The following is a 57,671-nucleotide window of genomic DNA, read 5'->3' as shown; positions in this document are numbered from 1 at the left end:
AACTGGATACCGGTATTGTCGGTGCAGTCTGGATGACGCTGGATGAACTGGTTGAAACCGCACGTGCTCGCAGCCCATTGGTGATTAAAGCCGTGCAGGATGCCCAAGCTGGCAAACGCTATCCTTTATCGCTCATTTACGAGCACCAAAATTCTCCCTTAATTTCAAATTTGGATGCCTAATCCTATGCAACAACGTGTCATCGTCGGTATGTCTGGTGGTGTAGATTCATCTGTGTCTGCAGCTCTCCTCCTTCAACAGGGTTATCAGGTTGAAGGTCTTTTCATGAAAAACTGGGAAGAAGATGACGGCACAGAATACTGTACGGCAATGGAAGATCTTGCCGATGCACAAGCCGTTTGCGACAAGATCGGGATTAAACTGCATACTGCCAACTTCGCGATGGAATACTGGGATCGCGTGTTCGAGCATTTCCTGGCTGAATATGCTGCTGGCCGTACGCCAAACCCGGATATTTTGTGTAATAAAGAAATTAAATTCCGTGCCTTCCTGGATCATGCGATCAATCTCGGCGCCGACTTTATTGCCACCGGTCACTACTGTCGTCGCGGCGAGACCATGACCAATTCACGTGGTGAGCAATATGCTCAATTACTGCGTGGTTATGACAATAATAAAGACCAGACTTACTTCCTGCATGCGGTTCATGGTCGTGAAATTAATAAGACCCTGTTCCCTGTCGGTGAAATTGAAAAACCACAAGTACGTAAAATTGCAGAAGAATTAGGTCTGGCAACAGCCAAGAAAAAAGATTCTACGGGTATCTGTTTTATTGGGGAACGTCGCTTCAATGACTTCTTGAAGCAATATTTACCGGCTCAACCTGGAAAAATCGTGCTGGAAGATGGCAAAGAGGTTGGTGATCATCACGGCTTAATGTACTATACGCTCGGTCAACGCGGCGGGATCGGTATTGGCGGTATGAAAGGCGCGGAAGAAGGTGCCTGGTTTGTGCTGCATAAAGATATCGAAGGTAACCGTCTGGTGGTCGGTCAAGGTCATGAACATCCACTGATGCAAAGTACCATATTGTGGTCTGAAGCGATTGACTGGGTAGCCGGTGAACAGGATATTCCTGAATCAGGTTTCCGCTGTACGGCAAAAACCCGCTACCGTCAGCCTGACCAGGCGTGTACTATTTTCAAGGATCCAGAAACACCAAATGGTGTTCGTGTTGAATTTGATGAGTCGCAACGTGCTGTGACCCCGGGTCAAAGCGTTGTATTCTACTCAGGTGAAGTTTGTTTAGGTGGTGGCGTGATTCATCATACCAATGCGCCTAAACCTGATTTTATTAAAGGATGATTTCGGCATGACGGAGTTACCGTTTCAACAAGCCACAACGTTGAATGTTCGTCAAAATCGTGCATTGGCGCTGGCAGGGGTTTTTCAGGCCACCCAGCTGACGCATATGACTGCATTGACGGGACAGCAAAGCATTGGTGAAAGCGGTAATTTCTATTTTGAGCAGTTGATTAAAGCCAGTTTAAATATCCGTCCAAGTGGCAAGTTAAATGCCCAGACCTTAGACTTCTTTAATCAGCTGGCCGATATTTCCCTCGGTTTAAAAACCCTGGAAAGCAGCATTACCCAACCTTTTAATACGTCCCCAAAATCCAGACTTCCAAAACTTTCATCGACCAAACTTCCAATGTCCTATGCCATGGCACTTCTTCAGTTAGAAAAGAAGGTCTATAGTAATCCCAAGTTTGTTGAAATCATCGAACAATCCCAGCAAAAAATCCTCAGACAGCTCTCCTTCTTCGATAACAATTACATGCACCCCAGCATCATTGCCAATCTCGCTCAAACCTATGTCGATACCGCCGGACAGATCAATCCGCGGATCATGGTGCGTGGCAATGCTGAAGCCTTTAAAGATTCCGGTCATACCAACCGCATCCGTGCTTCACTATTTACTGGACTGCAGATGGCGCACTTATGGCGTCAGCTTGGTGGCAGTTCATGGGGCATGATTTTTGGCAAGCGCAAGCTGCTACAGGATATCCAAAATCTCGCGCGCTTACAGTTTCAGGTGATCTAAACCATGTTGTTGTACGCGCACCGTTTTTCGTTTAATTCCAAAATTTAGGGAATCGATATGAACGCTTTAACTGCACTTTCTCCATTAGATGGACGCTACGCTAGCAAATGTGATGCGCTGCGCCCTTTTCTTTCTGAGTTTGGTCTGATCCATGCTCGTGTGACTGTTGAAGTGCGTTGGTTACAAGCGCTTGCCAACCGTCCTGAAATCACTGAAGTGCCAGCTTTCTCATCTGAAACCAATGCTGCACTTGATGCGATTGTTGCCAACTTCTCTGAAGAAGATGCCAACCGCATTAAAGAGATCGAACGTACTACAAACCATGACGTGAAAGCGGTTGAGTATTTCCTGAAAGAAAAAATTGCAGGGATTGAAGAGCTGAAAAATGCGGGTGAATTCATTCACTTTGCATGTACCTCTGAAGACATCAATAACCTGTCTCATGCTTTAATGCTGAAAAATGGCCGTGATGTTTTAATCGCGTCTATGCAACAAATTATCGATTCAATCGTGGCTTTGGCTGAGACTCACGCTGAACAGCCAATGCTGTCTCGTACTCACGGTCAAACTGCCAGCCCAACCACTTTGGGTAAAGAAATGGCGAACGTGGCTTACCGTCTGGCTCGTCAAATCAAACAGTTCAAAAATGTTGAATTGCTGGGCAAAATCAACGGTGCTGTAGGTAACTACAATGCACACTACTCTGCTTACCCAGAAATCAACTGGCCTGCTCATTCACAAGCTTTCGTGGAATCTTTAGGTCTGACTTTCAACCCGTACACCACTCAGATCGAACCGCACGACTATATGGCGGAACTGTTTGATGCACTGCGTCGTTTCAATACCATCCTGATCGACTTTAACCGTGACGTTTGGGGTTATATCTCTCTTGGCTTCTTCAAACAAAAACTGAAAGAAGGCGAAGTGGGTTCTTCAACCATGCCGCATAAAGTGAATCCAATCGACTTCGAAAACTCTGAAGGTAACCTGGGTATTGCAAATGCCGTATTGGCTCACCTGGGCGAAAAACTGCCTGTATCTCGCTGGCAGCGTGACTTAACTGACTCTACTGTGCTTCGTAACATGGGTGTTGGTTTTGCACAAAGCTTGATCGCGTTTGAGGCATGCTTAAAAGGTATCGGTAAACTTGAACTGAATGCTGCTCGTATTCTTGAAGATCTTGACCACGCACAAGAAGTTCTGGCTGAACCAATCCAAACAGTAATGCGTCGTTATAACGTTGAAAAACCATACGAAAAACTGAAAGCACTGACTCGTGGTCAAGCGATGACTCGTGACATGATGGTGAGCTTCGTGAATGGTAATGAGCTTGAAGCAGTTCCTGCTGCAGACCGTGCACGTCTGGCTGAAATGACCCCTGCAACTTATACAGGTAATGCTGCTGACCAGGCAAAACAAATTAAAGACTTAATTTCTAAAATCTAATTTAGATAATTAAGACCAAAAGCGAGGCTCCGGCTTCGCTTTTTTTATTTATAATTATTTTCAACTTTAAAACAAAACGACAGATAACAAGATGATAGATCATCGATTGAGCGGCAAACATTTGATCAGCCTGGGGGTTTTGGTGGCTGCGATCATTGTTGCCAGCATTCAGCCTCTGGAAATGCAATCCTATTTACTGCATCAGACCGGTACCCTATTTATGATCGGTATGCTGATTTTCTGCCTGTATAAAATCGGACTCAGTTTTCTTAGTTTTAATCTGTATATTCTGTTTTTATTCATCCATATCGTTGCAGCACATTATCTATATTCTTATGTGCCTTATAATGACTGGATTCAGACACTGTTTGGCTTTGACCTAAATGCTCTCATAGGCTGGTCTCGCAACATGTTTGACCGTTTTGTGCATCTGGTTTTTGGCCTGTTGCTCTATCCTGTTTTTTATCGACTATTTCAGGTCTGGTTACCCCAGCAAAAACCATTCACCATTTTTCTTTTAGTCATTCAATTTGTGATGGCAACCAGTCTGATTTATGAATGGATTGAATGGCTGATCGCCATTGGCTTATCACCTGAACAGGCGGAAAGTTATAACGGCCAGCAAGGTGATATGTGGGATGCCCATAAAGATATATTATTAGCGACAGTTGGGGCGATGTTTACTGGTGGATTGATGTTAATTCCAGCAAATAAAAAAGCCCACTAAAGTGAGCTTTTTTATTTGCTGGAATTAAAGACTTAGATTTTATATTTTCTTATTTTAAATTATGGAAGTGGGCAATATCGCTGCCAATCATCTTTCATTTTTTGCAATTCATTACCCGTCAATATCTCGCTGTAATAAATATAATAGGTGGCATCGGGATATTGAATCTCATGTCTGTACATAATTCCACGTAGAGAAACAGGCAACTCTTCTGGGAAGTCATCCGCTAAATTCAGTTCCTCAAATTCATAGTTAAAATAACAATTTTGGATTGCTAAAAATGCTTCAGCCACGGTCATCTTTCTGCTCTTAATGGAAATATGCTTCATTTTAGCTGATGAGCAGTAACCATGGCTGATATTTATGAAGGTTCAATCCATTTAACCAGCTTAGATTCTGCCAAATGCGGATATTTGAACTTATCTAAATATTCAAAGCAGGCTTTTTGACCTTGAGGAATTTTCTTTAGATGCTTATCAAAAAATAGATGACGATTATGTTGAGTATCATCAAAGCGGATGCTGACACGCTCAAAGTAACCACTCCGACGAGCATTGAATTGGTAAAATTGAATCACGCCACAGTCCTGCGAAGGAATAACAGGTGGAGCATCTGGCTTTAAAAATGCGTAAAGTAAAAAGATTGAAGTGCCCGGAAGAAAGCTGAGCCAAAATAAAATTTTCTTCGATTCGTCAGTGGTTAATTTCGCTTCAGAATAGAACATACATAGCATCGGAATAAAAATGATACTGAAGAAGCCGAATAGTAAAAGAAACGTGAGCATATAAATGAGAAACCACTATAAGTCAGTTATTTATAGCACAATTGTTTGATTTTAGATCATAAAAAAGCCCACCGAAGTGAGCTCTTAGATTCATAACTGAATAATGAATTAAAGTTTAGGATCGCGCATCTGAACCAGATTTGAATTGGCTTTGGTTAGCGTATCTACCACTTTATTCATCACCGCTGGGATAAAAGAATCTGCAATTTGTGCTGCTTGCAAACCTAGTTTTTCGCCCAGCGTTGGTTTTTTACGGGTCTGGATTAAATACACATCATGTTGTGGTAATAGGCCTAGCAGATATTCATCGGAAGTTTGCAGTTTATCCACCAGATTCAGGTCTAGGGCATCCTGACCATACCAGTGTTCACCCGTTGCCACTTTTTCAACATTTAACTGTGGACGATATTTTTCCACGAAGTGTTTAAACAAGGCATGTGTCTGTTGCAATTCTTCTTCAAACTTGGCTTTGCCTTCTTCGGTATTTTCACCAAACATGGTCACCGTACGTTTATATTGACCCGCAGTATAAAGTTCAAAATCGATCTTGTTTTCTTTCAGCAGACGGTTAAAGTTCGGCACCTGTGCCACTACCCCAATTGAACCCACAATCGCAAACGGCGCAGAAATCACTTCATTTGCAATACACGCCATCATATAACCGCCACTGGCTGCCACTTTATCGACACAGATGGTCACATGGAAACCCGCTTCACGTAAGCGCACCAGTTGCGCAGCTGCAAGACCATAACCATGCACCATACCACCCGGACTTTCTAAACGTACAATGATACGGTCACGACCAGCTTTCGCTGTAGATAGAATCAGGGTAATTTCTTCACGCAGGCTTTCTACCGCAGACGCAGCCATATCGCCTTTAAAATCGAGTACATAGATTTTCTGGTTAGTTTTCTTACGCGCACGCGCTTCTTTTGACAATTGCTGGCTCAATTGCAAAAGTTCCAGTTTAGATGAAGTTGTTTGCGCTATTTTTTTTCGTTGCTCGTTAATGCGCGCATTCAAGTGACTAATACGGATTTCAGCGGGTAATTTGGGGGTATGAAATAACATAAAAATCGGGTCTCAATTATTTATATAGGTTTCAATTTAAGATAAGGTCAAATGATTTTTTTTCAATAGAATATTGTTGTTTAATTGCTGAAACAGAGCAGTATCCATGGGGCTCTAGTAGAGCAAAAATAATTTGTACTATAAAAGATTAATGCCATGTTGATAACCTGCCCAGAGAATAACACCCAGCAATACAGCAGAATTCGCATATAAGGTTTTTTCCTGCTTTTTAAAATAGAAATTCAAACTGAGTCCATACAGCAATCCAATCAGTGTATAAAACATGCTGCCGCCTTGTAATTGATGCCACAAACCACCAATGCCTAAACTTAATGCGATCAGCAGCATCAGAAAAACTGACATCTTTTTTGAGTATTTCCATAGCGGGTGCAACCTTTTCTTAGCATCTATCTTTTGACAGCTCTGCCATGTCAAAGACGGCATATTCTATAAGAATTTCGGGCACAATAGGATTCGGTTTATTTTTACACATTTCACTGATTCAATTGATATATCTCCTATTCTTTGATTATTTTTAGATATAAAAAAAGAGCTTTTAGCCCTTTTTTCATTAGATCAAACTTCTTAACCAAAACGCCCGGTAATATAGGCCTCAGTGAGCTGATGATCTGGCTGGGTAAAGACTTTCTCGGTCGAGTTGACTTCAATCAGATCACCTAAATGGAAATAAGCGGTACGATCAGAGACTCGTGCCGCCTGCTGCATAGAGTGAGTCACAATGGCAATGGTGTATTGGGTTGAAAGCTCGGAGATCAGTTCTTCAACTTTGGCTGTTGCAATCGGATCAAGTGCTGAACAAGGTTCATCCATCAGAATCACTTCAGGAGAAACGGCAATCGTCCGTGCTATACATAAACGCTGCTGCTGACCACCTGACAACCCTGTACCCGGCTGATTTAAACGGTCTTTGACTTCATCCCACAGCCCTGCCTTACGCAAACTATTTTCTACGATTTCTTCCAGATCATATTTATCCCGTGCCAGACCATGCAATTTTGGCCCATAAGCGACATTATCAAAAATCGATTTTGGAAAAGGGTTTGGCTTTTGGAACACCATCCCCACCTGCGCACGCAGCAATACCACATCCAGATTCGGATCATAAATATCCTGATGATCCAGCAACACCTTACCGGTTACACGACAGCGATCAATCGTGTCATTCATCCGGTTTAAAGTACGCAGGAATGTTGACTTACCACAACCTGAAGGACCGATAAAAGCAATCACTTCATTTTCATAGATGTTCAGATCAATGCCTTTAATTGCTTCTGTTTCACCATAGTAAACATGTACATCTGAGGTACTGATTTTGACCTGATCTGACTTTTTCGGTGCTTTGTTTTCAGCCTGAGTATCAAACTGGGAAACAAAAGCAGTCGCCGGCTTTTGGGTCACAGAATCTTGGGTAAATTGTGTATGTTGTGGATTCACAGACGGATCCTTTTCTAAGGCATTTATAGTTGGATTTGCTGTATTCATATTCTGCTCTTCCTTACCAACGGACTTCAAATTTCTTACGTAACCAGATGGCCAGACTATTTAAGCTGATCATTAAGGCCAGAAGTACAATAATGGCTGCTGCAGTACGCCCTTCAAAGAAGTTACGCAGCTCATTGCCTTGCCACAGGAAAATTTGCACCGGCAATGCCGTGGATTGATCAAATGGTGATGCCGGCACACTCGCCACAAAAGCACTCATCCCGATCAATAATAGTGGGGCCGTTTCACCCAGTGCTTGTGCCACACCAATAATCGCCCCAGTCAAAATACCCGGTAATGCGAGCGGTAAAACATGGTGAAATACGGTTTGTAAGCGTGATGCACCTAAGCCTAATGCTGCCTGACGGATGGATGGCGGTACGGCTTTAAGTGATGCACGCGTAGTAATAATCACAGTCGGTAGTGTCATTAAACTCAGTACTAGACCACCGACTAATGGCGCTGAAAGTGGTAAATGCATCCAGCCAATAAAAATCGCTGCACCGAGTAAACCAAAGACAATGGAAGGAACTGCCGCAAGGTTATTAATATTCACTTCTACGACATCGGTAATCCAGTTCTTCGGTGCAAATTCTTCCAGATAGATGGCCGAGGCTACCCCGATCGGAATCGAGATAAAGATCACGATCAGCATCATGAACAATGAGCCCATAAATGCGCCTGCGAGACCTGAGGTAGCAGGTGAACTGCGCGAGTCCGGACTGGTAAAGATATTGGTATTAAAGCTACTTTCTATGATGCCGGAAGCTTTCATATCATCCGCAAGCTGACGGACTTCAAGACTGAGCTGTTGCTGTTCATCGGGCAGATCACGGTCTATATTGCCAGCCAGCCAGACATCAACATTGGCATCTGCCAGAATTTTCACGTCTTGGGTTTGACCGACCAGAGCTGGATTCTTCAGTACCATATCCCGCAGACGATACGCTTCTGAACTGGTATATAAATAGCTCAGTTCATCACGCTGGCTTTCCAGCTTACTGTCTTTGGCAATCATGCCATTTACAATCAATGCCTCCCAGTCGACCAGACCGACCTGCATTTGCCAATCCACCATACGCTGTTCAAATTGTGCCTGGGACTCTCCCGCAGCCTGTTTAGGTTTAGGATCAATATTGACAATGGCTGGATCAAAATGAATCGGCAAGCTCATACTGCTTTGCCAGAATGCCGGCAAACCTTTGCCCAAAATACTGCCGAAAAGCACTATTACAAAAAATAAACCGGCTAATACAGCAGAAAGCCCCATGACACGAAACGTCTTTTCTTTACGGTGACGCTTTGCCAATGAGCTTTCGATGATTTTTTTACGCTTTTCACGCTGCTCAGCAGCAGCTTGCGGATCGAATGTTTGATCCATATTTGATGTATTAGTCGTACTCATTCGTATTGCTCACGGTATTTACGCACGATGTACAGCGCAACAATATTCAGACCTAAAGTAATTACAAACAGCGTTAAGCCCAATGCAAAGGCAACCAAGGCCTGAGGACTCGCAAAATCTGTATCACCTGTTAATTGATTCACAATGGTAATTGTGACTGTCGAAACCGCTTCCAGTGGATTGGCATGCAGTTGCGGACTATTACCAGCGGCTAGTACCACAATCATGGTTTCACCAATGGCACGTGATGCTGCAAGCAAGAACGCACCGATAATACCTGGTAATGCTGCTGGAATAACCACTTGGCGAATCGTTTCAGATTTTGTCGCACCTAATCCGAGTGAACCATCACGTAGTGCTCGTGGCACTTGAGTAATGATGTCATCTGATAATGAAGAGACAAATGGAATAATCATAATGCCCATGACAAAACCAGCGGTTAAGGCACTTGTTGCATTAATGTCGAGCCCAATCATTGCGCCTAAATCTTTAGCAAATGGACCAATGACCATTAAAGCAAAGACACCATAAACAATGGTTGGAATACCTGCCAATACTTCAATCGCAGGTTTTGCCCATGAACGAAAACTTGGTTTTGCATATTCAGCAAGATAGATCGCAATCATTAAACCAACAGGAACAGCTACCGATAATGCGATACCACTCACCATGAGCGTACCCCACAATAAAGGTAATAAGCCGTAACTGCCTTCTGCACTTCCCGAAGTACTAAAACCTGGGTTCCATTCAGTACCAAAGAAGAAGTCGAGAGGATTAACAAAACTAAAGAAGCGCATTGCTTCACTAAACATCGACATGACAATACCGACAGTGGTCAAAATCGCCACGCCTGAACATAGTGCCAATGCTACATTTAAGACTTTTTCAACTTGATTTCGTGCACGATATTTTTCTGCAATGCGACGTTTAGCCATCACTAAACCAATCAATGCCGCACTTACAACAACTGCTAATTTCGCGAATGAACCAATGTTCTCAATTTTCTTTAACTGTTCTGCTGCTGCAAGTTCATAAGCAGCCGGCTGATCACTGACACCGAAACCGGAAGCCAATGCCTGTACACGATCTATGACCACACTCAGACTGGCTTGATCCAGATGAGTCAAAACATCATGAGGCAGGTGTTTAATTACGACCTGTTCCAGCAGGCTAGGTTCAACAATGTTCCATGCCATCAGAATCAAAAATGCAGGAAGTCCACACCACAAAGCTACGAGCGCGCCATAATATCCAGGACGTGAATGTAGCATCGCAGAATTATTGCCCTGACCTGCTAGTTTCCGGCTTTTACTTAATCCGATTTGATAGGCGATGGCAATTAAAGCCAGTAACACACCTATAAGTAGCAGATTCATGTATTCTCCATGGTTCTTTTCAGGATTTTAGTCTGTGAAAAAACTTGCTTGCCATGAAAAGCCGATGACAGGTCGACTGTCACCAGCATTTCCCTAAATCCTGTTTTATTTCACTACTACGGCTTTTGCAGCCTTAAAATTTGCCAGCACTGCTGCACGTTCTTTGTCTGACATTGAAATCAAGCCGGCTTTTTCCAGCTTGGAACCCTTACCCGATACCTTTTTATTCAGGAAATACTCTGTGAACTGTTGCAAACCTTTGATTGATTTCAGGTGTTCGCCTTTGACATAGAAGAACAATGGACGAGATACCGGATAAGCACCGTTTAAAATGGTCTTTTCAGAAGGTGCCACGTTATTGACTGTAGCTACACGCAGACGATCACGGTTCTGGTCATAGAAGCCCAGACCAAAGACACCGACTGCACTTGGTGAGGTCTTTAAACGTGCCAAGGTTTCAGTATAGTCACCTGATATTTCAATGACGCGTCCATCCTTACGGAAGGTGCTACACGCCTTTTTCTTGGCATCTTTATCTAGAGACTTAATTGCAGCATACGTTTCACAGCCTGCATCCACCATCTTCTCCTGGAAGACTTCACGTGTGCCATGATTTGAAGCCGGAATCACTAAAGTGATGGGTTCATTCGGCAAAGCTGGATCAATCTGGTTCCAGCGGGTATATGGATTAGCCACCATTTTCCCTTTAGAAGGTAACTGCGCAGCTAAAGCAGCATAAACATGCTGAGGTCGTAATTTATAAGCGGCTTTATTCGAATTAGATGCAAAGACAATCCCGTCATACCCGATCTTGATTTCTAGTACCTTGTTGACACCATTCTTTTTACATTCTGCCAGTTCGGCACTTTTGATTTGACGCGAGGCATTGGCAATATCAATGGTATTGTCCCCTACACCATTACAGAACTGTTTTAGGCCGCCAGATGAACCACCTGAACCAACGACTGGTGTTTTAAACTGAGGGAAAGTATTGCCAAATTCTTCAGCGACAATACTGGCATAAGGTAAAACAGTAGAAGAACCTGCGATTTGAATAGTGTCACGTGCTGCATTCGCTGTCGTGGATGCCGCTACCCCCGCTGCAATTAAGATTGCTATATTTGTTAAGCGCATTCTGGATCTCTCTCATTTATTAAAATTTCGAGTACACCACTTTTGATTCAGTTGAGTACCTGTTTTCGATACTCACATTTTGATTTTGGAATATGACAGCCGGGTTACAGCTTTATGACGGTTTTATGATAATTAATCCGTCACCTGATCAAGACAATATAATAGAAAAAAGACCCTGTTCAGGGCCTTTTTATTTAAGTGGTGGGTTCAGTAGATTCAGGCAAGAGCACAGGTTTCCTGCGATATTTCATCACATACATCACCGTCAAAAACAGCAACCAGACCGGCACCAATGCAACAGCAATCTGCATTTCTTTGGTAAAGCTCATGATCATTAAAATCATGATGATAAATGAAATCGTCAGGTAATTACTCCAGCGGCCAAACAGACTTGGGAATGCGGTCGTCTGCTGCTGTTCCTGCATGGCTTTTCTGAATTTCAGATGGGTCAGTGAAATCATCAGCCAGTTAATCACCAGAGCAGACACCACCAGTAGCATCAGAATACCAAAAGCTTCACCCGGCATGAGGTAATTCATTAATACACAGATACCGGAGACTGCTGCCGAGAATAGAACAGCATTCACCGGGATACCGCGGCGGTTAATTTTCTTCAAAAATGCCGGTGCATTACCCTGCTGAGCCAGACCCAATAACATACGGGTATTACAATAAATACAGCTGTTATAGACCGAAAGTGCAGCAACTAGAACTACAAAATTAAGGACATTGGCCACGCCGTGACTATTCAATGACTGGAAAATCATTACGAACGGACTACCGCCTTGCGCCACCAGATTCCATGGATAGAGACATAGCAACACACCTATGGCGCCAATATAAAAAATGAGTACACGGTAGACAATTTGATTGACTGCTTTTGGAATGGTCTTTTCTGGATTTTTGGTTTCACTAGCAGCAATACCAATCAGCTCCAGCCCACCAAATGCAAACATAATCACGGCAAGTGCCATCATAAAACCCGACCAGCCCTCAGGGAAAAATCCGCCATGCTGCCACAAGTTGGTCACACTGGCCTGACTTCCTGCAGAACCGCTAAACAGCAGATAGATCCCGAATCCGATCATGCTTAAAATGGCAATGATCTTGACCATGGAAAATATAAATTCGCTCTCACCGAAGAATTTGACATTGACCAGATTGATCCCATTCATAAGCAGGAAGAATGCCAGTGCCGTGAGCCAGGTCGGAATCTCCGGCCACCAGAACTGAATAAAAGTACCAATTGCACTCAACTCAGCCATACTCACTAAGACATAGAGCACCCAATAGTTCCAGCCTGAAATAAAGCCTGCTTTTTTGCCCCAGTATTTATTGGCAAAATAACTGAATGAACCACTGACCGGTTCATGCACCACCATTTCACCCAATTGGCGCATGATCAGAAATGCAATGATGCCAGCGATGGCATAGCCCAAAAGCACTGATGGGCCTGCCAGCTGAATTGTATGTGATAAACCTAAAAATAATCCTGTACCGATCGCTCCACCTAAGGCGATTAGCTGGATATGCCTGTTGGAAAGCTGTTTTTTTAATTGATGATCTTCAACATCCATATTGTCACTCCTTGTGAACAATTTTTTTTAATTTCTACATTTTGCTAGATTGCCTTTTTGTAGGGAGGTGTATTCTGCTCAACCAGCTGCTTATAACCATATTCACCATAGTCATAGCGTGCCACGACTTCAGCAAACTGTTTTAAGCGTTGTGGCGCATCCATACGTGGGAGTTGCAGCTCAATCAGACATAATTCCTCAGCCTGATGAACCTGTGCGAGTGTACGCTTTAATTCTGCCGGGGTTTTGACTATATGAGCCTGATGCGGGGTATCTGCAGAAAAGACTTGGGCAAACTGACTGTATTGCCAGTTCTGAACATCGTTGTACTTGGCATTTTCACCCATGATCAAACGTTCAATGGTATAGCCGCCATTATTTAAAATAAAAATTACAGGTTTTAAGCCTTCTCTTAATAAGGTTGAAAGCTCCTGAATGGTCAGCTGAATCGAACCATCCCCAATAAATAACAGATGACGGCGCTGTGGTGCAGCAAGCATACTGCCAAGCAAGGCAGGCAAGGTATAACCAATCGAACCCCAGATCGGTTGAACCAGATACTTAGCAGTCACAGGTAAGGTCAATCCTGATAAACCTGCATTGGCAGTGCCCACTTCTGCCACAATCACATCATCTTCCTGTAAGAATTCAGAAATCTGCTGCCAGAGTGCAGTTTGGCTCAGCGCAGTATTTTCTTCGATCTGTTGAGTTTGTAACGATGGTTTCGGTGCAGGATTAAAAGTACGTGGTTGATCATCTAAAGTCTGTTTTGAGATAGCTTGGATCAACTGAGCTAAATCCAGTCCACTGATCATCTGCCCATCCAGACAAAGACAGGAATCCGCCAGATACAACATATTTTGTACGGATACACGATGTGAGAAAAATGCGGTGGCAACATCGGTAAAACGTGGCCCAATAGCGATCAGGCAATCCGACTGTTCCACCAGCTGACAAGTCGATGCTGCGCTTGCTGCACCTGCATAAACGCCCGCATATAAGGGGTGACTTTCATTCATGATATTTTTGGCAGTAGACAGACAGGTATAGGGAATCTGCATGCGCTCAGCCCAATTTTGCAGCATATCGGTAAGCTGGAAAATTTCTGCTTCATTGTCAATGAGCAGGACTGGCTGACGTGCCTGTTTGATGCGTTTGGCTATCCGTGCCGCAGTTTCTTGCAGAAGTTTTGGATCACTCTGTGGACGGCTCAGATCCAGAGGCTGCTTAGGTACTTTAATCTGAAGATGGGTAATATCCGATGGAAGCTGAATATGAACCGGTCGACGCATCAATATACATTGCTTTAATACCCGGTCAATTTCACTCACTGCATTGGCTGGAGTCAAACGCGTTTGTGCCACAGTAAATTCGCGCATACAATTCATGATATTGTCATAATCGCCATCAATCAGGGTATGGTGTAACAAAGCGCCCTGCTCTACGGCATGCAAAGGCGGAATACCGGAAATATGCACCATGGCAACCTGCTCGGCATATGCACCTGCAATGCCGTTAATCGCGCTTAGATCGCCCACACCATAAGTGGTCAGTAAAGCGCCGACACCATGTAGACGGGCATAACCATCTGCTGCATAAGCTGCATTTAGCTCATTACAGTTACCGATAAATTCCAGTTTTGGATCAATTTCAATCTGTTCTAAATAGGAGAGATTAAAGTCACCTGGCACACCAAAAATATACTGAATTCCTAGCTCTTGCAGGCGCTGATTAAGGTACTGACCAATTTCCATAAACATTATTATTTTCCCTATCACTTATTATGCTTCAATTACAGAATATTGCATTTCATTTTCTGATTTCGTGCATAATGCAAGTCACAATGATTTAAAAATACATAGAACGTGTATCGAATAAGGATTCAATGCAATGGATGCAATGGATAAATTTGACTGGAAAATCATCCAGGCTTTGCAAAAAAATGGGCGCCTGACGAATCAGGAAATCGGAGATTTAATCGGTTTGTCAGCCTCTCAATGTTCTAGACGGCGTCAGCTGCTAGAGCAAAAAGGAATTATTTTGGGTTATAGCGCCTGCATTCATCCTGAAGCTTTGGGAATTGCAGTTTTGGCTATGGTTCAGGTCAATCTCAAAACACATGACGCAGCAGCGAAGATCGCTTTTCAACAATTGATTGAAGAAGAAGAAGCTATTCAGGAAGCTTTTTCTTTAAGTGGTGATGCAGATTTCATGTTAAAAGTAGGCGCTAAAAATCTGGAAATGCTGGCAAATTTTGTGACTGAAAAATTACTAAGCTGTAATTTTATTGGTCATATCAAATCTTATATTGTCTTAAATAAATTCAAGCAATTACATTTTGATTTTCAGGCTGCCCGCCCTTTATTACGTTGATATATCTTAAAGTAAAAGAAAAAAGCTCAAGTTTAACTTGAGCTTTTTTTTGATTTAAGTTTTATTAATATGAACAACCTGCTGAATCGTATTTTCGAGCAGCCCACTCAGTCCGAACTGGGCACCGATGCCCGAATGCTTCCATCCACCAAAAGGTACATGCGGGAAAATCTCACCATGCGTATTGATCCATGCCGTACCACAACTCAGTCGTTGAGCAAACTGTTGTGCCTGCTCTAGATTGGATGACCAGATCGAACCACCTAAGCCAAAATCCGTATTGTTGGCTTCAGTCAGTACTTCTTCAATATCGTGATAACGAATCAAAGGTAACACCGGACCAAACTGCTCTTCCTGCACCAGACGGCTATCTGGGCTTACATTGGTCACAATTGTTGGTGCAATAAAATAGCCTGTATCCGGTAGATTCTGACCAGATGTCATGACTATTGCACCTTCATCCTGAGCTTCCTGAATCATGGTCTGAACTTTTTGGTATTGCTTGATGTTTTGCACTGGGCCAAAAGTAGTCGTCTCGGCTAAACCATCTCCCAGAGATTGTTGCTGTGCGACTTTTACTAATTCCTGTGCCAGTGAATCATATTGGCTGTCATGCACATACAGCCGTTTCAACGCTGCACAGGTCTGGCCCATGTTGATAAAGGCTCCATGAAAGATGCGAGCTGCCATTGCCTGAATGTCGGTATCTGGCAAAACAATGCCTGCATCATTGCCACCAAGTTCCAGTGTCAGATGCTTGAATGTCGCAGCTGCATTCTGCATGATTCTTTGCCCAGTTACGGTCGAACCGGTAAATACTACTTTGGCAATTGCAGGGTGACTGGTCAGCTTAGCCCCAACTTCTCCGCCTCCTGTAAGTATAGAGACCACTCCAGGTGCAACTTCTTGCTGAATCAACTCACCGAGTCGAAGTGTCGACAATGGGGTAAATTCTGAAGGTTTATTGATCACCACGTTGCCAGCGCGAATTGCCGGCATGATATGCCAGACAGCAATCATTAAAGGCCAGTTCCATGGGGTAATCGATGCCACGACCCCTAAAGGCCGATGATGAAGTTCGATCCGCTTGTTGGCATCATCCTGTAAGATTTCAGTTTCAATCTTGAGTTCTGCCTGATAGCGGGTCCAGGCAATGGCCCCACCGACTTCAAATTCAGCCAGTGCATAGGGTTTGCCCTGCTCCTGCACCACTAAACGCGCTAATTCTTCTCGGTGTTCTTCAATACGATCTGCAATACGATGCAGGATTGCCTGTCGCGCAGCATCATCCATATTTTTCCATTGGTGAAAAGCCTGCTCGGCACTACGGATGGTGTCTTCAATTTGTGCTTCCGAGGGAGAGGAACACAGTGCCAATACCTGCTCATCAGCAGGATTGATCACTACAAAACTTTCGGCAGCGCCTTGTACCATTTTTCCTTGAATAATACAGCCAACGGGTTGGGATACATGCAAATTAGTCATCTCTTCATCCTGAATCAGATATTTTTGTTGTTCCCTGACATTAGCTGATTTTGTCTGAATGGAGCTTGCATATCACATTAGGCATAAAGTCCTGAATGCACATTTTGTGCATGGAAAATAGAAGAATCATCTTTCGGGATGCTTTTTTGGAACTTTAAATATTGCTTCCTTTAATTTTTTGCCTATAGCTCATTCTTCCTTACATCCTGTTCGAATTTATGCAACAGGATGTCCTGATCTTTGAAATTTCGTAGAACATCACATTGGCCTATATTGGAAATAAAGAATCACAGTGATAGCGTCATGAATAGCACAACCATTCCAGTTTTCAATCCCGATTTACCGATTCACATGACATTTGAAGAACATGACTGGCATCTCCTGGCTCAATATTGGTATCCAGTGGCCTTAGCCCGTGATGTCTCTGAACAGCCGCTAGGGACAATGTTGTTAGATATGCCACTGGTCATTTACAAGATGCAGGATGAACTAGTTGTGGCCAAAGATGCCTGTCCGCATCGTGGTGTGCCTTTAAGTTTGGGAAAAAATGATGGTCAAGGCATCGTCTGTCCTTATCATGGCTTGCGTTTTGGTACACAAGGTAAATGCAACCGTATCCCTGCCCATCCACAGCATAAAATTTCAGATCGTTTTCATTTACGGACCTATGCCGCGGTTGAACGTTATGGTCTGATCTGGTGTTCACTGACAGCTGACAAAGATGCTGAACCGAATATTCCAGTGATGCCTTATTGGAATGATGCAGATTATCAGCAACTGGTTTGCCCACAAGTCGACATCAAATGTTTTGCTGGCAGACAGCTAGAAGGCTTTATTGATGTCGCCCATTTTGCCTGGGTACATCCGGATACCTTCGGTGATCCGAATGATGTTGAAGTCCCGAATTACACCACAACAGAAACTGAATATGGTTTCAGTGCCGACTATATCAGCAGTGTCGGCCGTTATCCGATTGGGTTAGATCAGTGCGGTCAGGAAGATTTTAAATGGCTACGGCATTTTGAAATTAGTCTGCCCTTTACCGCGACCCTGACCATCCATTTCCCTAATGATGCCAAACAGGTGATTATGAATGCTGCTTCACCGATGACCGCCCGTCAGACCCGACTGTTTGCTCCCATCTGTCGTAATTATGATAAAGACTTACCTGTCGAAGAAGCCTATGATTTTAATCTGAAGATTTTTGAAGAAGATCGCCTGATTGTCGAAAATCAGAAGCCTGAGTTTTTACCGCTAGACTTATCTCTGGAAGCACATTTCCCGGCAGATCGCAGCTCCAGTATGTACCGTAAACTATTAAGGAAAAAAGGCTTTAGTCCTTTATTTGCAGCTTAATTTTATTTAAAAATCATTATCTATGTGTCAGCCAAATTCCAATAAAAAAGGAGATCTTAACGATCTCCTTTTTTCACCTGCAACCGCTTATGCGATTGGCGGTGTATAAGTACCATCAGCAATTGAATCTTTGATACGGTCCGCTTCTGCAAGCACAAGTGCCAACAGGTTCTTCACGTTTTCAAGCGTTGCAACCGGGCTTAAAGTCGTCATTTTCAGTGATTGAACTTGACCCACTTTAGTCACACCAATATTTGCTTCACCACGCGCAAACAGTTCATCCGCGACGTTCTGATTCAAGGCATCGACAAACTCAGCTGGATAGCCTGCTGGAACCACACGGAACAATACCGATGCAAATTGTGGCTCAACCAGAAGTTCCAGACCATCAGTTGCCTTGATGTAATCTGCGACTTCACGAGTCAATTTCACGCCATGGTCAATCATCGAACCATAAAGCTCTTCACCCAGCGCTTCTACAGTCATCCACAATTTCAATGCGTCGAAACGGCGAGTGGTTTGTAGTGACTTCGATACCAGGTTAGGAACACCGTGCTCTTCGTCATATGCCGAATTCAGGTATTCTGCTTCATAGTGCATGAAACGATAGTTCGCTTCATCTTTCAGCAAGAATGCACCACATGAAATGGTCTGGAAGTAATGCTTATGGAAATCCAATGTCACTGAATCAGACAACTCGATACCATCCAGCATAGAACGATAGTCATTAGACAGAATCAGTGCACCACCCCATGCTGCGTCGATGTGCATCCACGCGCCATACTTATTGGTGATTTCACGAATCTGTTTGAGGGGATCAATTGCACCAGCATCAGTTGTACCAGCAGTTGCCACCACACATGCCACGATCTTGCCTTCAGACTGAAGATGTGCCATGGTTTTTTCCAGAGCATCAACATCCATCTGCGCATTTTCGTTCACAGGAACAGTCACAACGGACTGGAAGCCCATGCCCATCATCGCCATGTTCTTTTGCACAGAGAAATGCGCATTTTCAGAACAGATGACTTTGACGTTACGCATTGCATCCGCTGGGATACCATCACGCTGAACCGACCACGGATTACCGTTTTCATCTTTCCAGTTTTTCGCGATGCAGGCATCACGCGCCAGCAATACGCCCATCAGGTTGGATTGTGTACCACCAGAAGTGAACACACCTGCCTGACCTGAGCCATAGCCGACTTTTTGGCGTAACCAGTCAATCAGTTGCACTTCCATCAAAGAACCTGCTGGGCTTTGATCCCAAGAGTCCATGGACTGGTTAGTGGCGTTAATTAACACTTCCGCGATCTGGCTGGTTACCATCGTCGGGCAATGCAAATGCGCAAGCGAATGCGGGTGATGTACTTTCAAGCTCTTGTTGAGGAATAGCTCAACCATACGCTCTAAAGATTTCTCTACGCCCAAGCCTTCTTTAGAAGGATTGAACGCAATTGCGCTACGCAATTCCTTGATGCTACCGCCAGTATACATCTTGTCATTTTGCAACCATGCTGCAACCGCTTTGGTTGCCTGATCCATCGCCGACTCATAGTCAGCGATAGATGCAGCATCATTGCAGAGTAACGCTTTACGGTGTTCTGCAAAATCTACCATGAATTATGCGCCTCGAACTGCGACTAGAGCTTCAGCAACCGCTTTCTTGAAGCGAACCAGAACTTCTTCACACTCAGCTTGAGTGATGATCAATGGGCAAAGTAAACGGATTACTGTACCGTTACGACCACCTTTTTCCAGCAACAGTTTGTTGTTGAAACAAGCGGTTTGAATTGCTGCAGCCAATTGGCCATCAGCAGGGAAAGAACCCATATGATCCGCTGGTTTACGCTCATCCACGATTTCAACACCGATCATCAGACCGCGACCACGTACATTACCGATACATGGGAATTCAGCAGCCAGTTTTTTCAGTTCAGCTTGCAGGAAATCACCACGTTCTTGTGCATTTTGCGCAAGATTTTGTTCTTTAATGGTTTGTAGCGTCGCAAGACCTGTACCCATTGCCAGCTGGTTACCACGGAAAGTACCGGTATGGCCAGCAGGTTGCCATGCATCGAACTTACGTTTAATACCCAGTACTGCAAGTGGCAAGCTACCGCCAACGGCTTTAGACATTACAACCACATCAGGTTCGATACCAGCATGTTCGAATGCGAACATTTTGCCTGAACGCGCAAAGCCTGCTTGAACTTCGTCAAGAATCAACACAATGTTGTGTTTTTCAGTCACTTCACGGATTTTCTGCAACCATTTTACAGGTGCTGTTACCACCCCACCTTCACCTTGAATCGCTTCAAGAATCACAGCTGCTGGCTTGGTTACACCGCTTTCGACATCTTCAATGAAGTTTTCGAAATAATAAGTCAAAGCATCAACGCCCGCTTCACCGCCTAGACCCAATGGGCAACGGTATTCATGCGGATATGGCATGAATTGAACGCCTGGCATTAAACCATTCACTGAGTTCTTCGCAGACAGGTTACCTGTCATTGCCAAAGAACCGTGAGTCATACCGTGATAGCCACCAGAGAAGCTGATCACTGAACTACGGCCAGTAAAGGTTTTGGCAAGTTTAATCGCTGCTTCAGTCGCATCTGCACCAGATGGACCACAGAACTGTAAGCAATATTCTTCTTTGCCACCTGGCAGGTAAGCAAGAAGTGCCTCAGTAAAAGCATCTTTTAAAGGAGTGGTGAGATCCAGCGTATGCAATGGAAGACCGCTTGCAAGTGTGTCCTGGATACTTTGAATGACCGCAGGGTGATTATGGCCTAATGCCAATGTCCCTGCCCCAGCTAAACAATCAAGGTACTCCGTACCTTCAACATCGGTAACCCAGCAACCTTGTGCTTTCGCTATCGCTAACGGTAATTTACGTGGATAACTACGCACATTCGATTCCATCTGACTTTGGCGAGTCAAGTAGTATTCGTTTGTGGAATTGGTGGCAGGATTTACAGAAGAAACGCTCATATCGAATTACCATCTCTGATATGGGTTGAAAGAAATAAGTCTGGTGACTTGCGGTCGTTTGACTCGGTGCTTTATATAATCTAGTTAGACAATTTTCTATTCAGTAACTAGGAGAGGCGGATGATACAGTTTTTTTCAGGAAAATAAACAACTTTTAGTATCAATTTGCCTCGGCTGTTATTGAAAAAATATATCAAAAAATGTTGCTGTCTAAATTATCAACTTTATGCATGGCAATGACAAGGAACCCTAAACATTTTATGCAATTTTGTTGTCATGAATACAACAGTGTAATTATCAAACAATTATCTCAATAAGTATATAATTTTTATCACATTTAGTTTCTATATACCTATAATAAATAAAATATATTTTTAACAATCCAACGACAATAATTTCGGAATATCAACACATTTCCACCTTAGTATTTTATGATCAGCACAAGGCCAACAATTCCACTAAAACAGGACAACAAAATGCGTCTTTCTTCTTTTTCAGCGCTTGCTTTGCTCGGCGCATTATCTTCTGCCGCTTTCGCAGCTCCTGCTGAATCTCTGAATTATAATGTTGTTAATCTTTCAGCAGAGGCTAGCCGTGAAATCTCAAATGATGAAATGCATGCTGTGCTTTATATTGAAAAATCCAACAAACAGCCGGCTGAACTAGCCACTCAAATTAACCAGCTGATGAATCAAGCAATTGCCACAGCACGCAAATATCCAACTGTGAAAATCGAGACTGGGGCACAAAGTACTTACCCTATTTATGACAATGACAACCGTAAATTGAAAGAATGGCGTGGTCGTGCCCAGATTCGTCTAGAATCAAAAGATTTTAAAGCGACATCTCAATTAATTGCTGAATTACAACAGCACTTCCAGACCCAGTCGATTAATTTCAAGGTATCTGACGAAAAGCGTAAAAAAGTTGAAAGCGAACTGATGATTGAAGCCACCAAAAACTTCCAGCAACGCGCACAGGCACTCACCCAGACCTGGAACAAACCGAGTTATCAACTGGTGAACTTAAACCTGAATACTAACAATTATTCACCACAGCCAGTACCGCGTATGGCCATGATGAAATCTGCATCGGCTGATATGGCGGTTCCTGAGCAGGAAGTTGCGGCAGGCGAATCGCAAATGACCGTCAGCGCGAATGGGGCGATTCAGTTTAAATAAGTCTTAATAAAATTATTTAGATGTTTAAAAACCACCCTTTTGGGTGGTTTTTTATCACTTGAATATTCTGTGAAAAATCAATGCTACAAATTCATACAAACTCAGATATGAATTGAGCTTTGATCGGTTTAGAGTAACGGACATTTGTGTCAGCCCTCTCTCTCCTCATGTCACTCGATCAACTGAACCTGTATCTGTTTCATCTTCTCAATGTACCTGACCAAGCCTCGATCTGGATGATCAACTATGCCAGTCTGATAGCACATGATCTGGTGTATGTATTCCTGCTGATTTTTGCTATTGCCTGGCTGCGTGGTGGTCATGAAGTAAAAACCGGGATTATTAAAGCTGCGGTCTTTACAGCGATTACTTTGACTATTAGCGAAGTATTATCTGCCGTTCTAAACACACCCCGCCCTTTTGTCATGGAGGTTGGTCAAACCCTGATTGAGCACGCACCTACAGGTTCATTCCCAAGCAATCACATGAGTATTTTTAGCGGGATTGCCTTTGCCTATTATTTCTCAGCACAACGTGATTTGGGTCGAATCCTGCTCTGGACTGCCTGGCTAGTCGCTTGGTCACGGGTCTATGTAGGTGTGCATTTTCCGATTGATATGGTGGGAGCATTCCTGATTGCTTTGGCAGTCAATCTTGCTGGCTTACCGCTCTGGTGGAAATATGAGAATAAAATCATGAACTTTATTCTCAGTATTCATCAATTCCTGTTTATGCCATTTATTCGGATGGGCTGGGTGAAGTAAATTTCCAGACATAAAAAATCCCGCTCGAAAGCGGGATTTTTTTAATCTTAATAATTTAGTAAATTGCCATATGATTGCGATGAATCATCTCTAAAGAACGTGCTTCACCCAAGACCTGATGCACTTTATCTGATGCCAGACCTTTGACAATTTCCGCTGAACGCGAACTGAAGTTGACACGTCCTACAGCAATACGGTGACCTTGTCGATCGACACATTCCACTACATCACCACGGTCAAAATGTCCTTCTACCGCTTTGACACCGACAGGCAACAAGCTACGGTGATTTTCTTTGATGGCTTTAACCGCACCATCATCAATCACCAAACGACCTGCAGTTTGCAGATGCGCTGCTAACCATTGCTGATGTGCAGTCATGCGATCATCATCAGTGATAAAAAGTGTACCCAACATTTCACCTGCCATTAGGCGCGATAAAACATTGTCGCTATCACCACTAGCGATCAGCGTTGGACAACCAGATTTTGCAGCCAGACGTGCAGCACGGACTTTGGTCAGCATACCGCCACGACCAAATTTTCCGCCGCCGCCTGCCATATCAAACAGGCTTTCATCCATGGCACGCACGGTATGGAACAGTTTGGCATCCGGATTAGAACGTGGATCCGAGTCAAACATGCCTTCCTGATCAGTCAGGATAATCAGCAGATCTGCGTGAACTTGTCCCGCCACCATCGCAGCTAAGGTATCGTTATCACCAAAGCGAATTTCGTCAGTAGAAACCGTGTCATTTTCATTAATGACCGGAATCACATGCCAATCAATCAGGTGCTGCAAGGCATCACAAGAATTCAGATAACGACGACGGTCTGCCAGGTCATCATGAGTCAATAACACCTGAGCAGTTTGAATGCTGTGTTTTTCCAGCACACTTGACCAGGTCTGGATTAAACCCATCTGACCAATGGCAGCACAAGCCTGAAGACTGGGTAGATCGGTGGGTCGATTCTCAAGTTTCATTCGAACCATACCTTCAGCCACAGCTCCGGAAGAAACGAGAATAATCTCGTGTCCGGCATTGTGTAGATCCGCGATTTGTCCCGCCCAATGCGAGATCGCATCTAAATCTAAACCTTGCCCGTTTGCTGTGAGTAAAGATGATCCGATTTTAACAACGATTCGTTTACAACCCTTGAGCTGACGTTGCCCATCTACCACTTCTATCATCTTGTCCTCAGACTTATCTTTAAAAGATTAACGTACGTAATATACTTCTACGTCGCTGTCGTCATCATCTTCATCATCAAAGTCATCGCCGCCCAGACGTTGAGCGCGACGCATTTCACGATAAGCTTCTTTCGCAGCAATCGTTTGTTCACGTGTTTCAGCTTCAAGCTGATCACGGAATTCTTTCATCTCTGCTGCGTATTCAGGATCTTCAACTTCGCGTTCGCGTTGCTGCTCGATTTGATCCATCAGGTAATACACCACATCCTTAGTTCCTTCAGCCGTTAAGCCTGAAGTTTTAAAGACAGGACCTTCCCACTGCAATTCTTCAAGAATGTGATTACACCATTCATCGCGAGTATCTACAGCAAGCTGATCGACCTTATTCAGAACCAATACCACCGGTAATTTTGAAAGTGTTGGGGAGAATTTTTGCAACTCATTCAAAATCGCTTTGGCATTGTAAGCTGGATCTGAACCGTCAATCGGTTGAACATCGACAATGTGAAGCAGAATACGGGTACGTGCCAAATGTTTCAGGAAGCGAATCCCGAGACCTGCACCTTCTGCCGCACCTTCGATCAGACCTGGAATATCCGCCATTACAAATGAACGGTGACGATCCGCATCCACTACACCCAGATTAGGTACCATGGTCGTAAACGGATAATCTGCCACTTTTGGTTTTGCTGCAGAGACTGCACGGATAAAGGTTGATTTACCTGCGTTTGGCATGCCAAGCAAGCCCACATCAGCCAGTACTTTCAGCTCAAGGCGGATTTCACGGAATTCGCCTTTAGTACCATGTGTACATTTACGCGGAGAACGGTTGGTTGATGATTTGAAGTGGGTATTACCCAGACCACCTTGGCCGCCATGTGCCACTAATACTTTCTGGCCGTCTTCAACCAGATCGCCAATAATATCGCCAGATTCTGAATCGACGATAGTTGTTCCCACAGGAACTTTTAAAATAACTGATTCGCCACCACGACCAGCACAGTTTGCGCCAGCACCGTTTTTACCACGTTCAGCGCGAAATTTACGGGTATAACGATAATCTACAAGGGTACTCGTGTCATCGTCAGCCTGAATATAAATGCTGCCGCCACGACCACCATCACCACCATCTGGACCACCAAATGGTACGAACTTTTCACGGCGAAAACTGGCTACGCCATTGCCACCGTCGCCAGCCTCTACGGTAATGACTGCTTCATCAACAAAGCGCATAATGCCAATCCTCTAAAAACTTTAAAAACCGCCTATTCTGCCATATTTTAAAGCATTTCTCGACTATATTTATTGAGCTTTCCAAGAAGAAGACCCAATTTAGAATTATTTTATAATATTCAAGCAAAAAGCTGATACAGATTGACGACTTATCACAAATTTTTGTGAGGAACTTATACAAAATAAGAATTATAAAAGTGTTTTCCCTTATTTCAGAATTGAGGTAATTCTTTTTATATTTTAAGCATCTTCATTTTTATAGTTTTACTTCATTTAATTGGAATTACTTCAAATGATCAATGTGATTTTAAAAAAGTTAATAAAGGAATTATAATTTTATTTCTCTTCCTGAATTACTATAAAATATTAAAAATTATACTTTTACGATATAAAGCATATTTGTATACTTCTATAATAAAATCATCCATGCCTTTTAAAATAGATTCTTTATCGAATAATTCGTGGTTATCCCTTCCACTCGTAAAGCAATAAATTTTTAACTGATCTATGACTTTATCGAATTTTTCTTTTTTACTTATGAGCTCTCCATCTTGATTTTCAAATTTCATTAAATTGTAATACTCATCAATTCTATTTTTTAAACTGAATGTCTTTGCTAACATCCCTTGCATGGCTTGTTGGTCAAAAGAATTTGGTGAAGGATAATTTACGTTAATCTCGCCTATTTGATGTTTAATATTTATTTCAATTTGCTCAGTGATTAATTTAATCTGTTTATGATAATCATCTAGAATAATTGTTAAATTTTTTGCAATATCTGCAATAACCTCGGCCGCTTTTTGCTTTTGCCATTCTTTATATGTAAGTAAAATTACAATCGGAGCAAAGATCGTTGCAGACCAGATTAATAAGTTAGATGCTAGAGTTATATCCAACTCCATATACTTAAATATCCAATAAAGACCAATACATACTAATAAAATATACGCATAAACTGAAAATAAATTGGTAATTAAATTTTCTAACTTTTTCATGCATTGCTTCCCCCAAAAGCAATTTAAATTTTATTTAGCAACACGTTCTTTATTTTCTAAAATTTCTGGCAAACTGCGCTCTACCCAGCCAATCAAATAATTTATTTTTTCTGCCGCTTGCGAACCGGTAATGGTCAACTGATATTCCACTTTAGGGGGCACAACCGGATAAACCGTTCTTAAAATAAAACCATCTTGCTCCAGCATTTTTAAGGTTTGCGCCAGCATTTTTTCACTGACCCCTTCAATTTGCTGCTTCAGCTCACTAAAGCGATGTACGCCCTCACTTAAACAGCGCAATACCAGCACTGACCATTTATTGGTGAGATGTTCCAGTATTTCACGGGATGGACATTCATTAGATAGCACCTGTCCCAGTAATGGACTGATTGCATACTTAGTCATTAAAGAGTTCCTTTCTTGATCACAATTTTTAGTTCTTACTTACTATTTTTAATGTACTTACCATTTGTAAGCTAACAGATTCATATGGACGTATCAAGGTGAATTTTCCATCAATTAAAGGATATGATTTGATAAAGCTGATTTGTCACCTTTATCTTCCACAATAAAAAAAGAGCCTCAAAAGAGGCTCTTTTTTAGATAACTTCTACAAATTATGCATTTGTTTCAGCAGGAACTTTTGGATAGCTTACGCCGCCCATTTGTTCAGCAATGCGAAGTACCTGGCAGCTATAACCCACTTCGTTATCGTACCAAACGTAGCAAGTTAAACGGTTGCCTGAAGTGATTGTCGCTTGAGCGTCGAATACACCTGCAGTACGAGAACCGATAAAGTCAGAAGATACAACTTCAGTAGAGTTTGTATAACCGATTTGACCTTGAAGGTTAGAATTGATTGAGATTTGACGAATGTATTCATTCACTTCATCACGATCAACTTCTTTGTCTAAAGTCAGGTTCAGGATTGCAAGAGATACGTTTGGTGTAGGAACACGTACAGAGTTACCAGTCAACTTGCCTTTCAGTGCAGGAAGTGCTTTCGCAACTGCTTTAGCAGCACCAGTTTCAGTGATAACCATGTTCAATGTTGCAGCACGGCCACGACGGTCAGCTTTATGGTAGTTGTCGATCAGGTTCTGGTCGTTTGTGAACGAGTGAACTGTTTCAACGTGACCATTGATCACTGTGTATTTGTCGTTTAACACTTTCAATGTTGGAGTGATCGCATTGGTTGTACAGCTTGCAGCAGAGATAATTTGATCTTCATCAAGGATGTCAGCCTGGTTCACACCAAATACAACGTTCTTCATGTCACCTTTACCAGGTGCAGTCAGAATTACGCGAGCAGCGCCTGGGCATTTCAGGTGTTGAGCAAGACCTTCAGCATCACGCCATTTACCAGTGTTATCGATCACTAATGCATTTTCGATACCGTATGCAGTGTAATCCACTTCAGATGGATTAGATGCATAGATCACTTTGATGAACTGACCGTTTGCAATGATTGCTTCGTTTTCTTCATCTACAGAAATCGTACCAGCGAATGGACCATGAATTGAGTCACGACGTAATAAAGACGCACGTTTTTCAAGGTCACCATCAGATGACTTACGAACTACGATTGCTTTCAGGTTCAAGCCACGGCCTAGACCTGACTGGCTGATCATCAAACGGGCAAGGATACGACCGATACGACCGAAACCGTAAAGCACAACGTCTTTACCTTCTACAGAAGTTGCATTGCCTTCAAGTGATTTCACAGCATCAGCAACGAATGCGTTAACATCACCGCCTTTTGCTTTGAATTCAACAGCAAGTTTGCCTAGATCAATTTCAGCAGTACCGATGTTTTCCACTTTTGCCAATGCTTCAAGGATTGGGAAAGTGTCTACAACAGAAAGCTCAACGTCTAATACTCGAGTACGACGATGCGCTTTAAGGATCTGGATTACAGAACGGTTAATTAAAGAGCGACCGTAAACTGTAGCTACGATATTTTTTTCACGATATAACTGACCTACTAGGGCAATCATACGTTCCGCAAGTTCTTCACGGTTTTTCCAACGACCTTGGTGCTCTGCATGGAGGGCAACGATAGTGTCTTTGCTCACAGATACGTCCTCTAATTAATTGTAAATCTAAGCATAAATTTCAAAACCCGATAATTGTAATGGAATTGGCCGCAAGTTTGAATCAAAAGCTGATTAACTCTGGCTGAAAATCCGATATATTCACTATAAATTTTGAAAATAATTGTAATTAGTCAGATGATTTTGCATTTAAAATTTGAAAATTCCTCTATTCCCTTTAAAAACCAGATTTTTGTTAAATGTTGTTTATTCAGCCAGAACTAGAGTTCATAACTGATGGCATTTTCCTGATTGAGCTGCACTTTAGTTCCTGCTGAAAAATTCATATCCAGACTCATGGAGGCATTGAAGTTTTCTACATCAAAATCGTCATAGGTTTCTGGCAAATGAATCAGGATTGGTAAGCGGGTCAAACCATTATCTCCACATGGGAAAGCATAGTGGCGTTCGACCTGTTGTAAATTCTGTAAACTTTCAAATTCCAGAAAAACACTGCTGTTTTCATAGGTACGTGGAACCTGGATAATTTCCAGGAACATGCTGCGCTTTAACTGCTGCAATCTGTTCAGTGCAATTTCAATATCCTGATCTGAAGTGTCCTTAGTCCATAATTTCTTGAAAATAGACTTCTTCTCATGCTCTCTCTTTTGACGATGCAGCGTATTGATATATTTTTTCAGATCCCGATATTGCTGCACATTATCTGCAATTGTAGACTGAATATCCTTGACCGGTTGCTCGGAACGCTGGTGCATTACCTGCCACTCATGCGAGTTGGTCGGAATAAAGGTTTCACCTTTGCGTTTTTCTAGCAGGCGAATAAACCCCAGTAATTTATATTCAAAATTCTGGATATATTGATTAAACATAAACGCTGGCTGCGATTTGAAATCACGGTAATAGGCCAGAATTTCAGAAAAGATTTTATGTACGTGCAAATATAAATAAGAAAATTCTTCAATATGAGAAAGATGATCACGGATCGCATCACGCATGGGTAATAACAATTCCCGAGTCAGAATTTCCTCAAAGTTTTTCAAATGTCGCTGTGCCACCACATCGGCATTTTTTTCTACCACCTGAATGGGTTCAACTAGTAAAGGCAGTAGCTTTTGTTCTGAGATTTGTTCCAGATCATGCACAATATCAATCACGTCCAGATGAATCTGGCTTTGCAAGGTTACCATACGTTGCATCTGTGATTTCAGCGTTTCGACCACTTCCTCATCCATATCCTCTTTCAAATCCAGGACAAGAACATTCAGGTAAACCTGATCTTCAAGTGCACCCTTTTCTTCAATCAGGAAACGGCGAATAGAATATGGATTCTGTTGTACATCCATCACTGGCGCAACAATGAATAAAAATCGCGAAGTACGGACAATATCAAAATGACGGATTTCTTGTTCTTTGATCAGGAAATAGCGAAACAGTGGATGTTTCATTTCCACGGTTTGTTTTTTTAATAGAGGTTTGTACCAATAACCAAGGAGTTGCTGCTTGATAAACACCTCGGTAATAAAGCATTTCACATGCTCTTCAGTCAGCTGGCGCACCCCTTCTAGAGGTTGCAACTTCAGTTCACGGATAATTTCAGCAGCATTTAGCAAAAAGGTTCGGCGCAGTTCCAGTTTTTCACGCTGCATCTGAAAGTTTTCATCGACTTCGATTTTATCAATTTGCTCAAGTGCATTTTCCAGATAATCCGCAATCTGCAAACTGTCATTTAAGCCTTTCAGGCTTTGCAAGGATAAGGCAAAGGTGCTGGCATAATAACGCATCCGGTCATTTAAAAACTTTTGACTGAGCAACTCGACCGAATGTTGAGCCTGGTATCGATATTGATTGGCATCACGATCCCAGAGAATTTTTTTGGGTTTTAAAATCTGAAAATCGATACTTTCTTTAAGCTCGGCAGATACATCAGCCAGAACTGTGCTGAGTTCACGTTGCCATTCCAGATCCAGACTTGGTTCTAGCTGTGACAGGCGGGCACGTAACTGATATGGAATAGCGATTTCCGACATACAATTCCCCAAATAAATCGTGATATCTTGTTATTTTGTGATGTATGTCTCGAATTTTACATTATCTGGACTGACAATCTACAAATATTGTCTAATTAAAGCTGCACGATCTGGAATTTAATATTTTATAAAATCATTTTTCTTTAAATTGTTCCAGCTTCTCGACTTTTTGCATAAGTTCGCGTTGTTTCAGCTTGTGCTGACGTAAATGCAAAATACCTTCAATCACCAACAATACGACGGCCAGCCAGATCGGAAGATAAGTCAGCCATTCGCCGGCTTCAACCCGCTCCCCTAATGCCATAGACGCAAAAGCCAAAAGTACTGGCTCCAGATAGCTCAGCAGACCAAAAATTACGAAAGGCAGATAACGGCTTGCCAGAATATAACTACCTAAGCCTAAAGCACTTAAGAAGCCCAAACCCAACACTGCCAAGATGAGATGAGGGAAACTGACCATAAGCTTGAGAGAATCGCTATGTACAAAGCCCAGATAGAAAGCCACTGGCAGAATCAGACACAAGTCCCACCAGAATCCACCCAAGTGATCCGTACCAAAGCGACGGCGCAGGAAGAAATACAGTGGATAAGCCAAAGCCACATAGACCGTTTCCCAGGCGATCGAACCGATTCGCCAGATTTCATGTCCCACACCTAATATGGCCAGTGCGACTGCTGCCATCTGCCAGCGCGATAGTTTTTCCTTATAAAGCACACATCCGACCAGCACCATGACTAAGGGCAACAGGAAATATCCCAGGGATACCTGTAAACCGCGGCCATTAATTGGTCCCCATAAAAAGAGCCACAACTGTGTCGTACATAACAGGGAACTGATGATCAACCAGAGCAGAAAAGCAGGTTGTTTGAGAATGCGTTTTAAAATTTGAGTGATATGGCTGAGGTCACCTGACCACCACATGAACGCAGTCAAAAATGGAATGGTCGCCAACATCCGCCAGGCAAAGGTCTGTTCACTGTCTAAAGGCTGCAAAAATGGCGTGAATATATAAAGAACACCAAATACTACTGATGCCAATACCGATAATGCAATGCCTTTATACATGCTTCAAACCCAAGATCATTCCAGCGCATTATAACGATTAGTCTAAAATAAAGCTTGAAGATTCATCTGCCCAAAGGCCAAAGGTAATTACAAGGCAAAATACATAATTTAAAAAAGAGAAGGATTAAAAAAACCATGCCGAAGCATGGTTTTTATAAATAACCCGAGTGGCCTTTTATTTTCTTGCCTGTTGGGTCTGTTTAGTATGAATTACATCACTCAAATCATAACCCACAGATTGCGCATATTGCAGGTATTCATTCACCACATTCTGATCCAGTTGAGGATCACGTGACAATACCCACATATATTTACGTTTAGGCTCGCCGACCAGTACGGTTTGATAATTATCGTCCAGTTTTAATACCCAATAATCGCCACGGCCCACTGGTAACCAGCGAATAAACTCTGGCAAGAAACTTACCTTAAGCTTGGTGTTATAAGGTGCATTCTGAATGTATGCCTCACCTACGGATTGAGTCACCTGACCATTTTTCTGGATACAGCGGTTATCTACATTAACGTTACCATTTTCATTTAATGTATACGTCGCCGTAACGTCACGATCACACTTGTTCTGGAATGTAAGTGGCTTACGAGCCACTTCATACCAGGTGCCCAAATAACGGTCCAGTTCAACTTTCTCTACAGTGGGTAAAGAATCGTTCTTGGCATAAGCCATGGTTGCAGCCCCGAGTCCAAGTAGAACTGCACTACCCACTGCAATTTTTGCAAGTTTCAATCCCGCATGAGGGAGATTATTTTTAGTTGTCATACGATACCTATTTGATCAGGACAAAATTTTCAACATGAATATTTCGTACTTACAATAGCGGCATCCGCAGACATATTTTGTAGCATTATGTTAGGTTTGTGATTGATTTTACGTAATTTAAATCTGTAATTTACACACAGACCTAACTTAACATCTGCGCTTTTAAACGTAAAATTTCATCCCGTATACGTGCAGCCTGCTCAAACTGTAGTTCTTTTGAAGCCTTGAGCATTTCTTTTTCCAGTTTATTGATATGCTTCGCGAACATCTTTGGATCGGCCATGATATGGCGTTCATCTGCACTGATCGCACGGGCCTGATCGGAAGCTTTCAGCTCAATAGTTTCGTCATCCAGCACTTCACCCGTATCAATTTCCTTAATCACCTGACGTACTGCACTACGCGGTGTAATGCCATGCTCTTCATTGAACTGAATCTGTTTGGCACGACGGCGTTCAGTCTCATCAATGGCTTTTTGCATCGAATCGGTGATGCGATCTGCATACAAAATCGCTTTACCTTTCAAGTTACGTGCAGCACGACCAATGGTCTGGATCAATGAACGCTCTGAACGCAGGAAACCTTCTTTATCCGCATCCAGAATTGCAACCAGTGAAACTTCTGGCATGTCCAGACCTTCACGCAGCAGGTTAATGCCGACCAGAACATCATGCACACCGGTACGCAGCTCATGAATAATTTTCACACGCTCAACAGTATCAATATCGGAGTGTAAATAGGCAACCTTGATTCCATATTCTTTTAAATAGGACGTCAGGTCTTCTGCCATGCGCTTGGTCAATGTGGTCACCAGCACACGTTCATTCATTTCCTTACGAATATTGATTTCAGACAGTACATCATCGACCTGAGTCAGGACTGGACGAATTTCAATTTCCGGATCAATCAGACCGGTTGGACGAACCACCTGCTCGACCACCTGTTCAGATTTTTCCAGTTCATATCTTGCAGGTGTGGCACTGACGTACACGGTCGTCGGTACAATACGTTCCCATTCCTCAAATTTCATCGGACGGTTATCCAGCGCACTTGGCAAGCGGAAACCGTAATTCACCAGATTTTCTTTACGGGAACGGTCACCTTTGTACATGGCTCCAATTTGTGGAACAGTCACGTGCGATTCATCGATAATCAGCAAGGCATCATCGGGTACATAATCAAAAAGCGTCGGCGGTGCTTCGCCTGCCGGACGACCCGATAAATGACGTGAATAGTTTTCGATACCGTTGGTATAACCGAGCTGCTGCATCATTTCCAGATCATAACGGGTACGCTGCTCGATCCGCTGAGCTTCCAGCAACTTGTCATTTTCACGGAAAAAGACCAGACGTTCTTTTAACTCATCTCGAATCGTTTCAATCGCGCGAGCCAGATTGTCTTTCGGTGTTACATAGTGACTTTTAGGATAGATCGTGACACGCGGCACTTTACGGATCATTTTCCCGGTTAAAGGATCAAACCAGCGAATGGAGTCGACTTCATCATCAAACAGTTCAATCCGGATGGCATCCTGATCCGATTCGGCTGGGAAAATATCAATGATCTCACCACGGATACGATAGGTACCACGCAGGAATTCCAGTTCATTACGTGAATACTGCATTTCGACCAGACGACGGATAATATCATCACGACCAATACGGTCGCCTTCGACCACATGCAGCAGCATGCTCATATAAGCATTCGGATCACCCAGACCGTAAATCGCAGACACTGAAGCAACAATAATCGCGTCACGTCGTTCTAAAAGTGCACGGGTGGCCGAAAGACGCATCTGGTCAATGTGGTCATTAATCGCCGCATCTTTCTCGATAAAGGTATCTGAAGATGGCACATAGGCTTCTGGCTGATAGTAGTCATAATAACTGACGAAATATTCAACCGCATTATTCGGGAAAAATGCTTTAAATTCGCCATAAAGCTGTGCAGCCAGCGTTTTGTTATGGGCCATGACAATAGTCGGACGCTGGGTACGGGCAATGACATTGGCCATAGTATAGGTTTTACCCGAACCGGTAACCCCCAGCAAAAGCTGATCGTGATAGCCTTTTTCTATACCCTTGACCAGCTTTTCAATGGCCTGTGGCTGATCGCCAGCAGGTTGATAATTAGTCACCAGTTCAAAGGGTTGTTTATCACTCATAGCTTTAATCATTTCACTGCGGATATCGACTCAATTTATTATGGGGGTAAAACTGAATTACTCAATCCCTATCCAGGTTTCTGTTTAGTAAAATAAATCGAGTGAAATATTATGCTTTCGTAGCCTAAAACCATTTTAGTTCTAATCTTTTCTATCAAAATTGAATCAGTATAAGTTTTGATTCGGTTCCTTACCTTATTCTGGCTTATTCGCTATTCAGCTAAAATTTCTGGATAAAGTTCTGCCATATCTGATGATGTAATAAAGATTAATTTCACCTTGACCCTTATAGCGTTCAAAGGCAACATGAAGCTAATCAGGACATCGAATAAAAAAGCCATGACTTACCATTATCACGATGAAAGTATTGTTAAATCTCTGCCAGAAAATACGGTATTTGTTTTCGGAAGCAATTTAGCCGGACAACATGCCGGAGGTGCAGCTCGAACAGCTTATGAGCATTTTGGGGCGGTTATGGGGGTTGGTCGTGGCTGGGCAGGTCAAAGTTATGCTATTCCGACTATGAATGAGCATTTGCAACAGATGCCTCTCTCACAGATCCAGCACTATATTGATGACTTCAAGATTTACACCAAGAACCATCCTAAAATTAAATATTTTATTACTTCAGTCGGTTGCGGCATTGCTGGTTATAAAGTCGAAGAAATTGCTCCGATGTTCAAAGGCATTTCTCACAATGTCATTTTCCCCCAGTCATTCCGGCCTTTTGTAGAAAAAGCGCTTCCGAAAATTACGTCGCAATTCCTGCATACCATCTTCCGGGATTCAGTGATTTTTACTCCGGCGACAGATGAGCTGATTGATGTTCTGGCACTGACCGACAATGAAAAGAGTCTGGCCAAGATTCTGCTTAACACTCAGATTTATCCGGTCGACAGCAATGGCCGTGATCGTGTATTTGAGATTGAAGATATTCTGCATAACCTGAATGGCAAGATTTTTGATTTCCAGAACAATTCTGAAGGTTCCATGCTGTTTGGTGCTGTGATTCTGGCGCTACTGGAACTTTATAATATTAATGAAAAAGACTTTATTGATGTCTGGAAAGGTGATCGTGAGATTGCCCCGCCAAAACCTGAAAATAAGGCGCGTAAAACAGTTCGCTAAGAAGATCTCAAATTTTACTCATAAAAAAGCCATGAACTTCATGGCTTTTTTATTTGTTAACGTTTGCCCATTGAACGGCGTGTACCACGAGGTGGCATCCAGGTCCGGTCGGCATAACGCTGCGGTTTAGGTCGCAGATCTTCCAGAACTTCATCTGAAGCAGATTGTTCTGCCTGTTTTAATGGAAACGGTAAATTAACCAGTGGCTTTTTCTTGGGAGAATTTTGGGAGCTCATGCGCAATACTCAATAATTTATGCGGCTATTGTACAAAAAAACTCTATCTGCTGTGTACCACCGGTTGGCTAAATTTATTCAAGCTTTTTCTAGTAGGTTTTGAGCAGAAAATTTTCTGATTTCTTGTACAAATCACGTCCAGGATAGAAAGCTTAAACCATTATTTAAAACCTAGATTAATGAGAAAAATGTTATCCACTTATTATTCTATTACCTCAATAAAATTGAAAATTTTATAAAAATTAACATCCTATTTATCTTCACTATTCATAATAATTTTTACATAAATATATATTTTATTAATACAATTTATACAAATTTTGGCATTTTTTACTTTCTGTTAACTTTTCACTACTCGTTCTGTAACTGTGTAAATTGGTGAGATTTAACTAAATTGTTCAATAGAAAAACAAATAACTAGCACGGACAAGGAGTCCTCTGAACAATGAAGACAATCATGGTATGCATGGCAGGTCTAGCCACACTACCCCTGCTTGCACATGCAGAATCCCCATATTTCAGCCTACAGGATGGCGATGGCTTTAAGCGATTTTCCGTTTCAGTCGGTGCACTGCATGTCATGCCACAAGGAAAAGCACAACCATTTGCGGTAAATACAGCAGTTCAAGATGGTGAAACGGCTAAAGTTGGTGACATCTCGATCGCTGCAGTCAAAGGCAATCTTGATCCTGCTATGGAGTCGAATCTTTCAACCGGCTTCATTAACCTCATCGATGGCTTAGGCGGAAAAACTTTATCTGGCAATTTAAGTGGCAGTGCAGAGATTTATGGCTTGGAAAGCTGGAATAATGCTGGAACAGGTCTGGAAGCTGATGATGTCACTACACTCGGGATCATGACCAACTATTTCTTTACCGACAATGTCTCACTGGAAATAAAAGCCGGCATTCCTCCCAAAGTCGACTTGCAAGGTAAAGGCAAGATTTATGCACCATTCTCTGCAATGGCAACGCCAAGTATTGATTTAATTCCTCAAATACCGGGTGGCATTGATTTACCGAGTATTGACTTAAAAAATGACATCCCGATTACGGATCTGGAAGCATATGGACCGGCAGCATCTGCACGTGCCTGGACCCCGGCTTTTGAATTTCAGTACCATTTTGGCAAAACAGGTGTCAATAAATTCCGTCCTTATGTCGGGCTTGGACTCATGTATGCCTATTTCAATGAACTGGAAATCAATTCAAGTACTGAACAAGACCTGATTAAAGCCGGTCATATGATTGCCAACATTAAGGAAGGCAAAGCTGGCGCTTCTCTAGATGGGATAGAAAGTAGTGCTAATCCAAAAGTTGATCTGGAAGCGTCTGATGCCTTTGCTCCTGTCGCGACTGTCGGCTTTACTTATGACTTTAATGATACCTGGTTCGCGGTAGGTTCTGTATCTTATGCTCATCTGAAAAATGACACCACGATTACGGTAACAGATGCAAATCTAGGTGAACTGATTCGCTCCAAAGCCGATATTGAAGTCAATCCAATTCTGGCCTATGCCGGATTCGGTATGCGTTTCTAATCAATTAATTCTTTCATTAAAAAAACTGAATACTTCAGGACAACGGCTACGGCCGTTGTTCTGTTTTCTGACGTTCTATGCAGCTATAAAAAAAATTTATCGTTTGATTAATTTTTATTTTATCGCCTCTCTAGGTTGAATCGAATACTATACCTATCAACTTTATATGCATGAATGACTTATGACTGACAGTCAATTTTCCAGAACCCTGATTTTTATGCTGATTGGCGCTGCCATTATTCTGGCTTTATCTTTGGGGATTCGTCATGCATTTGGCCTGTATCTGGTACCAATGAGTGAAGAATTTGGCTGGGGTCATAATGTCTTTAGTTTAGCCATTGCCATGCAGAACCTGATCTGGGGTGCTGTTCAGCCCATTACTGGTGCCTTCGCTGATAAATATGGCAGCAAGATTGTTGTTGCCATTGGCGGTGCCTTGTATGCGCTTGGCCTGTTATTGATGGCTGTCAGTTCAACCGGATTATTGTTGAATCTCAGCGTCGGGCTGATTTTAGGTCTGGCCTTGTCTGCCACCTCTTTCCCGGTTTTATTATCTGCGGTTGGACGAGCTGCACCACCTGAAAAACGCAGTCTGGCAATGGGGATTGCCAGTGCAGCAGGCTCCTTCGGCCAGTTTATTATGCTGCCTTCAACGCTATTACTTTTACAAAATGTCGGCTGGTCAGCAGCACTTGTCGTTAGCTCAATTTTAATCGCTTTGATTGTACCTTTGGCCTGGATGCTAAAAGCCCCGATGTATGTCGATCCAAATGCCATATCTACGCCGAATAAGGTATCACTCAGCTTTAAAGATATTTTAGTCGTAGTCAAAAACCATAAGCCATTCTGGTTTCTGGCGATGGGCTTTTTTGTCTGTGGCTTTCAGGTGGTCTTTATCGGGATTCACCTGCCAGGCTATCTGATTGATCATGGTTTCAATGCTACAACTGGTACCATTTTTCTGGCGCTGGTCGGCCTGTTTAATGTTGTCGGTACCTATACGGCTGGTTGGCTCGGTGGAAAATATTCCAAACCACGTCTGCTAATGGGCTTATACGGTCTGCGCGGGCTTGCAATTATCGCCTTTCTGATGCTGCCTTTAAGCACCTGGACGGTCTATGCGTTTGGTGTCATCATGGGATTATTATGGCTTTCTACCGTACCACTGACCAACGGTATTGTTGCCAATATGTTTGGCGTGAAATATCTGACCATGCTCAGCGGGATTGTATTCTTTACCCATCAGGTCGGTTCATTCTTTGGCGGCTGGCTCGGCGGTGTAAACCATGACATGAGTGGCAATTATAATGCGGTATGGATGCTGTCGATTGCCTTAAGTATTTTTGGTGTACTGGTGCACTTATGGGTAAATGAGAAGCAAATCGTACATGACTGATTCGACCTTTCTGCTCAAGCTTTCCATTGCGGTAGCGATGGTACTTCTCCTCTCTACTTCTTTATGGCTCTGGAGCCAGACTCCAGAACTGTTTGAGTACTTTAATCAGGCGTTTTGTGCACATTAATTGTCAAATATTTGACATTTTTCAGCAGCTTTAGGACTTTGTTTTGCCATATTAATTAAAAGATATCAAATCAATCATTTAGATATTTTTATTAAGTTTTTCATAAGTTTAGCAATTCTTTTGATTTTATTTTTGCTCTGGTTTTTTTTAGATTTTCTGCAACAAGAAAATTCAGAGACTTTCCAATGACAAGCTTGACCCAACTTTCACAAGCCATTCACGATGCACCACGCTGGCATCAGCAAGATCAGTTCCAGAATACTGATGAAATCAAAATTGTCCCGCAGGCAGATCAGGCCCTAGGCGCAGTGGTTTATGGCCTCGATGCCCGCAAAGCCCAATCTGGCGAAACCATCCTGCGTCTGAAGCAGGCTCTGGCTGAACATTTGATCTTGATCTTTAAGAATCAAAGTCTGGATGATCTACAGTATCTGGCATTTGCCACCTATTTCGGTTCGATTTTCCGTCCAGATGCCGACACGCCAGTGCTGGCTTCTAAAACAGATACGGGCACTCCACCTGATGTCGTACCAGTTTCCAATGCAGTCGGTCAAGGGGATTACACCGGTCATGGTGAACTTGCACCGCATGCCGATCACCAGTGGACACCGTTACCTTCTTTTGGCTCTTTACTCTATGCCATTGAACTGCCAAAAGACGGTGGCCAGACGTCCTGGATCAATACCATCAAGGCTTATGAAGCATTGGATGAAGAAACCAAAGCACAAATCAATCAATTACAGCTCATTACCTATAATCCATTTGTACGCTTCCAGAGCAATAAAGGTAGTAACGCTTATGCGGGTAATATGCCAAAATATCGCTTTAAAGATCAGCCAATTTTAGGTCATGCCTACCCGCACCCACTGGTACGTACCCATCCTGAATCTGGCCGTAAAGCACTTTGGTTAAATACTCATACCGAAGTTGAGTTGGTAAATTATGATGATCAGACAGGCAATGAACTGATTGCAAAATTACGTGAGCATGTCTTAAAACCTGAATTCGCTTATGAGCACAATTGGGAAGCAGGCGATATCGTATTCTGGGACAATCAAGTTACTTTACATTCACGCCGTCCGTTCCCCGCTGATCAACGCCGTTTATTAAAACGGATCAGCCTGGCAGGTAGTCGTCCATTTTAATCTCCATAAAAATATAATAAAGAGAAAGGTCATTTAAGCCTTCGACAATAACGACTCATCATGTAGATTTTCCGCCATTGAGGAATGACCGCCTCAATGGTTTTATTTTTAAATCTTTAATCATCCTATTTTGGGAAAATCAGGATAGATGCTTTGAATTAAATTTTTTAGAAATACAGCTTTTAACAAAATCGGTGATTGGATTACTTTTTCTCACTCAAACTGCCTAGTGTATTTTTCCTTTTCTGCTTAGTGTATTAAAAATCAAGCCATTGCTATAAGCTGCAAAAAGGAGAAGAAAATGAACGAGATTCAATTTTCAGATTGTGTCCGCACATGTATGACCTGCTCGCTGGCCTGTACCAACTGTGCCAGTGCCTGCCTGAAAGAAGAACATTTAGAAATGATGCGGGAATGTATCCAGCGCTGCCTGGACTGTGCTGATCTATGTCAGCTCTGTGCCCGGATGCAACAAAAGCAATCTCCGTTTATGAAAGAGATTTGCGAGCTATGTGCTAAAGCTTGCGATTATTGTGTAGAAGAATGTGGCCATCATGAGGATGATCATTGCCAGCAATGTGCAGAAGCTTGCCGTCGCTGTGCTGAAGAATGCCGCAAAATGGCAACCTAATTTCCAGCATTACTGACGAGATTGAATTTTTTCAATCTGGAAAATAAAAAACCCGCAAGACAAACTTGCGGGTTTTTGATCTAACCTGAATAAATCAAATTAGAATAAACGGTTCATACCATTCAAGGTTGCCACACGATAAGCTTCTGCCATCGTTGGATAGTTGAATGTGGTTTCCACAAAATACTTGATCGTATTGTTCGGGCTATTCATGACTGCCTGACCAATATGGATAATCTCCGAAGCGTTATTACCGAAGCAATGCACACCCAGAACTTCCAGCGTATCGCGGTGGAACAGGATTTTTAATTCACCAACCGTATCACCGGTAATCTGTGCACGCGCCAGATGACGGAAAGAAGCCTGACCCACTTCATACGGGATTTTTTCTTCAGTCAACTGCTGCTCAGTTTTACCGATCGAAGAAATTTCCGGAATGGTATAAATACCAGTCGGAATATCAGTCACCGGTGCAACGTCTTGTTCACCGCTCATGTTGGCACCTGCGCAACGACCTTGGTCATAGGCAGCAGAAGCCAATGATGGCCAGCCAATCACGTCACCTGCAGCATAGATATTTTCGACTTCAGTCTGATACTGCTCATTCACGGTTAATTGACCGCGGCTGTTTGGTTTCAATCCAATATTTTCAAGGCCTAAACCGTCAGTATTCCCCGAACGGCCATTACACCACAGAATCGCATCTGCCTTAATTTTCTTGCCGCTTTGTGTATGCAGAACCACATAATCATCAGAAGTTTCAAGGAAGTCGATCTGTTCATTATGACGGATCAATACACCCTGTTCACGTAAGTGATAAGACAATGCATCAGAAATTTCATCATCTAAATAGCTGAGCAGTTTTGGTTGGGTGTTGATCAGGTCAACCTTATGTCCTAGACCAATAAAGATCGATGCATATTCACAGCCAATCACACCTGCACCATAAATAATGATTTTTTGGATTGAGAAATCCAGATCCAGAATTTTATCTGAATCAAATACACGTGGATGATTGAAATCAAGAATTTCTGGGCGGTATGGACGTGAACCGGTCGCAATCACCAGTTGCTGGAACATAATAGTTTCTTTTATGCCATCTGGTGTAAATACAAAGATCGTATTTGCGTCTTGAATGTAAGCACGACCATGATAGATATCAATCTTGTTACGGTCATAAAAACGTGAGTGAGTATCCACCTGCTGCTGAATCACTTTATGTGCATTGCGCAGTACCTGTTTCATGGTGAATTGTTTCCATTCACCTACTTTTTGAAACATTGGATCACGTTGATAACGGATAATGCTGGATACCGTTTGACGCAATGCCTTACTTGGAATCGTACCTACGTGAGTACAGTTACCACCCAGCTGTTCACGCATATCCACAATTGCAACACGCTTACCAGATTTGGCAAGTTTCATTGCCGCGCCTTCGCCCGCAGGGCCTGAACCTAGAACTACCGCATCGTACTTAACGAAAGTCCCACTAACGACCTCTTTTTTACGTGGCATTCAACGCTCCTTAAAATTAAAAAATTTTGCTTTAATCTACGCTATATTATGACGTAATTGCTGCCAATTTGGTGTATTTAACTTACATATATTGTGTGATAAGAACATTTTTTAAATGAATAATCCTTTTCGCCCTATTTCACCCGAGTTTCGTTATAATTAAAAAAGTGTTAACTTTGATTTATCTCCCTCCTTCAAAACAGTGGAAAAGTTATATATGTCTGAAAACCGTAAACCTGAACAGGGTATCAAACTTCGCGGCGCAGAAAAGGTCGCCCGTATTCCTGTAAAAGTTGTTCCTACGGTTGAAACGCCACGTAAACCGGACTGGATCCGCGTGAAAATGGCCGCTCCCGAGGAAGTTCAGCGTATTAAAACTACACTTCGTCAGCAAAAACTGCATACCGTATGTGAAGAAGCTGCCTGTCCGAACCTGCCTGAATGTTTTGGTGGGGGTACAGCAACCTTTATGATTATGGGTGATATTTGCACGCGTCGCTGTCCGTTCTGTGATGTAGCACATGGTCGTCCAAATGCACTTGATCCGGATGAACCGCGTCATATGGCAGAAACGATTGCCAACCTGGGTCTGAAATATGCAGTCATCACTTCAGTTGACCGTGACGACCTGCTAGATGGCGGTGCACAGCATTTTGTGGACTGTATTAAAGAAGCCCGTGCATTAAGTCCAAAGACTTTGCTGGAAATTCTGGTACCTGATTTCCGTGGTCGTATGGACATCGCTTTACGCATCATGACTGAATGTCCACCAGACGTGTTTAACCACAACATTGAAACTGTGCCACGTCTGTATAAAGCCATGCGTCCAGGTTCTGATTATCAGCACTCTTTAAATCTGTTGAAAATGTTTAAAGATTATTGTCCAGAAATACCAACCAAATGTGGTTTGATGGTCGGTATTGGTGAAACTGAAGAAGAAGTTCTCGCTCTGTTAGACGACCTGAAAGCGCATGACGTGGATTATGTAACGATTGGCCAGTATCTACAGCCATCTAAACAGCATGCCCCAATCGACCGTTTTGTAACGCCAGAAGAATTCGAACGTTATGCAGAACATGGCCGTAAGCTTGGCTTTAAGAATATCTGGTCAGCACCGATGGTACGTTCAAGTTACTTTGCGGATCGTCAATACTACGGCGAACCGGTTCCAGAAGTACGCCGTAAAGTTGATCCAGCGAAGAAAATCGCTGTACAGGCAATTGAAGCTTAAAATGACTTAGATCAAAGCCCTCTCAAGTAGAGGGCTTTTTTATGCCTAACTAAATTTATATTTGTTCACTTTTTAATTATTTCACCTACCCTCTCTTAGAGATTAAGTTATTACTTATCTTCACATTTCTTTGCGTGTTCTCACTTGAAGACTGCGCATTTTTCAAACAATCTCAAAAACAGATAAAACACTTCAATATATCGTTGAAATATTTAATAACGATCGTTCTCACAACAACAATTATGAATTTGCCAGTTGCTTAAGCGATGTAAAAAAATTGATCAAGTCTTATGAAGACACCTTAGGGAGATCGGCAGCATCACAATTGTATGACCCTGGAGAAATATAACAATGCTATTTATTTTCGCCGTACTTCTTCTCATTGCCAGTTTATGGGCGATTTTCTTTTTTCAACTCTCCCGTACCACTGGTGCAATTACCCTGATTATCATGTCAGTGGTTTGTGCCTTTATCAGTCCTTGGTCACTGATTCTGGGTATTCCTCTGGTTCTGATCAGTCTGGTCGTCATGATTGAACCTTTGCGCATGTCTTTCATTTCCAGGCCAGCCTATAAGGCCTTAGCGGATGCCATGCCGAGCATTAGCCCGACAGAACGTGAGGCTCTTGATTCCGGCACCAGCTGGTGGGAAAAAGAACTCTTTATGGGTGCGCCGAACTGGGAAACCTTTAATAGCTATCCCTATCCAAAACTCTCCGTTGAGGAACAGGCATTCTTGGATAACGAAGTTGAAACACTGTGTAGCATGCTGGATGAATGGGAAATTCATGAGAAGAAAATGCTGCCTGAACATATCTGGCAATACATTAAAGATAATGGTTTCTTGGGACTAATTATTCCCAAAGAATACGGCGGTCGTGCCTTTAGTTCATTTGCTCAAAGCCGGGTGATGAGCAAAATTTCTTCACGCTCTCTCACTGCTGCTGTGAGCTGTATGGTGCCTAACTCACTTGGGCCGGGTGAGTTGTTACTACATTATGGTACCGATGAGCAAAAAAATCGTTATTTACCCGGTCTGGCCAAAGGTGAAGAAATCCCATGTTTTGGTCTGACCAGTCCTGAAGCCGGTTCAGATGCCGGTGCGATTCCAGATACCGGTGTGGTCTGCTATGGACAGTTTGAAGGTCAGGAAGTCTTGGGATTGAGAATGAATTTCTCCAAACGCTGGATTACCTTGGCACCGATTGCCACTGTCGTCGGTTTAGCTTTTAAAATGTATGATCCTGACCATCTACTCGGTGATAAAACGGATTATGGGATTACTTGTGCCTTGCTACCGGCCAATCATGAAGGGGTAAAAGTCGGTCCACGTCATAATCCTGGCTCCCCTTTTATGAATGGTACTGTTGAAGGTAAGGATGTATTTATTCCTTTAGACTGGATCATTGGTGGCGTGAAAAATGCCGGTAAAGGCTGGCGTATGCTGATGGAATGTCTAGCGGTTGGTCGTGGTATCTCCCTACCGGCTTTGTCTACCTCCAGTGCTGAAATGACTTATCTGAATGTCAGTGCGTTCTCGCGAATCCGTCAGCAATTCAAGATTTCAGTGGGTAAATTTGAAGGCGTACAGGAAGCCAATAGCGAAATTGCCAGTGATGCCTATATGCTGGAAGCTTTCCGTTATTTAGTGACTTGTGGTCTGAACCAAGGTGGTAAACCGGCAGTCATGACGGCAATTGCTAAATACTATGCCACTGAGACCATGCGTAAAATTGTCAATCACGGTATGGATGTCGTGGGTGGCCGTGCGATTCAAATGGGGCCTCGTAACTTCCTGGCTCTCAACTATCAGGCCATTCCAGTATCGATTACAGTCGAAGGCGCCAATATTCTCAGCCGTTCATTGATGATCTTTGGTCAAGGCTCGATGCGTTGCCATCCTTATTTGTATGAAGAATTACAGCTTCTGCAAGCTGAAGACCCAAAAGCCGCTCTGAATCCATTCGATATTATGTTATTTAAGCATCTGGGTTATACCTTTAACCGGACTGCCCGCTCTTTTGCCTATGCTTTTAGCGGTGGTTCAAGTGCTGCGCCACAAAGTGCAGTTGATTTTACCCGTCCTTATTACAAGATTATTAACCGGCTCAGTGCCAACTTTGCCCTGACTGCAGATATGTGTCTGGGTTTACTTGCCGGTGATATTAAACGCAAGGAAATGCTTTCTGGCCGTCTGGCTGATATTCATGCCCATCTGTTTATTGCGACGGCAATCCTGAAATTCTTTGAACATAGCAAAAAAACTGAAGCTGAACGTCTGCATGCACAATTGGCAATTGAGAAATCTTTATATACGGCTCAGGAAGCGTTTTATGACCTGTTTGCAAATTTCCCGGTGGGTGTTGCTGCTGGCATGGTCAAACTTATCTGTTTCCCATTTGGCCGACCTGTCGCGAAGCCATCTGACCGACTTAAACAGGAAGTCGCAAATGTCATGATGGAAGATAACGCTTTCCGGAAAGTACTGAAAAAGCATGTTTTCTATAGTACAGCAGAAGATGATGTGAATGGCCGCATGGAATCAACCTTCACCATGTTATTGGAGATTGAGCAGCTTTGGGATCGCTTTAAGAAAGCCGAAAACAAAGGTCAATTTAAAGGACTCAGTTTTGCTGATCATGTGGCTGATGCTCATGAACAAGGCTTTATTAATGAGGAAGAAGCCAATAAGTTGCTGGACTATAATGCGCGTCGCTACGACAGCATGTTGACTGATGTCTTCGATTTGCATTTACAGGAAGTATTGGAACTTGAAAATCCTCATATTTCGAAAGCAGATGCAACAGGTACCGATACTTCAGTTCAAAGTGCACCTTCACATTCAACCAGTCCTTAGATAGAACTTTTATCTAAATCGGATCTTGCTTTCCAAAGTGAGGTTATTTCCTGATTTCACTTTGGAATATCACAAGTGGCTATTCAGCCACTTTTTTACGACTATTGCACGATGGTATTTAAGATATTAAACGTTAAGCTAGACCCATAATAAAATTGAGGGTCAATGATGTCACAACAAGATTATGAAAATGGCTTGAAAGTCCGTACTGAAGTGATGGGTGCAAGTTTTGTAAAACGTGCTCAGGACAATACGGTTCCTTTTACTCAGCCTTTGCAGGACTGGATTAATGAACATGCCTGGGGCTCAACCTGGCAACGTGAAGGGATTTTACCACGTAAATACCGTTCTTTAATTACCATTGCTTTTCTTACCGCGCAAAAAAGCCCAACTGAATTGAAAGGCCATGTTCGTGGCGCTTTGAATAATGGTGCAACAGTTGAAGAAATTCAGGAAGTGCTACTGCATAGCCTGCCTTACTGCGGTGCCCCTGCTACTCAGGAAGCCTTCCGTGCAGCGCTTGAAGTGATTCAGGAATATCAGGCAAATCAGCAGAATTAAGATTTACTTAGGCTATTGAGCTGCTTAATGAATAAATAAAGCCGGGAATTAAAATTCCCGGCTTTTTAAATTTTAAAATGATATATCTATAGCTATAACGTCTTTAAGACTGTCTTTAATATTGTTTGAAAAGATTATCCTCTTAATTCAATTTGAGTACGTTGCTCCAAGCCTTGCACCGCAGCGGAGAAATCCAGCTGGCTGGCCTGTGGCTTGGAAATCTGCTGAAACTCCTGCTGAACCAAAGACATCACCGTTAAATCCAGTTGCTGTTGCTGCACCAGTTCCAAGGCAATACCAATATCTTTCTGCAATAAATCCAGCGCAAAGGTCTTGTGAAACTCACGGCTCAGTACACGCTGTGCCATGATATTTTCCGACATGCTGCTTTTACCGCTAGAATGATTAATACAGTTTAATGCACTGCTTAAATCAACGCCCTGCCCTTTCAGCACAGTCAGCCCTTCAGCCAATGCCCATAAGTGAGTCGCCATTAAGGTATTATTCACGGCTTTCACCGCAAAACCAGAACCGCTTTCTCCCACATACTCAATCAAACCTGCAAAGGCATCAATGATCGGCTTGACTTGTTCAAAGGCTTGTTCATTGCCTCCGACCATCACAGTTAAAGTACCGCGTTCCGCTCCAATGGTTTGGCCAGAAACCGGTGCATCCAGATAAAAACTGCTTTGTTGCTCCAAGAGCTTCGCCAGTTTCTGTGCTGATTCCGGTACACCACTGGTACAGTCAATCCAGATTGCACCTTGTTTGGGTGGATGAGCTGCAATTAATGCTTCCACATCCTGACTGGTCGGTAAACAGGAAAAGATAAAATCTGCCTGAACCGCCTGCTCAATACTCACTGCCTGCGTTGCAAAAGTTTCAGCATGCGCTACAGCTTTCTGTTCAGTCCGGTTCCAGACCCAAACCTGATGTCCGAGTTTTGGCAAATGGGAGGCCATATGCCAGCCCATTGCCCCGAGTCCTAAAAATGCAATTGTATGACTCAAAAAATGCTCCTCATATTAAGCGACTGGCTTAGCCTCGACCTCAGTTACGGTTTCAGCTGGTTCAGATGCTGGTAATTCTTTATCTTCACCACGGTTCAGGAATAGATTCAATAGAATTGCGGCTAAGGTTGCGGTACCAATACCACCCAGATCAAAACCACCGATCTGCAAGCTATAGTTCCCTGTACCCATGATCAGACACACGGCACCAATAATCAGCGTACTGTTCTTGGTGAAATCAACACGGTTATCTACCCAAATTTTCGCACCAGCCACCGTAATCAGACCAAATACGACAATCGATGCACCACCCAATAAAGCCACTGGAATGGTACTGATCACTGCGCCAAATTTAGGCGAAAGTCCGAGTAAAATTGCGAAGATACCAGCAAAGACAAATACAGTGGTTGCATAAACTCTGGTGACTGCCATTACACCGATATTTTCGGCATAAGTGGTCATGCCTGTACCACCGACAGAAGCTGACAATGAAGTACACACCCCATCAGCAAAGAAACCACGACCCATATATGGAGACAGGTTTTTACCGGTCATCGCAGAGACTGCCTTAAAGTGTCCCAGATTTTCTGCAACCAAGATAATTGCCACTGGTGCAATCATCAGCATGGCATTCATTTCAAAGACCGGGCTCTGGAAATTCGGCAAACCAAACCATGCGGCTTCACTGACCTTGGTAAAATCAATCGCGGGTCCGAAGCCCATCACGTTGGTGAAAAGAAAGTAAATCAGGTAGGAAGATAATAAGCCCAACAACAATAACAGACGGCGTACCATTCCTCGGGTAAATACTGCAATCACACTGATACAGATAATGGTGATTAATGCCATCCACGAATCAAACTGGTTCGCTGAAACACTCTTAATTGCGACTGGCGCCAGGTTCAAACCAATGATCATCACAATCACGCCTGTCACTACTGGCGGCATCAGTTTTTCAATCCAGTTGGTACCGGTTTTCATGACCAGCAGACCAATCAAGGCATAGACAATACCGCAAGCAATCGTACCGCCAAGGGCTAATCCTATATTTGGATTGGCTCCAACCCCTGAATAACCCGTCACTGCGACGACCGCACCAATAAAGGCAAAGCTTGATCCCAGATAACTAGGCAATCGACCGCCCGTGATCAGGAAAAATAAAATGGTCCCAATCCCGGTAATGAAAATCGTGAGATTGGGATCAAACCCCATTAATAAGGGTGCCAGCACGGTTGCGCCAAACATGGCAAACACATGCTGCAACCCGAGAATAATACTTTTTCCAGCAGGCAGATATTCATCTGTTTGCACGGGTGTGGTATCGAGATTGCCTTGGTAAGGCTTAAATTTTGGAAACCACGTTTCTTTTTCTTGCATCGGCTTCCCCTCCTTGATTAGGATTGAATTGAATTAGCACATTTTGTGTGGCTCACAGTAAGAACGGTTGAAGTACATCAGCGCATTGCCTTGACTCTGGCACATCGCTTTCACCTCACAGAACAGCACGTCATGACTGCCTACGGATAAACATTGGACCACCTCGCAGTCAAAACTGACTAAGGCATCCTCAAGTACAGGTGACTGGGTCACCAAAGTTTTCCAGTTCCCCTGACTGAAACGCTCTGCCATTGGTGTTTTTCCACCAAACAGATTGGAAAGATGTTGTTGATGTGATGCCAGGGTATTCACACACAACACCTGATTCTTTTTAAAGGTTTCATAAACTGAAGCAGAACGGTTCAGACACACCAGCAACGTTGGTGGTGTATCCGTCACGCTACATACGGCTGAGGCAGTAAATCCTGCCTGTCCTGCCTCACCTTGCGTGGTAATGACATTGACTGCAGCCCCGAGATTGGACATGCCTTGACGGAAAATCTGCTGATCAACTTGGGTAAAGATGTCATCTGATGCGTTAGTCGCCAAAACCTTATTTAATGCGTTATTTTCTGCAACTGTTTCTGTGATGATTTTAGATAGTTTGGCATTCATGCTGTTCTCCCGCCCCCAAGTCAATATTCAGTTTCAGACCTGGGGCATCTAGTAATGAGATTGAATCAGGTGGATCGGCTTATACATGGGCAATCGAAGCAATTTCGACCAGCGCATCAGGTTTGACCAAACCTGTCTGTACGCAATACCGTGCCGGCTTATCTCCCGGGAAATACTCTGCATAAACTGCATTAATCGCAGCATAATCTGCCCAGTCTTTGACAAAGACATGGTTAAAGGTCACGTCATCCATACTGCCGCCTGCTTCTTCAATCACACGCTTGATAGTTTCCAGAATATGACGGGTCTGTGCTGCGGCATCACCGACATGCACCACATTATTATTTTCATCAAAAGCTAATGTACCGGATACATACACGATATTGTCTGCCTTGGTTGCCGGTACATACGGTGCTAATGGTTTCGATGTTCCTGCTGGAATAATGATTTCTTTAGGCATACTATTTTTTCCTTAATTCTGTTCTTTAATTCTTTATGCGCTTACAGCTAATTTAGTTTCTTTTAGTGACTCACTTTCTTTTTGAAAGGTCTCTACAAAATTTTTGGTATCTGATACCCAGCCAAAGAAAGTCTTGATGTTATACAGACTGACTTCATGCGCTTCGACTGGACCGGCCTGATGGCAGGCATTAGCAAGTGCGACACCGAAGTACTCCAAGAAGAAGCCATCACGTAGCGTCGACTCCACACAAACGTTGGTGGCAATCCCGACAAAGACCAGATTGCGAATTCCTCTTACACGTAACATGCTGTCCAGCGCGGTATTAAAGAAACCGCTATAACGTGGCTTTTCGATCACCAGGTCTTGTGGCAGTGGCTTTAACTCATCAATCAGCTCAAAATCCCAGCCACCTTTTGCTAACAATTGCCCCTGTAATTCAGGACGTTTACGCATGGTCTTTAAGGCATTGGATTTATGGAAATTTGGAGAGTCCTTACCACCCGCTTCCTTATATTCTGCATCCCAGCCATTTTTGAAATAAATCACCTGAATACCGGCTGCATGTGCGGCATCAACGGCCTTTTTAATATTTTCAACCACGGGCTTGGTTTTCGAGACATCAAAGCCCGCCAGATCCAGATAGCCACCCTGAGAGGTATAGGCATTTTGCATATCAATCACAATCAAGGCTGTCTGTTCTGGTGCAAGACAAATCGCTTCGGGTTCCGCTTTAAGCGTTTTTCCTGTGCCGAGTTTTTCCGTAAAACCGGCTGTTACGACTGATTCACTCATGCGCTTTTCTCCAAAACTGGCGCTTCATCTTCAATGACAATATGATCACGGCATTTCATTAGCGGCTGGATTTTTTGACCAAAGTCTTCAACCCCTTGAATAAAATCATCAAAAGTTAGTAGTACGCCTTCCGTACCTTTGATCTCACCAATTTCATCCAACATTCGTGCCACATTTTCATAAGAACCCACCAGCGTACCCATATTGATGTTGACTGGAGATACGCTAGAAGCCATTTGACGGATATTGGTGTCTGCACCGGAAGTGGTATCTTTACCGCCTTGATTCATCAGCCAGTTAATCGCTTCCATATCAGCACCATCGTTATAGTGCTGCCATTTGGCTTGCGCTTCTTCATCAGTTTCTGCAGCAATCACCATAAACAGCACATAAGTCTGTACATCACGGCCAGTCACATCTGTTTTTTCTTTGAGGCGGTCATTAATTTCTGCATAAGCTGTTGGAGTATTCAGGCCTTTACCAAACACGAAGTTATAGTCAGCATATTGTGCAGAAAACTCTAAACCTGCATCAGATTGACCTGCACAGATAATCTTCATGTCGGCTTGTGGACGTGGGCTAACACGGCAATCTTCCATCTGGAAATGTTCGCCTTTAAAGTCTGATTTACCAGTCGCCCAAAGTTCACGCAGAATTTGTACATATTCAGACAGATATTCATAGCGTTTGCCAAAATAGTCATTACTTGGCCACATACCCATTTGGGTATATTCAGGTGGCTGCCAGCCAGTTACGACATTCAGACCAAAACGGCCATTTGAAATCGAATCAATGGTTGATGCCATGCGCGCGACAATTGCAGGTGGCATCACCAGAGTTGCGGCAGTTGCGAAAATTTTAATTTTGCTGGTGACAGCCGCAAGACCTGCCATCAGGGTAAACGTTTCCAGGTTATGTTCCCAGAATTCAGTCTTGCCGCCAAAGCCACGCAGCTTGATCATGGAAAGTGCGAAATCGAAACCATAGTGCTCAGCGCGCTGTACGATTTGTTTGTTTAACTCAAAAGTCGGCATGTACTGCGGTGCATTTTCAGAGAGTAACCAGCCATTATTTCCGATTGGACAGAAGACACCTATTTTCATTTTCACACCTCATTATTTTTAACACTTATTCAAAATTCTGATTCCACTTCGGGAATTTTATTTACAAGATAAACATTGCAAAGCGTGTGCCAACTATATTTAATTTATAAATATCATACACTTAATATTTTATTTTTTGAATTTTTAGTAAAATATCTATTTTTACCTATGAGTCAATTTTGCACATACTGTTTCATTCAAGTGCACTCGTAGCAATTTGTGCATTTGCAGTTCATGCATCAATTCGAAGTAAAAACCATGCTGATGCTACAAAAATAATTGATTAGAAAAATAAAAAACCAGACAGGAGGTCTGGCTTTTAAAAAATCTTCAAACTAAGGGGAAATCAGGAAGGAAAGGATCAGCTGATTGACCTGATCCGTTTCGGTCACGGTAGATGCATGTGCACCTGTATCAAGCAAACTGAGGTAACTATGCGGCAGGCATTGTTGTAATTGCTGTGACCGTTGATAAGGCACCAGAAAATCATCCTGATTGGCAATCAGATGGATTGGAACATCTTTTAATACTTGCTGATGCTCTTCGTTTAGTTTAAAAGCCTGCACGGCTTGTAGACGCGCCAGAACATTTTGGATCGGTGGAAAGTCTAATAACTGCTTATTTTCTGCTTCGGTTAACTGATCAATATGGGTTGAGATCCACTGCGGCGGATAAAGAAATAAAGCCTGTGCTCTCACATATGCCTCTGCTCCGCTATTCACCAATAACGAAGTCCGTGCCTCGAAACATTTCTGCGTATGGGCATCAAGCTCTCCCCAGGCATTTAACATGGTCAGACTGAGCAGCTTAAACTTTCTTTCAGTTTGATAGGTCGCCAGTTGCATGCCGATATGTCCGCCCAATGCATGCCCGATAAAATGAAACTCTCGAATACCATCATTGATCAATAAATCCAGAATCTGGCAGGCCATATGGTCGATCGAATAAGACATGGGCAAGAGTTCAGAATCTGAATGACAGCCTTCCTGATCATAAGTGACTACATGAAAATGCTGCTGTAAAACTCTAATTTGAGGATTCCAGAAACTGGCATGCCCGCCCAGTCCGGATGAAAGCACCACATAAGGTGCATCTGCCTGTGCTGCAGGATGAATAAATAAAGACATAAATTTCTCATAGTTTCGTTATGAGGTAAATGCAGCAAAATATATGCCTGAACAGGATTTTTTTTGAACAATTGATAAAATTATAGCCAGTAGACATTAAAGCTATAATAAAATTCCTGCACCTCAAAGCGTACGTTATAACCAAGCTCAGTCAATTCCGCCGAAAGACCACGAATTTCTTCCAAGGGCAAATGTTTGGGAAATACCGTTAGCACAGCGGTATTGCCCAGTCGGGCATTATCTTCAATCAGTTGAGCCAAGCGAGGCTTGTACATTTCAATATTTAAATTAGCCACGTTCGATAAAATTTTGGCCTGATCTGCAGTCATAAAACTCATTGTTCTTCACTCTTTTTGATTTTTATTCAATGAAGTTAAATGATTTAATTCACATAAAATATTTTTGTTTTGTATCTAATTAAATAAATCGTGCATAAAAAATCCCTCACATGGAGGGATTTTCCTGAAGAAAAAATTACTGACCTGGTAAAGGAATATATTGTGAAGAACTGCTTTGCGTTTTACGTTCACTAATCACCACATCCAGTGTCATAGTTTTTCCAGCGCGTTCTACTTCAATCTGAACAGTACTGTTTGGGGCCTGTAAAGCGACAAAATTAATCAGATGTGAGGCAGAAGTAATCACTTCATTATTCACCTTAATGATTTTATCACCACGCTGAATGCCAGCTTTTGCTGCAGGTCCATTTTCCAGCACTTCAGCGACCACTACACCTGATTCTTTAGGTTGCAATACATCATTACGTTCTGTCGGCAACAGACTGATACCCAGCCAGCCACGAACGACACGGCCATCTTTCAGGATTGCATTCATGACCTGTTGACAGATTTTAGCTGGAATCGCAAAACCAATCCCCAGTGAGCCACCTGTTTGGGAGAAGATTGCTGTATTGACCCCAATCAGGTTACCGGCGACATCAATCAATGCACCACCCGAGTTGCCCGGGTTAATCGCAGCATCTGTCTGAATAAAGTCTTCATAGGTATTGATGCCCAGATCAGAACGGCCTGTTGCAGAAATAATCCCCTGAGTCACAGTTTGACCGACACCAAACGGGTTACCAATTGCCAGAACAACATCACCGACTTCATTGCCACTCAGCTTGAATGGCAGAACTGGTAATTGTTCAAGTTCGATTTTGATTACAGCCAAATCCGTATCCGGGTCTGTACCCACGACCTTGGCTTCAGCACGGCGTCCATCATGCAAGGCCACTACAATCTGGTCTGCCTGTGCAATCACGTGGTTATTGGTCAGGATATAACCATCAGGACGTACAATTACCCCTGAACCCAAACTGTTTTCATTTGGACTTTGACCAAACTGGTCTGGTAACTGATCACCGAAAAATTCACGGAAGACTGGATCTGTCAATAAAGGGTGCGCCTGCTGTTTTACTTTTTGTGTGGTAAAGATATTCACCACCGCAGGTGCTGCGACTTTCACGGCAGCACTATAGGAGACAACCCCTCCAGAACGCGAAGTATCAATCAACGGTTCTACTTTTTCAGCAGGCATTTTTACGCCATCCGGCGCAATCGGTGATTTAGGTTTCTGCAGCTGCTGCCACCCCAAAAAACCGATAATGACTAAAATCAGTAACACCCAAGGTAACCATGTAAAGGTGCGGCGCACTTTGCTATCCTCTAAAATATTTTAATTCGTTGATGACTAAGTAATTTGTATCCTATTGTAATGCCAAATACATAACTAAACACAAAAAAATCCACAGAGATTTGTGCTGCTTTAGTTACAATTGGACATATAGATAAGAATTGGCAAGTTCATCAACTGACAGGAATTTTATGGCGAATTTAAACGATATTATCCGCTGGTGCGATCAGACTTTGGCATCTTCCGAATTTAAGGACTATGCACCGAATGGCTTACAGATCGAAGGCCGCGCTGAAGTCAATAAAATTTTATGTGCGGTTACTGCCTCCCAAACTGCGATCGAAGCTGCGATTGAACAAGGTGCTGATTTGTTACTGGTACATCATGGTTATTTCTGGAAAGGTGAAGCCTACCCGATTACCGGGATGCGTGGTAAACGGATTAAAAGCCTGATCCAAAATGATATTTCGCTTGTTGGCTATCACCTGCCTTTAGACAGCCATCCAACTCTGGGAAATAATGCTGCGATTGCAGACCTGCTGGAACTGGAAAACCTGGAACAGCTTGATCCGAGTGAGCGCCGTCCAATTGGGAATATTGGTTATTTAAAACAGGCCATGACGCCAGAAGGATTCAAGGCCTATGTATCAGAAAGACTTGGCTATGATGCGTTGCATTTACCTGCCGAAAAAAACCTGATTCAAAAAGTTGGTTTCTGTACCGGTGGTGCACAGGATTATATTCATAAAGCGGCAGCACAAGACTGTGATGCTTATATTTCTGGCGAAGTCAGTGAACGTACTTTTTATGATGCTCAGGAACTGGATGTGCATTATTATGCCTGCGGCCACCACGCCACTGAAAAATATGGTGTACAACGTCTGGCTAAAGCTATTTCAGAACAATTTAATATTGAGTATAGTTATTTCGAATTAAACAATCCGATTTAATTTCGATTGGCAAGTAGATGAGTGGCTTTATCTTTAAATTTTCAGGCTTTATTCTGTATTGTTATTTATACACAGTGCCCATTTTTGCCTAAGAATCTATTACAATAACGCCACTTATTGTCAAAACCCAGCAAAATGCAAGGAATTGAAAACATGACAACCATTACTTTACCACCATTACCATACGACTACGACGCTCTTGCTCCACACATCAGCAAAGAAACTTTAGAATACCACCACGACAAACACCACAACACTTATGTGGTTAACCTGAACAACCTGATCGCTGGTACTGAGCTTGAAGGCAAAACTCTAGAAGAAATCATCAAAGCAACTGCTGGTGATTCATCTAAAGCAGGTGTATTTAACAACGCTGCGCAAGTATGGAACCACACATTCTACTGGAACTGCTTGACTAAAAACGGTGGCGGTAAAGCAACTGGCGCTTTGGCTGCAAAAATTGACGAAGCTTTCGGTTCTTACGAAAAATTCGCTGAAGAGTTCGCAACTGCTGCTGCAACTCAGTTCGGTTCAGGTTGGGCTTGGTTAGTTGCTGATGAAGTAAACGGTAACCTGTCTATCCTTAAAACTTCAAATGCTGACACTCCAATGGCGCACGGTAAAATTGCTGTGTTGACAATCGACGTTTGGGAACACGCTTACTACATCGATTACCGTAACGCTCGTCCTAAATACATCTCTACTTTCCTAGAAAGCCTGGTGAACTGGGACTACGCAAACGCGAAATATGCAGGTCAACCTGCTGGTGTTGAGAAATAATTTTTATTTCCAGCTTAAAAAATCACCCTTTATGGGTGATTTTTTTATTTTTAGGCCTGAGGTGCATATTAAAAAAGCAAATGATTCATTTCTTTACAGGAATTGATTGACGGTCTTTGTTTTCCTGCCTAAAATGCGCATCAGATTCTCCAATAGCTCAGTCGGTAGAGCGACGGACTGTTAATCCGCAGGTCCCTGGTTCGAGCCCAGGTTGGAGAGCCAATCTATTCTCCCATAGCTCAGTCGGTAGAGCGACGGACTGTTAATCCGCAGGTCCCTGGTTCGAGCCCAGGTGGGAGAGCCAAGATTCCGAAAGAACCCACTCATTGCGAAGTGGGTTTTTTTATGTCTATCTTTTTGGGATTAAATATCTATATGAGTCTTGTTTATAATTTTAGCGACTCTCAACCATGGCAGCGAATAATCACGCAACCCCTCTACCCTTAATCTGGGTTTACATAAACATAACATTTTGAACTACAATCATTTTTGATTATTTTTAAAACACTTGATTCAGTTTTTTTAGCTTTTTTATAAAAGTGCCTTGACCCCTTTTTAAATCTCTCTATAATCGCTTGCAGATTCTCCAATAGCTCAGTCGGTAGAGCGACGGACTGTTAATCCGCAGGTCCCTGGTTCGAGCCCAGGTTGGAGAGCCAATCTATTCTCCCATAGCTCAGTCGGTAGAGCGACGGACTGTTAATCC

At 42.9% G+C, this 57,671-nt stretch carries 53 protein-coding genes and 3 tRNA genes (1 of these 56 running past the window's edge); 23 read left to right on the top strand and 33 right to left on the bottom strand.

The features are described 5' to 3' along the window. From FTU00_RS09745 to FTU00_RS09725, 5 genes are all read left to right on the top strand, one after another. Nucleotides 1-182 carry the 3' portion of an NUDIX hydrolase gene (locus tag FTU00_RS09745; RefSeq protein WP_179992255.1) on the top strand. 304 nt of this gene lie to the left of the window's left edge, so the window shows 182 of its 486 coding nt (coding positions 305-486); its start codon lies off the left edge, out of view; the stop codon is at nt 180-182. A 4-nt stretch (nt 183-186) separates the two neighbouring features. After that, nucleotides 187-1,326, top strand: a complete 1,140-nt coding sequence (gene mnmA, locus FTU00_RS09740) for a tRNA 2-thiouridine(34) synthase MnmA (RefSeq protein WP_034703632.1) — start codon at nt 187-189, stop codon at nt 1,324-1,326. A gap of 7 nt (nt 1,327-1,333) precedes the next feature. Continuing rightward, nucleotides 1,334-2,065, top strand: a complete 732-nt coding sequence (gene hflD, locus FTU00_RS09735; RefSeq protein WP_004782648.1) for a high frequency lysogenization protein HflD — start codon at nt 1,334-1,336, stop codon at nt 2,063-2,065. A gap of 57 nt (nt 2,066-2,122) precedes the next feature. Then, on the top strand, nt 2,123-3,511 hold the full coding sequence (purB, locus tag FTU00_RS09730; protein ID WP_034703634.1) for an adenylosuccinate lyase: 1,389 nt from the start codon (nt 2,123-2,125) through the stop codon (nt 3,509-3,511). A 91-nt stretch (nt 3,512-3,602) separates the two neighbouring features. Further along, nucleotides 3,603-4,238: a DUF2238 domain-containing protein gene (locus FTU00_RS09725; RefSeq protein WP_125278405.1), complete on the top strand. Its 636-nt coding sequence runs from the start codon at nt 3,603-3,605 to the stop codon at nt 4,236-4,238. Between the two features lie 59 nt (nt 4,239-4,297). On the opposite strand, the gene FTU00_RS09720 is transcribed toward FTU00_RS09725, so the two are convergent. The 10 genes from FTU00_RS09720 to FTU00_RS09675 form a co-directional block, all read right to left on the bottom strand. Continuing rightward, a complete protein-coding gene (locus FTU00_RS09720; protein WP_159123128.1) occupies nt 4,298-4,537 on the bottom strand; it encodes a hypothetical protein in 240 nt (79 codons plus the stop codon). 62 nt (nt 4,538-4,599) lie between these two features. Continuing rightward, a complete protein-coding gene (locus tag FTU00_RS09715; RefSeq protein WP_180003459.1) occupies nt 4,600-5,022 on the bottom strand; it encodes a hypothetical protein in 423 nt (140 codons plus the stop codon). A 108-nt stretch (nt 5,023-5,130) separates the two neighbouring features. Continuing rightward, nucleotides 5,131-6,093 (bottom strand): protease SohB, encoded by a 963-nt coding sequence (gene sohB, locus FTU00_RS09710; protein WP_159123126.1) that lies wholly within the window; start codon nt 6,091-6,093, stop codon nt 5,131-5,133. Nucleotides 6,094-6,231: 138 nt separating this feature from the next. Beyond that, complete coding sequence (locus tag FTU00_RS09705; protein WP_180179632.1) at nt 6,232-6,456, bottom strand: hypothetical protein; 225 nt, start codon at nt 6,454-6,456, stop codon at nt 6,232-6,234. A 222-nt stretch (nt 6,457-6,678) separates the two neighbouring features. Continuing rightward, entirely contained in the window at nt 6,679-7,596 is a 918-nt protein-coding gene (gene pstB, locus FTU00_RS09700) for a phosphate ABC transporter ATP-binding protein PstB (protein WP_218945654.1), read from the bottom strand. Between the two features lie 13 nt (nt 7,597-7,609). Beyond that, nucleotides 7,610-9,001 carry a phosphate ABC transporter permease PstA gene (gene pstA, locus FTU00_RS09695; RefSeq protein ID WP_180179631.1) on the bottom strand — a complete coding sequence of 464 codons (1,392 nt, stop codon included), beginning with the start codon at nt 8,999-9,001 and terminating at the stop codon, nt 7,610-7,612. Then, nucleotides 8,998-10,377, bottom strand: a complete 1,380-nt coding sequence (pstC, locus tag FTU00_RS09690; RefSeq protein WP_180179630.1) for a phosphate ABC transporter permease subunit PstC — start codon at nt 10,375-10,377, stop codon at nt 8,998-9,000. The genes pstA and pstC overlap by 4 nt, the downstream gene beginning before the upstream one ends. A 105-nt stretch (nt 10,378-10,482) precedes the next feature. Next, complete coding sequence (locus FTU00_RS09685; protein WP_180003469.1) at nt 10,483-11,511, bottom strand: substrate-binding domain-containing protein; 1,029 nt, start codon at nt 11,509-11,511, stop codon at nt 10,483-10,485. A gap of 194 nt (nt 11,512-11,705) precedes the next feature. Further along, nucleotides 11,706-13,088, bottom strand: coding sequence for an amino acid permease (locus FTU00_RS09680; protein ID WP_159123120.1), 1,383 nt, complete (start codon nt 13,086-13,088; stop codon nt 11,706-11,708). A gap of 44 nt (nt 13,089-13,132) precedes the next feature. After that, nucleotides 13,133-14,848 carry an alpha-keto acid decarboxylase family protein gene (locus FTU00_RS09675; protein WP_180179629.1) on the bottom strand — a complete coding sequence of 572 codons (1,716 nt, stop codon included), beginning with the start codon at nt 14,846-14,848 and terminating at the stop codon, nt 13,133-13,135. 139 nt (nt 14,849-14,987) lie between these two features. On the opposite strand from FTU00_RS09675, the gene FTU00_RS09670 reads away from it, so the two are divergent. Beyond that, the gene (locus FTU00_RS09670; RefSeq protein WP_034703664.1) at nt 14,988-15,461 is read left to right on the top strand and encodes an Lrp/AsnC family transcriptional regulator; all 474 of its coding nucleotides are present in this window, start codon (nt 14,988-14,990) and stop codon (nt 15,459-15,461) included. Between the two features lie 54 nt (nt 15,462-15,515). Here the strand turns inward: FTU00_RS09670 and FTU00_RS09665 are convergent, their stop codons facing one another. Next, nucleotides 15,516-16,946, bottom strand: a complete 1,431-nt coding sequence (locus FTU00_RS09665) for an aldehyde dehydrogenase family protein (protein WP_180179628.1) — start codon at nt 16,944-16,946, stop codon at nt 15,516-15,518. 303 nt (nt 16,947-17,249) lie between these two features. Here FTU00_RS09665 and FTU00_RS09660 point away from each other — a divergent pair, with 303 nt between their 5' ends. Continuing rightward, nucleotides 17,250-18,302: an aromatic ring-hydroxylating dioxygenase subunit alpha gene (locus tag FTU00_RS09660; RefSeq protein WP_180179627.1), complete on the top strand. Its 1,053-nt coding sequence runs from the start codon at nt 17,250-17,252 to the stop codon at nt 18,300-18,302. Between the two features lie 87 nt (nt 18,303-18,389). Here FTU00_RS09660 and FTU00_RS09655 read toward each other — a convergent pair whose 3' ends face one another. Next, a complete protein-coding gene (locus tag FTU00_RS09655) occupies nt 18,390-19,922 on the bottom strand; it encodes an aspartate aminotransferase family protein (protein WP_034703653.1) in 1,533 nt (510 codons plus the stop codon). 3 nt (nt 19,923-19,925) lie between these two features. After that, entirely contained in the window at nt 19,926-21,299 is a 1,374-nt protein-coding gene (locus FTU00_RS09650) for a diaminobutyrate--2-oxoglutarate transaminase (protein ID WP_159123116.1), read from the bottom strand. A 476-nt stretch (nt 21,300-21,775) separates the two neighbouring features. On the opposite strand from FTU00_RS09650, the gene FTU00_RS09645 reads away from it, so the two are divergent. Together FTU00_RS09645 and FTU00_RS09640 are read left to right on the top strand one after the other, a co-directional pair. Continuing rightward, the gene (locus tag FTU00_RS09645) at nt 21,776-22,480 is read left to right on the top strand and encodes an SIMPL domain-containing protein (protein ID WP_180179626.1); all 705 of its coding nucleotides are present in this window, start codon (nt 21,776-21,778) and stop codon (nt 22,478-22,480) included. Between the two features lie 167 nt (nt 22,481-22,647). After that, complete coding sequence (locus tag FTU00_RS09640; RefSeq protein ID WP_159123115.1) at nt 22,648-23,244, top strand: phosphatase PAP2 family protein; 597 nt, start codon at nt 22,648-22,650, stop codon at nt 23,242-23,244. A 55-nt stretch (nt 23,245-23,299) separates the two neighbouring features. Here the strand turns inward: FTU00_RS09640 and proB are convergent, their stop codons facing one another. The 9 genes from proB to uvrB form a co-directional block, all read right to left on the bottom strand. Next, a complete protein-coding gene (proB, locus tag FTU00_RS09635) occupies nt 23,300-24,433 on the bottom strand; it encodes a glutamate 5-kinase (RefSeq protein WP_005234922.1) in 1,134 nt (377 codons plus the stop codon). 27 nt (nt 24,434-24,460) lie between these two features. Next, nucleotides 24,461-25,666, bottom strand: coding sequence for an Obg family GTPase CgtA (gene cgtA / locus FTU00_RS09630; protein ID WP_004782712.1), 1,206 nt, complete (start codon nt 25,664-25,666; stop codon nt 24,461-24,463). A 356-nt stretch (nt 25,667-26,022) separates the two neighbouring features. Then, on the bottom strand, nt 26,023-26,661 hold the full coding sequence (locus tag FTU00_RS09625) for a hypothetical protein (protein WP_180179625.1): 639 nt from the start codon (nt 26,659-26,661) through the stop codon (nt 26,023-26,025). Between the two features lie 30 nt (nt 26,662-26,691). Next, the gene (locus tag FTU00_RS09620) at nt 26,692-27,066 is read right to left on the bottom strand and encodes a helix-turn-helix domain-containing protein (RefSeq protein WP_180179624.1); all 375 of its coding nucleotides are present in this window, start codon (nt 27,064-27,066) and stop codon (nt 26,692-26,694) included. 212 nt (nt 27,067-27,278) lie between these two features. Further along, on the bottom strand, nt 27,279-28,736 hold the full coding sequence (locus tag FTU00_RS09615; protein ID WP_004782721.1) for a glyceraldehyde-3-phosphate dehydrogenase: 1,458 nt from the start codon (nt 28,734-28,736) through the stop codon (nt 27,279-27,281). A 239-nt stretch (nt 28,737-28,975) separates the two neighbouring features. Further along, nucleotides 28,976-30,742, bottom strand: coding sequence for a hypothetical protein (locus tag FTU00_RS09610; protein ID WP_180179623.1), 1,767 nt, complete (start codon nt 30,740-30,742; stop codon nt 28,976-28,978). A 133-nt stretch (nt 30,743-30,875) separates the two neighbouring features. After that, the gene (rarD, locus tag FTU00_RS09605) at nt 30,876-31,808 is read right to left on the bottom strand and encodes an EamA family transporter RarD (protein ID WP_180179622.1); all 933 of its coding nucleotides are present in this window, start codon (nt 31,806-31,808) and stop codon (nt 30,876-30,878) included. 175 nt (nt 31,809-31,983) lie between these two features. Further along, entirely contained in the window at nt 31,984-32,583 is a 600-nt protein-coding gene (locus tag FTU00_RS09600; protein WP_179992245.1) for a lipocalin family protein, read from the bottom strand. A 142-nt stretch (nt 32,584-32,725) separates the two neighbouring features. After that, nucleotides 32,726-34,747: an excinuclease ABC subunit UvrB gene (gene uvrB, locus FTU00_RS09595; RefSeq protein ID WP_034170047.1), complete on the bottom strand. Its 2,022-nt coding sequence runs from the start codon at nt 34,745-34,747 to the stop codon at nt 32,726-32,728. 339 nt (nt 34,748-35,086) lie between these two features. Between uvrB and FTU00_RS09590 the strand changes: the two genes are divergently transcribed. Continuing rightward, on the top strand, nt 35,087-35,875 hold the full coding sequence (locus FTU00_RS09590) for a hypothetical protein (RefSeq protein WP_034580895.1): 789 nt from the start codon (nt 35,087-35,089) through the stop codon (nt 35,873-35,875). Between the two features lie 56 nt (nt 35,876-35,931). Here the strand turns inward: FTU00_RS09590 and FTU00_RS09585 are convergent, their stop codons facing one another. Further along, nucleotides 35,932-36,111: a hypothetical protein gene (locus FTU00_RS09585; protein ID WP_004782731.1), complete on the bottom strand. Its 180-nt coding sequence runs from the start codon at nt 36,109-36,111 to the stop codon at nt 35,932-35,934. Between the two features lie 445 nt (nt 36,112-36,556). Between FTU00_RS09585 and FTU00_RS09580 the strand changes: the two genes are divergently transcribed. The 5 genes from FTU00_RS09580 (at nt 36,557) to FTU00_RS09565 (ending at nt 40,950) form a co-directional block, all read left to right on the top strand. Further along, nucleotides 36,557-37,651 (top strand): OmpW family protein, encoded by a 1,095-nt coding sequence (locus FTU00_RS09580; RefSeq protein ID WP_034702885.1) that lies wholly within the window; start codon nt 36,557-36,559, stop codon nt 37,649-37,651. A gap of 181 nt (nt 37,652-37,832) precedes the next feature. Further along, nucleotides 37,833-39,047, top strand: a complete 1,215-nt coding sequence (locus FTU00_RS09575) for an MFS transporter (protein ID WP_180179621.1) — start codon at nt 37,833-37,835, stop codon at nt 39,045-39,047. Next, nucleotides 39,040-39,174, top strand: coding sequence for a hypothetical protein (locus FTU00_RS15595; RefSeq protein ID WP_257224148.1), 135 nt, complete (start codon nt 39,040-39,042; stop codon nt 39,172-39,174). The genes FTU00_RS09575 and FTU00_RS15595 overlap by 8 nt, the downstream gene beginning before the upstream one ends. Before the next feature lie 185 nt (nt 39,175-39,359). Beyond that, the gene (locus FTU00_RS09570; protein WP_180179620.1) at nt 39,360-40,319 is read left to right on the top strand and encodes a TauD/TfdA family dioxygenase; all 960 of its coding nucleotides are present in this window, start codon (nt 39,360-39,362) and stop codon (nt 40,317-40,319) included. Nucleotides 40,320-40,620: 301 nt separating this feature from the next. Then, nucleotides 40,621-40,950 carry a four-helix bundle copper-binding protein gene (locus FTU00_RS09565; protein WP_180179619.1) on the top strand — a complete coding sequence of 110 codons (330 nt, stop codon included), beginning with the start codon at nt 40,621-40,623 and terminating at the stop codon, nt 40,948-40,950. A gap of 99 nt (nt 40,951-41,049) precedes the next feature. Here FTU00_RS09565 and sthA read toward each other — a convergent pair whose 3' ends face one another. Beyond that, complete coding sequence (gene sthA, locus FTU00_RS09560) at nt 41,050-42,465, bottom strand: Si-specific NAD(P)(+) transhydrogenase (protein ID WP_004782740.1); 1,416 nt, start codon at nt 42,463-42,465, stop codon at nt 41,050-41,052. Between the two features lie 217 nt (nt 42,466-42,682). Here sthA and lipA point away from each other — a divergent pair, with 217 nt between their 5' ends. The 3 genes from lipA (at nt 42,683) to FTU00_RS09545 (ending at nt 47,113) form a co-directional block, all read left to right on the top strand. Then, the gene (gene lipA / locus FTU00_RS09555) at nt 42,683-43,696 is read left to right on the top strand and encodes a lipoyl synthase (protein WP_004782741.1); all 1,014 of its coding nucleotides are present in this window, start codon (nt 42,683-42,685) and stop codon (nt 43,694-43,696) included. A gap of 351 nt (nt 43,697-44,047) precedes the next feature. After that, complete coding sequence (locus FTU00_RS09550) at nt 44,048-46,552, top strand: acyl-CoA dehydrogenase (RefSeq protein ID WP_180179618.1); 2,505 nt, start codon at nt 44,048-44,050, stop codon at nt 46,550-46,552. 168 nt (nt 46,553-46,720) lie between these two features. Continuing rightward, on the top strand, nt 46,721-47,113 hold the full coding sequence (locus tag FTU00_RS09545; protein WP_004782744.1) for a carboxymuconolactone decarboxylase family protein: 393 nt from the start codon (nt 46,721-46,723) through the stop codon (nt 47,111-47,113). 134 nt (nt 47,114-47,247) lie between these two features. Here the strand turns inward: FTU00_RS09545 and FTU00_RS09540 are convergent, their stop codons facing one another. From FTU00_RS09540 to FTU00_RS09500, 9 genes are all read right to left on the bottom strand, one after another. Beyond that, entirely contained in the window at nt 47,248-48,087 is an 840-nt protein-coding gene (locus FTU00_RS09540; RefSeq protein WP_373686187.1) for an NAD(P)-dependent oxidoreductase, read from the bottom strand. 51 nt (nt 48,088-48,138) lie between these two features. Next, nucleotides 48,139-49,500 (bottom strand): pyrimidine utilization transport protein G, encoded by a 1,362-nt coding sequence (gene rutG / locus FTU00_RS09535; RefSeq protein WP_180179616.1) that lies wholly within the window; start codon nt 49,498-49,500, stop codon nt 48,139-48,141. A gap of 33 nt (nt 49,501-49,533) precedes the next feature. Beyond that, nucleotides 49,534-50,049, bottom strand: a complete 516-nt coding sequence (gene rutF, locus FTU00_RS09530; RefSeq protein WP_373683632.1) for an NADH-dependent FMN reductase RutF — start codon at nt 50,047-50,049, stop codon at nt 49,534-49,536. A 145-nt stretch (nt 50,050-50,194) separates the two neighbouring features. Continuing rightward, nucleotides 50,195-50,575 (bottom strand): pyrimidine utilization protein C, encoded by a 381-nt coding sequence (rutC, locus tag FTU00_RS09525; protein ID WP_004646493.1) that lies wholly within the window; start codon nt 50,573-50,575, stop codon nt 50,195-50,197. A 33-nt stretch (nt 50,576-50,608) separates the two neighbouring features. Continuing rightward, on the bottom strand, nt 50,609-51,370 hold the full coding sequence (gene rutB, locus FTU00_RS09520) for a pyrimidine utilization protein B (protein ID WP_180179615.1): 762 nt from the start codon (nt 51,368-51,370) through the stop codon (nt 50,609-50,611). Further along, nucleotides 51,367-52,473, bottom strand: coding sequence for a pyrimidine utilization protein A (rutA, locus tag FTU00_RS09515; protein ID WP_180179614.1), 1,107 nt, complete (start codon nt 52,471-52,473; stop codon nt 51,367-51,369). The genes rutB and rutA overlap by 4 nt, the downstream gene beginning before the upstream one ends. Nucleotides 52,474-52,808: 335 nt before the next feature. Then, nucleotides 52,809-53,600: a pyrimidine utilization protein D gene (gene rutD / locus FTU00_RS09510; RefSeq protein WP_180179613.1), complete on the bottom strand. Its 792-nt coding sequence runs from the start codon at nt 53,598-53,600 to the stop codon at nt 52,809-52,811. Nucleotides 53,601-53,680: 80 nt separating this feature from the next. Continuing rightward, nucleotides 53,681-53,938 (bottom strand): hypothetical protein, encoded by a 258-nt coding sequence (locus FTU00_RS09505; RefSeq protein ID WP_004782755.1) that lies wholly within the window; start codon nt 53,936-53,938, stop codon nt 53,681-53,683. A 136-nt stretch (nt 53,939-54,074) separates the two neighbouring features. Further along, nucleotides 54,075-55,256 carry a S1C family serine protease gene (locus tag FTU00_RS09500; protein ID WP_004782756.1) on the bottom strand — a complete coding sequence of 394 codons (1,182 nt, stop codon included), beginning with the start codon at nt 55,254-55,256 and terminating at the stop codon, nt 54,075-54,077. A 170-nt stretch (nt 55,257-55,426) separates the two neighbouring features. Between FTU00_RS09500 and FTU00_RS09495 the strand changes: the two genes are divergently transcribed. The 5 genes from FTU00_RS09495 (at nt 55,427) to FTU00_RS09475 (ending at nt 57,624) form a co-directional block, all read left to right on the top strand. Then, a complete protein-coding gene (locus tag FTU00_RS09495) occupies nt 55,427-56,185 on the top strand; it encodes a Nif3-like dinuclear metal center hexameric protein (protein WP_180179612.1) in 759 nt (252 codons plus the stop codon). Between the two features lie 153 nt (nt 56,186-56,338). Continuing rightward, nucleotides 56,339-56,965 (top strand): superoxide dismutase, encoded by a 627-nt coding sequence (locus FTU00_RS09490; protein WP_004782758.1) that lies wholly within the window; start codon nt 56,339-56,341, stop codon nt 56,963-56,965. Nucleotides 56,966-57,111: 146 nt separating this feature from the next. After that, nucleotides 57,112-57,187, top strand: a tRNA-Asn gene (locus tag FTU00_RS09485). 6 nt (nt 57,188-57,193) lie between these two features. Then, nucleotides 57,194-57,269 (top strand) — tRNA-Asn (locus FTU00_RS09480). A 279-nt stretch (nt 57,270-57,548) separates the two neighbouring features. Then, nucleotides 57,549-57,624: transfer RNA gene (locus FTU00_RS09475), tRNA-Asn, on the top strand. Nucleotides 57,625-57,671: the final 47 nt, after the last annotated feature.

Origin of the sequence: Acinetobacter sp. YH12041, from assembly GCF_013419975.1 — a bacterium.
Lineage (GTDB): Bacteria > Pseudomonadota > Gammaproteobacteria > Pseudomonadales > Moraxellaceae > Acinetobacter.
This window is presented reverse-complemented; position numbering and strand designations above follow the sequence as displayed.

Coding starts and splice junctions, on each gene's coding strand:
- FTU00_RS09655 (WP_034703653.1), bottom strand. CDS start 19,922: ATGGTAGATTTTGCAGAACACCGTAAAGCGTTACTCTGCAATGATGCT.
- pstC (WP_180179630.1), bottom strand. CDS start 10,377: ATGAATCTGCTACTTATAGGTGTGTTACTGGCTTTAATTGCCATCGCC.
- FTU00_RS09665 (WP_180179628.1), bottom strand. CDS start 16,946: ATGACTAATTTGCATGTATCCCAACCCGTTGGCTGTATTATTCAAGGA.
- FTU00_RS09495 (WP_180179612.1), top strand. CDS start 55,427: ATGGCGAATTTAAACGATATTATCCGCTGGTGCGATCAGACTTTGGCA.
- FTU00_RS09650 (WP_159123116.1), bottom strand. CDS start 21,299: ATGAGCGTTTCTTCTGTAAATCCTGCCACCAATTCCACAAACGAATAC.
- FTU00_RS09505 (WP_004782755.1), bottom strand. CDS start 53,938: ATGAGTTTTATGACTGCAGATCAGGCCAAAATTTTATCGAACGTGGCT.
- FTU00_RS09715 (WP_180003459.1), bottom strand. CDS start 5,022: ATGCTCACGTTTCTTTTACTATTCGGCTTCTTCAGTATCATTTTTATT.
- FTU00_RS09670 (WP_034703664.1), top strand. CDS start 14,988: ATGGATAAATTTGACTGGAAAATCATCCAGGCTTTGCAAAAAAATGGG.
- FTU00_RS09540 (WP_373686187.1), bottom strand. CDS start 48,087: ATGGGCTGGCATATGGCCTCCCATTTGCCAAAACTCGGACATCAGGTT.
- cgtA (WP_004782712.1), bottom strand. CDS start 25,666: ATGCGCTTTGTTGATGAAGCAGTCATTACCGTAGAGGCTGGCGACGGT.
- FTU00_RS09545 (WP_004782744.1), top strand. CDS start 46,721: ATGTCACAACAAGATTATGAAAATGGCTTGAAAGTCCGTACTGAAGTG.
- purB (WP_034703634.1), top strand. CDS start 2,123: ATGAACGCTTTAACTGCACTTTCTCCATTAGATGGACGCTACGCTAGC.
- hflD (WP_004782648.1), top strand. CDS start 1,334: ATGACGGAGTTACCGTTTCAACAAGCCACAACGTTGAATGTTCGTCAA.
- FTU00_RS15595 (WP_257224148.1), top strand. CDS start 39,040: ATGACTGATTCGACCTTTCTGCTCAAGCTTTCCATTGCGGTAGCGATG.
- rutG (WP_180179616.1), bottom strand. CDS start 49,500: ATGCAAGAAAAAGAAACGTGGTTTCCAAAATTTAAGCCTTACCAAGGC.
- rarD (WP_180179622.1), bottom strand. CDS start 31,808: ATGTATAAAGGCATTGCATTATCGGTATTGGCATCAGTAGTATTTGGT.
- FTU00_RS09675 (WP_180179629.1), bottom strand. CDS start 14,848: ATGTTTATGGAAATTGGTCAGTACCTTAATCAGCGCCTGCAAGAGCTA.
- FTU00_RS09600 (WP_179992245.1), bottom strand. CDS start 32,583: ATGACAACTAAAAATAATCTCCCTCATGCGGGATTGAAACTTGCAAAA.
- FTU00_RS09725 (WP_125278405.1), top strand. CDS start 3,603: ATGATAGATCATCGATTGAGCGGCAAACATTTGATCAGCCTGGGGGTT.
- FTU00_RS09590 (WP_034580895.1), top strand. CDS start 35,087: ATGACTTACCATTATCACGATGAAAGTATTGTTAAATCTCTGCCAGAA.
- uvrB (WP_034170047.1), bottom strand. CDS start 34,747: ATGAGTGATAAACAACCCTTTGAACTGGTGACTAATTATCAACCTGCT.
- lipA (WP_004782741.1), top strand. CDS start 42,683: ATGTCTGAAAACCGTAAACCTGAACAGGGTATCAAACTTCGCGGCGCA.
- FTU00_RS09685 (WP_180003469.1), bottom strand. CDS start 11,511: ATGCGCTTAACAAATATAGCAATCTTAATTGCAGCGGGGGTAGCGGCA.
- rutD (WP_180179613.1), bottom strand. CDS start 53,600: ATGTCTTTATTTATTCATCCTGCAGCACAGGCAGATGCACCTTATGTG.
- FTU00_RS09490 (WP_004782758.1), top strand. CDS start 56,339: ATGACAACCATTACTTTACCACCATTACCATACGACTACGACGCTCTT.
- FTU00_RS09625 (WP_180179625.1), bottom strand. CDS start 26,661: ATGAAAAAGTTAGAAAATTTAATTACCAATTTATTTTCAGTTTATGCG.
- rutB (WP_180179615.1), bottom strand. CDS start 51,370: ATGAGTGAATCAGTCGTAACAGCCGGTTTTACGGAAAAACTCGGCACA.
- FTU00_RS09620 (WP_180179624.1), bottom strand. CDS start 27,066: ATGACTAAGTATGCAATCAGTCCATTACTGGGACAGGTGCTATCTAAT.
- mnmA (WP_034703632.1), top strand. CDS start 187: ATGCAACAACGTGTCATCGTCGGTATGTCTGGTGGTGTAGATTCATCT.
- pstA (WP_180179631.1), bottom strand. CDS start 9,001: ATGAGTACGACTAATACATCAAATATGGATCAAACATTCGATCCGCAA.
- proB (WP_005234922.1), bottom strand. CDS start 24,433: ATGATAGAAGTGGTAGATGGGCAACGTCAGCTCAAGGGTTGTAAACGA.
- FTU00_RS09570 (WP_180179620.1), top strand. CDS start 39,360: ATGACAAGCTTGACCCAACTTTCACAAGCCATTCACGATGCACCACGC.
- FTU00_RS09610 (WP_180179623.1), bottom strand. CDS start 30,742: ATGTCGGAAATCGCTATTCCATATCAGTTACGTGCCCGCCTGTCACAG.
- FTU00_RS09580 (WP_034702885.1), top strand. CDS start 36,557: ATGAAGACAATCATGGTATGCATGGCAGGTCTAGCCACACTACCCCTG.
- FTU00_RS09585 (WP_004782731.1), bottom strand. CDS start 36,111: ATGAGCTCCCAAAATTCTCCCAAGAAAAAGCCACTGGTTAATTTACCG.
- FTU00_RS09680 (WP_159123120.1), bottom strand. CDS start 13,088: ATGGATGTTGAAGATCATCAATTAAAAAAACAGCTTTCCAACAGGCAT.
- FTU00_RS09640 (WP_159123115.1), top strand. CDS start 22,648: ATGTCACTCGATCAACTGAACCTGTATCTGTTTCATCTTCTCAATGTA.
- FTU00_RS09720 (WP_159123128.1), bottom strand. CDS start 4,537: ATGACCGTGGCTGAAGCATTTTTAGCAATCCAAAATTGTTATTTTAAC.
- FTU00_RS09645 (WP_180179626.1), top strand. CDS start 21,776: ATGCGTCTTTCTTCTTTTTCAGCGCTTGCTTTGCTCGGCGCATTATCT.
- sthA (WP_004782740.1), bottom strand. CDS start 42,465: ATGCCACGTAAAAAAGAGGTCGTTAGTGGGACTTTCGTTAAGTACGAT.
- rutA (WP_180179614.1), bottom strand. CDS start 52,473: ATGAAAATAGGTGTCTTCTGTCCAATCGGAAATAATGGCTGGTTACTC.
- rutC (WP_004646493.1), bottom strand. CDS start 50,575: ATGCCTAAAGAAATCATTATTCCAGCAGGAACATCGAAACCATTAGCA.
- sohB (WP_159123126.1), bottom strand. CDS start 6,093: ATGTTATTTCATACCCCCAAATTACCCGCTGAAATCCGTATTAGTCAC.
- FTU00_RS09660 (WP_180179627.1), top strand. CDS start 17,250: ATGAATAGCACAACCATTCCAGTTTTCAATCCCGATTTACCGATTCAC.
- FTU00_RS09705 (WP_180179632.1), bottom strand. CDS start 6,456: ATGTCAGTTTTTCTGATGCTGCTGATCGCATTAAGTTTAGGCATTGGT.
- FTU00_RS09550 (WP_180179618.1), top strand. CDS start 44,048: ATGCTATTTATTTTCGCCGTACTTCTTCTCATTGCCAGTTTATGGGCG.
- FTU00_RS09565 (WP_180179619.1), top strand. CDS start 40,621: ATGAACGAGATTCAATTTTCAGATTGTGTCCGCACATGTATGACCTGC.
- FTU00_RS09575 (WP_180179621.1), top strand. CDS start 37,833: ATGACTGACAGTCAATTTTCCAGAACCCTGATTTTTATGCTGATTGGC.
- pstB (WP_218945654.1), bottom strand. CDS start 7,596: ATGAATACAGCAAATCCAACTATAAATGCCTTAGAAAAGGATCCGTCT.